At 54.4% G+C, this 56,752-nt stretch carries 57 protein-coding genes, 1 tRNA gene, 1 other RNA gene and 2 pseudogenes (1 of these 61 cut by a window edge); 38 read left to right on the top strand and 23 right to left on the bottom strand.

What is annotated here, in order from left to right:
• The 5 genes from rsmE to metK all read right to left on the bottom strand — a co-directional run.
• On the bottom strand, positions 1-231 hold the start of the coding sequence (gene rsmE / locus ACOTZB_RS16955; protein WP_045403915.1) for a 16S rRNA (uracil(1498)-N(3))-methyltransferase. The gene continues 501 nt to the left of window position 1, outside the view; only the first 231 of its 732 coding nucleotides appear in the window; its start codon is at positions 229-231; its stop codon lies off the left edge, out of view.
• A 51-nt stretch (positions 232-282) separates the two neighbouring features.
• Complete coding sequence (gene endA, locus ACOTZB_RS16950) at positions 283-990, bottom strand: deoxyribonuclease I (protein ID WP_421627863.1); 708 nt, start codon at positions 988-990, stop codon at positions 283-285.
• A gap of 94 nt (positions 991-1,084) precedes the next feature.
• Entirely contained in the window at positions 1,085-1,582 is a 498-nt protein-coding gene (locus ACOTZB_RS16945) for a SprT family zinc-dependent metalloprotease (protein WP_045888327.1), read from the bottom strand.
• Positions 1,583-1,640: 58 nt separating this feature from the next.
• Positions 1,641-3,038: a galactose/proton symporter gene (galP, locus tag ACOTZB_RS16940; RefSeq protein WP_237423680.1), complete on the bottom strand. Its 1,398-nt coding sequence runs from the start codon at positions 3,036-3,038 to the stop codon at positions 1,641-1,643.
• Positions 3,039-3,398: 360 nt separating this feature from the next.
• The gene (gene metK, locus ACOTZB_RS16935) at positions 3,399-4,553 is read right to left on the bottom strand and encodes a methionine adenosyltransferase (RefSeq protein ID WP_008499745.1); all 1,155 of its coding nucleotides are present in this window, start codon (positions 4,551-4,553) and stop codon (positions 3,399-3,401) included.
• A 425-nt stretch (positions 4,554-4,978) separates the two neighbouring features.
• Between metK and ACOTZB_RS16930 the strand changes: the two genes are divergently transcribed.
• From ACOTZB_RS16930 to speB, 4 genes are all read left to right on the top strand, one after another.
• Positions 4,979-5,122 carry a hypothetical protein gene (locus ACOTZB_RS16930; RefSeq protein WP_419095317.1) on the top strand — a complete coding sequence of 48 codons (144 nt, stop codon included), beginning with the start codon at positions 4,979-4,981 and terminating at the stop codon, positions 5,120-5,122.
• Between the two features lie 94 nt (positions 5,123-5,216).
• Positions 5,217-5,348 carry an acid stress response protein YqgB gene (gene yqgB, locus ACOTZB_RS16925; protein ID WP_127341063.1) on the top strand — a complete coding sequence of 44 codons (132 nt, stop codon included), beginning with the start codon at positions 5,217-5,219 and terminating at the stop codon, positions 5,346-5,348.
• A gap of 8 nt (positions 5,349-5,356) precedes the next feature.
• A complete protein-coding gene (gene speA / locus ACOTZB_RS16920; RefSeq protein WP_023309121.1) occupies positions 5,357-7,333 on the top strand; it encodes a biosynthetic arginine decarboxylase in 1,977 nt (658 codons plus the stop codon).
• Positions 7,334-7,548: 215 nt separating this feature from the next.
• A complete protein-coding gene (gene speB, locus ACOTZB_RS16915; RefSeq protein WP_014071686.1) occupies positions 7,549-8,469 on the top strand; it encodes an agmatinase in 921 nt (306 codons plus the stop codon).
• A gap of 52 nt (positions 8,470-8,521) precedes the next feature.
• Here speB and ACOTZB_RS16910 read toward each other — a convergent pair whose 3' ends face one another.
• Positions 8,522-9,790 (bottom strand): OprD family outer membrane porin, encoded by a 1,269-nt coding sequence (locus ACOTZB_RS16910; protein WP_421627861.1) that lies wholly within the window; start codon positions 9,788-9,790, stop codon positions 8,522-8,524.
• A gap of 210 nt (positions 9,791-10,000) precedes the next feature.
• On the bottom strand, positions 10,001-10,759 hold the full coding sequence (locus tag ACOTZB_RS16905; protein ID WP_021242066.1) for a M48 family metallopeptidase: 759 nt from the start codon (positions 10,757-10,759) through the stop codon (positions 10,001-10,003).
• Between the two features lie 272 nt (positions 10,760-11,031).
• Here ACOTZB_RS16905 and tkt point away from each other — a divergent pair, with 272 nt between their 5' ends.
• The 7 genes from tkt to ACOTZB_RS16870 all read left to right on the top strand — a co-directional run bounded on the left by tkt (position 11,032) and on the right by ACOTZB_RS16870 (position 19,422).
• Positions 11,032-13,023 carry a transketolase gene (gene tkt, locus ACOTZB_RS16900; protein WP_337281092.1) on the top strand — a complete coding sequence of 664 codons (1,992 nt, stop codon included), beginning with the start codon at positions 11,032-11,034 and terminating at the stop codon, positions 13,021-13,023.
• Between the two features lie 340 nt (positions 13,024-13,363).
• The gene (gene epd, locus ACOTZB_RS16895; RefSeq protein ID WP_193805670.1) at positions 13,364-14,383 is read left to right on the top strand and encodes an erythrose-4-phosphate dehydrogenase; all 1,020 of its coding nucleotides are present in this window, start codon (positions 13,364-13,366) and stop codon (positions 14,381-14,383) included.
• 49 nt (positions 14,384-14,432) lie between these two features.
• Positions 14,433-15,596 carry a phosphoglycerate kinase gene (gene pgk / locus ACOTZB_RS16890; RefSeq protein WP_023333323.1) on the top strand — a complete coding sequence of 388 codons (1,164 nt, stop codon included), beginning with the start codon at positions 14,433-14,435 and terminating at the stop codon, positions 15,594-15,596.
• A 92-nt stretch (positions 15,597-15,688) separates the two neighbouring features.
• On the top strand, positions 15,689-16,768 hold the full coding sequence (fbaA, locus tag ACOTZB_RS16885) for a class II fructose-bisphosphate aldolase (RefSeq protein WP_029739216.1): 1,080 nt from the start codon (positions 15,689-15,691) through the stop codon (positions 16,766-16,768).
• A gap of 186 nt (positions 16,769-16,954) precedes the next feature.
• The gene (gene mscS, locus ACOTZB_RS16880) at positions 16,955-17,809 is read left to right on the top strand and encodes a small-conductance mechanosensitive channel MscS (protein WP_024906566.1); all 855 of its coding nucleotides are present in this window, start codon (positions 16,955-16,957) and stop codon (positions 17,807-17,809) included.
• A 145-nt stretch (positions 17,810-17,954) separates the two neighbouring features.
• Positions 17,955-18,590: an arginine exporter ArgO gene (gene argO / locus ACOTZB_RS16875; protein WP_021242063.1), complete on the top strand. Its 636-nt coding sequence runs from the start codon at positions 17,955-17,957 to the stop codon at positions 18,588-18,590.
• 91 nt (positions 18,591-18,681) lie between these two features.
• The gene (locus ACOTZB_RS16870) at positions 18,682-19,422 is read left to right on the top strand and encodes an oxidative stress defense protein (RefSeq protein ID WP_023309114.1); all 741 of its coding nucleotides are present in this window, start codon (positions 18,682-18,684) and stop codon (positions 19,420-19,422) included.
• A 48-nt stretch (positions 19,423-19,470) separates the two neighbouring features.
• Here ACOTZB_RS16870 and argP read toward each other — a convergent pair whose 3' ends face one another.
• A complete protein-coding gene (gene argP / locus ACOTZB_RS16865) occupies positions 19,471-20,364 on the bottom strand; it encodes a DNA-binding transcriptional regulator ArgP (RefSeq protein WP_003860089.1) in 894 nt (297 codons plus the stop codon).
• Between the two features lie 127 nt (positions 20,365-20,491).
• Between argP and rpiA the strand changes: the two genes are divergently transcribed.
• Entirely contained in the window at positions 20,492-21,151 is a 660-nt protein-coding gene (gene rpiA, locus ACOTZB_RS16860; protein ID WP_014885151.1) for a ribose-5-phosphate isomerase RpiA, read from the top strand.
• Positions 21,152-21,417: 266 nt separating this feature from the next.
• Positions 21,418-22,650 (top strand): phosphoglycerate dehydrogenase, encoded by a 1,233-nt coding sequence (gene serA, locus ACOTZB_RS16855; RefSeq protein ID WP_421627859.1) that lies wholly within the window; start codon positions 21,418-21,420, stop codon positions 22,648-22,650.
• Between the two features lie 107 nt (positions 22,651-22,757).
• On the opposite strand, the gene ACOTZB_RS16850 is transcribed toward serA, so the two are convergent.
• The 3 genes from ACOTZB_RS16850 to zapA form a co-directional block, all read right to left on the bottom strand.
• Complete coding sequence (locus ACOTZB_RS16850; RefSeq protein ID WP_047650183.1) at positions 22,758-23,354, bottom strand: 5-formyltetrahydrofolate cyclo-ligase; 597 nt, start codon at positions 23,352-23,354, stop codon at positions 22,758-22,760.
• A gap of 24 nt (positions 23,355-23,378) precedes the next feature.
• Positions 23,379-23,562, bottom strand: a non-coding RNA gene (gene ssrS / locus ACOTZB_RS16845) — 6S RNA.
• A gap of 41 nt (positions 23,563-23,603) precedes the next feature.
• Positions 23,604-23,933, bottom strand: coding sequence for a cell division protein ZapA (zapA, locus tag ACOTZB_RS16840; protein ID WP_006811891.1), 330 nt, complete (start codon positions 23,931-23,933; stop codon positions 23,604-23,606).
• Between the two features lie 168 nt (positions 23,934-24,101).
• On the opposite strand from zapA, the gene ACOTZB_RS16835 reads away from it, so the two are divergent.
• The 8 genes from ACOTZB_RS16835 (at position 24,102) to ACOTZB_RS16800 (ending at position 34,127) form a co-directional block, all read left to right on the top strand.
• Positions 24,102-24,680, top strand: a complete 579-nt coding sequence (locus ACOTZB_RS16835) for a YecA family protein (RefSeq protein WP_029739212.1) — start codon at positions 24,102-24,104, stop codon at positions 24,678-24,680.
• A 31-nt stretch (positions 24,681-24,711) separates the two neighbouring features.
• Positions 24,712-26,025, top strand: a complete 1,314-nt coding sequence (pepP, locus tag ACOTZB_RS16830; protein ID WP_421627954.1) for a Xaa-Pro aminopeptidase — start codon at positions 24,712-24,714, stop codon at positions 26,023-26,025.
• Positions 26,022-27,200, top strand: a complete 1,179-nt coding sequence (gene ubiH, locus ACOTZB_RS16825) for a 2-octaprenyl-6-methoxyphenyl hydroxylase (RefSeq protein ID WP_421627856.1) — start codon at positions 26,022-26,024, stop codon at positions 27,198-27,200. Before pepP ends, ubiH begins: the two co-directional genes overlap by 4 nt.
• A 12-nt stretch (positions 27,201-27,212) precedes the next feature.
• On the top strand, positions 27,213-28,415 hold the full coding sequence (gene ubiI / locus ACOTZB_RS16820; protein ID WP_421627854.1) for an FAD-dependent 2-octaprenylphenol hydroxylase: 1,203 nt from the start codon (positions 27,213-27,215) through the stop codon (positions 28,413-28,415).
• 397 nt (positions 28,416-28,812) lie between these two features.
• Entirely contained in the window at positions 28,813-29,907 is a 1,095-nt protein-coding gene (gene gcvT, locus ACOTZB_RS16815) for a glycine cleavage system aminomethyltransferase GcvT (RefSeq protein ID WP_048991676.1), read from the top strand.
• 23 nt (positions 29,908-29,930) lie between these two features.
• On the top strand, positions 29,931-30,320 hold the full coding sequence (gene gcvH, locus ACOTZB_RS16810) for a glycine cleavage system protein GcvH (RefSeq protein WP_008499718.1): 390 nt from the start codon (positions 29,931-29,933) through the stop codon (positions 30,318-30,320).
• A gap of 124 nt (positions 30,321-30,444) precedes the next feature.
• Positions 30,445-33,318, top strand: coding sequence for an aminomethyl-transferring glycine dehydrogenase (gene gcvP / locus ACOTZB_RS16805; RefSeq protein WP_421627852.1), 2,874 nt, complete (start codon positions 30,445-30,447; stop codon positions 33,316-33,318).
• 65 nt (positions 33,319-33,383) lie between these two features.
• Positions 33,384-34,127 (top strand): SDR family oxidoreductase, encoded by a 744-nt coding sequence (locus ACOTZB_RS16800; protein ID WP_047650195.1) that lies wholly within the window; start codon positions 33,384-33,386, stop codon positions 34,125-34,127.
• A gap of 61 nt (positions 34,128-34,188) precedes the next feature.
• Here ACOTZB_RS16800 and bglA read toward each other — a convergent pair whose 3' ends face one another.
• Positions 34,189-35,622, bottom strand: a complete 1,434-nt coding sequence (gene bglA / locus ACOTZB_RS16795) for a 6-phospho-beta-glucosidase BglA (protein WP_045355607.1) — start codon at positions 35,620-35,622, stop codon at positions 34,189-34,191.
• 116 nt (positions 35,623-35,738) lie between these two features.
• Positions 35,739-36,470, bottom strand: a complete 732-nt coding sequence (locus tag ACOTZB_RS16790; protein WP_032660101.1) for a MurR/RpiR family transcriptional regulator — start codon at positions 36,468-36,470, stop codon at positions 35,739-35,741.
• A 51-nt stretch (positions 36,471-36,521) separates the two neighbouring features.
• Here ACOTZB_RS16790 and yqfB point away from each other — a divergent pair, with 51 nt between their 5' ends.
• Both yqfB and trhA read left to right on the top strand, forming a co-directional pair.
• Entirely contained in the window at positions 36,522-36,833 is a 312-nt protein-coding gene (yqfB, locus tag ACOTZB_RS16785; RefSeq protein WP_023309102.1) for a N(4)-acetylcytidine aminohydrolase, read from the top strand.
• A gap of 165 nt (positions 36,834-36,998) precedes the next feature.
• A complete protein-coding gene (trhA, locus tag ACOTZB_RS16780) occupies positions 36,999-37,658 on the top strand; it encodes a PAQR family membrane homeostasis protein TrhA (protein ID WP_033146591.1) in 660 nt (219 codons plus the stop codon).
• A 73-nt stretch (positions 37,659-37,731) separates the two neighbouring features.
• On the opposite strand, the gene ygfZ is transcribed toward trhA, so the two are convergent.
• Complete coding sequence (ygfZ, locus tag ACOTZB_RS16775; RefSeq protein WP_029739202.1) at positions 37,732-38,712, bottom strand: tRNA-modifying protein YgfZ; 981 nt, start codon at positions 38,710-38,712, stop codon at positions 37,732-37,734.
• A gap of 294 nt (positions 38,713-39,006) precedes the next feature.
• Here ygfZ and sdhE point away from each other — a divergent pair, with 294 nt between their 5' ends.
• Both sdhE and ACOTZB_RS16765 read left to right on the top strand, forming a co-directional pair.
• Positions 39,007-39,273: an FAD assembly factor SdhE gene (sdhE, locus tag ACOTZB_RS16770; RefSeq protein ID WP_421627849.1), complete on the top strand. Its 267-nt coding sequence runs from the start codon at positions 39,007-39,009 to the stop codon at positions 39,271-39,273.
• Positions 39,254-39,664 (top strand): protein YgfX, encoded by a 411-nt coding sequence (locus ACOTZB_RS16765; protein ID WP_021242050.1) that lies wholly within the window; start codon positions 39,254-39,256, stop codon positions 39,662-39,664. The genes sdhE and ACOTZB_RS16765 overlap by 20 nt, the downstream gene beginning before the upstream one ends.
• A 6-nt stretch (positions 39,665-39,670) precedes the next feature.
• Here the strand turns inward: ACOTZB_RS16765 and fldB are convergent, their stop codons facing one another.
• On the bottom strand, positions 39,671-40,192 hold the full coding sequence (fldB, locus tag ACOTZB_RS16760) for a flavodoxin FldB (RefSeq protein WP_008499710.1): 522 nt from the start codon (positions 40,190-40,192) through the stop codon (positions 39,671-39,673).
• Between the two features lie 101 nt (positions 40,193-40,293).
• Between fldB and xerD the strand changes: the two genes are divergently transcribed.
• From xerD to lysS, 5 genes are all read left to right on the top strand, one after another.
• Positions 40,294-41,190 (top strand): site-specific tyrosine recombinase XerD, encoded by an 897-nt coding sequence (gene xerD / locus ACOTZB_RS16755; protein WP_023309098.1) that lies wholly within the window; start codon positions 40,294-40,296, stop codon positions 41,188-41,190.
• A 28-nt stretch (positions 41,191-41,218) separates the two neighbouring features.
• Positions 41,219-41,932 carry a bifunctional protein-disulfide isomerase/oxidoreductase DsbC gene (dsbC, locus tag ACOTZB_RS16750; protein ID WP_029740340.1) on the top strand — a complete coding sequence of 238 codons (714 nt, stop codon included), beginning with the start codon at positions 41,219-41,221 and terminating at the stop codon, positions 41,930-41,932.
• A 5-nt stretch (positions 41,933-41,937) separates the two neighbouring features.
• Positions 41,938-43,671 (top strand): single-stranded-DNA-specific exonuclease RecJ, encoded by a 1,734-nt coding sequence (gene recJ, locus ACOTZB_RS16745; protein ID WP_421627848.1) that lies wholly within the window; start codon positions 41,938-41,940, stop codon positions 43,669-43,671.
• A gap of 90 nt (positions 43,672-43,761) precedes the next feature.
• Positions 43,762-44,860 (top strand): peptide chain release factor 2 gene (gene prfB / locus ACOTZB_RS16740; protein WP_096059326.1). Its coding sequence is split into 2 segments (ribosomal slippage): positions 43,762-43,836 and positions 43,838-44,860, totalling 1,098 coding nucleotides; the frame shifts between segments, so codons are not numbered across the junction.
• 9 nt (positions 44,861-44,869) lie between these two features.
• Positions 44,870-46,387: a lysine--tRNA ligase gene (lysS, locus tag ACOTZB_RS16735; RefSeq protein ID WP_023309094.1), complete on the top strand. Its 1,518-nt coding sequence runs from the start codon at positions 44,870-44,872 to the stop codon at positions 46,385-46,387.
• Between the two features lie 38 nt (positions 46,388-46,425).
• Here lysS and idi read toward each other — a convergent pair whose 3' ends face one another.
• Complete coding sequence (gene idi / locus ACOTZB_RS16730; RefSeq protein ID WP_421627847.1) at positions 46,426-46,968, bottom strand: isopentenyl-diphosphate Delta-isomerase; 543 nt, start codon at positions 46,966-46,968, stop codon at positions 46,426-46,428.
• A gap of 163 nt (positions 46,969-47,131) precedes the next feature.
• Here idi and actS point away from each other — a divergent pair, with 163 nt between their 5' ends.
• Together actS and ACOTZB_RS16720 are read left to right on the top strand one after the other, a co-directional pair.
• Entirely contained in the window at positions 47,132-47,875 is a 744-nt protein-coding gene (gene actS / locus ACOTZB_RS16725; protein ID WP_421627846.1) for an amidase activator ActS, read from the top strand.
• A gap of 80 nt (positions 47,876-47,955) precedes the next feature.
• Positions 47,956-48,029 (top strand) — tRNA-Gly (locus ACOTZB_RS16720).
• A gap of 530 nt (positions 48,030-48,559) precedes the next feature.
• Here ACOTZB_RS16720 and ACOTZB_RS16715 read toward each other — a convergent pair.
• The 6 genes and pseudogenes from ACOTZB_RS16715 to ACOTZB_RS16690 all read right to left on the bottom strand — a co-directional run.
• The gene (locus ACOTZB_RS16715) at positions 48,560-48,823 is read right to left on the bottom strand and encodes a hypothetical protein (protein WP_421627845.1); all 264 of its coding nucleotides are present in this window, start codon (positions 48,821-48,823) and stop codon (positions 48,560-48,562) included.
• Positions 48,820-49,095: a hypothetical protein gene (locus ACOTZB_RS16710; protein ID WP_421627843.1), complete on the bottom strand. Its 276-nt coding sequence runs from the start codon at positions 49,093-49,095 to the stop codon at positions 48,820-48,822. Before ACOTZB_RS16710 ends, ACOTZB_RS16715 begins: the two co-directional genes overlap by 4 nt.
• Positions 49,079-50,215 carry a PAAR domain-containing protein gene (locus tag ACOTZB_RS16705; RefSeq protein ID WP_421627841.1) on the bottom strand — a complete coding sequence of 379 codons (1,137 nt, stop codon included), beginning with the start codon at positions 50,213-50,215 and terminating at the stop codon, positions 49,079-49,081. The genes ACOTZB_RS16710 and ACOTZB_RS16705 overlap by 17 nt, the downstream gene beginning before the upstream one ends.
• Before the next feature lie 10 nt (positions 50,216-50,225).
• Entirely contained in the window at positions 50,226-50,687 is a 462-nt protein-coding gene (locus ACOTZB_RS16700) for a hypothetical protein (protein WP_421627840.1), read from the bottom strand.
• Between the two features lie 117 nt (positions 50,688-50,804).
• Complete coding sequence (locus tag ACOTZB_RS16695; protein ID WP_007370270.1) at positions 50,805-51,014, bottom strand: hypothetical protein; 210 nt, start codon at positions 51,012-51,014, stop codon at positions 50,805-50,807.
• Positions 51,008-51,298, bottom strand: a pseudogene (locus ACOTZB_RS16690) (tyrosine-type recombinase/integrase); the annotation flags it as partial. The gene ACOTZB_RS16695 and the pseudogene ACOTZB_RS16690, both read right to left, overlap by 7 nt.
• Between ACOTZB_RS16690 and ACOTZB_RS16685 the strand changes: the two are divergent.
• From ACOTZB_RS16685 to ACOTZB_RS16675, 3 genes and pseudogenes are all read left to right on the top strand, one after another.
• A pseudogene (locus ACOTZB_RS16685) lies at positions 51,296-51,508 on the top strand (helix-turn-helix domain-containing protein); the annotation flags it as partial. The pseudogenes ACOTZB_RS16690 and ACOTZB_RS16685 overlap by 3 nt on opposite strands.
• Positions 51,509-51,781: 273 nt before the next feature.
• On the top strand, positions 51,782-52,336 hold the full coding sequence (locus tag ACOTZB_RS16680) for a PIN domain-containing protein (protein WP_421627838.1): 555 nt from the start codon (positions 51,782-51,784) through the stop codon (positions 52,334-52,336).
• Between the two features lie 99 nt (positions 52,337-52,435).
• Positions 52,436-52,780, top strand: coding sequence for a hypothetical protein (locus ACOTZB_RS16675; protein WP_421627837.1), 345 nt, complete (start codon positions 52,436-52,438; stop codon positions 52,778-52,780).
• A 298-nt stretch (positions 52,781-53,078) separates the two neighbouring features.
• Here ACOTZB_RS16675 and ACOTZB_RS16670 read toward each other — a convergent pair whose 3' ends face one another.
• A complete protein-coding gene (locus ACOTZB_RS16670) occupies positions 53,079-53,831 on the bottom strand; it encodes a hypothetical protein (protein WP_421627835.1) in 753 nt (250 codons plus the stop codon).
• Between the two features lie 122 nt (positions 53,832-53,953).
• Here ACOTZB_RS16670 and ACOTZB_RS16665 point away from each other — a divergent pair, with 122 nt between their 5' ends.
• The 3 genes from ACOTZB_RS16665 to ACOTZB_RS16655 all read left to right on the top strand — a co-directional run.
• Positions 53,954-54,412: a helix-turn-helix domain-containing protein gene (locus tag ACOTZB_RS16665; RefSeq protein WP_158686155.1), complete on the top strand. Its 459-nt coding sequence runs from the start codon at positions 53,954-53,956 to the stop codon at positions 54,410-54,412.
• A gap of 175 nt (positions 54,413-54,587) precedes the next feature.
• A complete protein-coding gene (locus tag ACOTZB_RS16660; protein ID WP_421627834.1) occupies positions 54,588-55,460 on the top strand; it encodes a DUF6998 domain-containing protein in 873 nt (290 codons plus the stop codon).
• A 547-nt stretch (positions 55,461-56,007) separates the two neighbouring features.
• Positions 56,008-56,752, top strand: a 745-nt coding sequence (locus tag ACOTZB_RS16655; protein ID WP_421627832.1) for a ShlB/FhaC/HecB family hemolysin secretion/activation protein, incomplete at its 3' end; no start/stop codon positions are given.

Below are 56,752 nucleotides of genomic sequence, written 5' to 3'. Positions count from 1 at the left end.
CGGTGATTCCCGGTCATCCACTTCGCCACGCAGGACGTTAACGTGTACGCTTTTTTTATCAGAGCGTGTGATTTCCGCGTCGAAAACCTGGTTCGAGCCGTCGAACAGCTGTATTGCCTGACCTGCGCCCATGCGCAGCACGCGGCCAACGTGGTTGGCGGCGTCATCAGACAGGGCGATTTCACGGCCTGCGGTAATCAGTTCAGGATGGTAAATGCGGGGAATGCGCATAGTCAGAAATTCCATGTGTCATGCGATATAAGCGAATTGCCGTAGTGTAGGTTAGCTCTTTTGCGCCTGGCAAGCCCGCTGGACGTAAGGGTTGTGATTCCCCTGGACTCTGGCGATACGTTCGTCGCGCTGGCATTCCCACTCCGTCACCGGGTACTGCTTGTCCCAGGCGTTGAACAGCTGCGTCTGCTGGCGGGAGAGGTTGAGGTCGTAACGGTCGCGCATATAGAAGTAGGTGCGGGCGATGCTGCCGCGCGCACGGGCAGGGGGCTCGGCGACTTTCTCTTTAAAATCAACCTTCATACCGCACTGACCGTACTGGCCTTCGCCACCGTTCCACTGGCTGTACATGAAATTACCCCGGTCGCCGTTCACTTCACCTACGGCAGGCTGCAGGTTATGCATATCGCTTTCCATCTGACGATAAACCGGATCTTTGGCGCAGTTTTTACGTCCACCATCCTGCCAGCACTGGCGCTGGTGGCCAAACTGCCAGGCCGGAACGACATGTTCCCATTCAATGCGGCTGGCGCGATTTTCGTTTTTACGCACCTTATATCCGCAGGACTCAAGGTCAACGACCCCTTTTTTACCCAGCCAGTTAATTTTACAGCCGCAGTAGAAATCGCCCGGCACGTCAGCGTTGACCTTTATGCCGGCCGCTTTGGCCTGAGAGAAACTGTTGATACCGTCGGCCAGAGCATGGCCTGAGAGCGCCGTCGTCAGAAAGGCGACCGCGAGAGAAAAATTACGGGACATCTTACACTCCGTGTCAAAACGAGCCCGCAACGTAACGAATGTTGTTCCCGTATGCAATCAGTCAGATCAGGAAAGTTCCTGAAAGTTCAGATAATTATTCCGCAACCAGCGGCTCGCCGCATTTGACGCAGCGGTAGGTCGCCTCGCCGCGCACCACGCGATTATGGCGGCGGACGGTAAGCTGGTGCTGCTGACACTGGCAGCGGTAGGGGAAGGTATTGCGGCGTACCGATTCCAGCTCGAACTGATGGGTGCGGCGTGCCGGAACGCCGAGCACCGCTTCCATCATCCACTTCCACTCTTTTCCATGGGGCGCGACGCGTCCGAAGTGTTTCCACACCAGCAGATGCGCCAGCTCGTGCGGTACCACTTCCTCGATGAACGCCTGCTGGTTTTCCATCATCAGCACCGGGTTAAGGCGGATCTCATAGGGCTCGAGCCAGGCGGTGCCGGCCGCGGTGCCGCGCTGCTGATAAACGATCTTAGGTTCAGGGTAATTGCGGCCGAGCTTCAGGTTCGCCTGGGCGAGTTTTTCCCGCAGGCAGCGCATAACGGCCTGCTGAAGGGCGATGGGGAGACGGGGTGCTTTCATAGGGGCAAAGCATAAAGCGCGAAGCGGGGAGGCGCAAGAGGCGCCCCCCGCATGAGGATCAGTCGTGGGCGCCGATTTCGCGCAGCGGACGACCTTTCATCAGGTTACGTTCAATATGTTCCAGAGAAACGTGTTTGGTTTCTGGAACCAGCCAGATTGTCAGCACAATAAAGAAGATGTTCAGACCAGCGTAGACCCAGAAGGTGTTCGCGTTGCCCAAGGTATTGAGCATGGTCAGGAACGTTGCGCCGACGATCATGTTGGCAATCCAGTTGGTTGCGGTAGAGCAGGTGATACCAAAATCACGCCCTTTCAGCGGCTGGATCTCAGAGCACAGCACCCAAATCAGCGGACCAGCGCTCATCGCAAACCCGACGATAAACATCAGCAGCATGCCGACCGCAAAGTACTGGGCGGTTGGTGAGTGAATGCCCACATGCATCATGGTACCGAGGACACCCATACCGGCCGCCATCACCAGGAAGCCCAGCGTCAGGGTTGGCTTACGTCCCCAGCGGTCTACCAGACCGATGGCGATAAAGGTCGCCAGCACGTTGGTCAGACCGACAATGACGGTCCCCCACATTTGTTCGGTGGTGTTGGTATAACCCGCCAGCTCAAAGATTTTTGGCGCGTAATACATGATGACGTTCATCCCGGTGAACTGCTGCATCACCTGCAGCAGCACGCCAAGGAACACCGCGCGGCGGAAGTTGCTGTTCTCTTTAAACAGCGCCCAGCCGGACTGTTTGACCTTCAGGCTTTCGCGGATCTCTTCCAGCTCGTTTTTCGCTTCCGCGCTGGTGTCGCGCAGGCGCATCAGCACGCGTTCGGCATCGTGGAATCGACGTTTGGCGGCGAACCAGCGCGGGCTGTCCGGCAGGAAGAAGACGCCAATCAGCAGCAGAATGGCCGGGATGATGATCACGCCGAGCATCCAGCGCCATGCGCCGCTGTAGCTAAACGCGGTATCGGAGAGATATGCACCGAGAATACCGATGGTGATCATGAGCTGGTACATCGAAATCATACTGCCGCGGATTTTCTCCGGCGCGATTTCAGACAGGTAAAGCGGGGCGGTATAGGACGCCACCCCTACGGCCAGACCGAGCAGCACGCGGGAAATCAGCAGGACCTCAACGTTAGGCGCAGCGGCAGAGAAGAGGGAACCGGCAACGAACAGGATCGCGCCGATCATCAGGCTCTTTTTACGCCCGAGCTTGAAGGAGAGCCAGCCGCTGCCGACGGCCCCGACGGCAGCGCCAAACATCATGGAGCTGACCACCCACTCCTGGGTGTGAGCGCTGATCTGGAACTCGTCAGTAATGAAAGGTAATGCACCGGCAATGACGCCGATATCCAGGCCAAAAAGTAATCCTGCCAGGGCGGCGAGGAAACAGACGAAGAATGTCATCGCCTTGTTGGACGTACGCCCCTGTTTTTTATTGTCAGGCATTATGCCCTCCAGTTGGGTTATCAGTTTTATTGATGTAAAGGGTAGGTGAGTGACCCGTAAAAATATGTGAGATTACTCACATAGGTGTAATCGGTTACACTAACGCGCAACCGTAAAAATAATTAAAGCTTTGAAAATATAGAGGTAAACGAGGTGATATGCATCGCGAAAGAACACATTTCAGACTTAACTGAAAGGCTATGTAACAGCAGAAGAAAGGCGATCATGCAAAGAGAATATTCTGAAAGCGAGACGCATCCGGTGCGGTGTAATCGGTTCCATATATGCGTCTTTGCGGCGCCACCCGACAAAAAAAGGCCAGCCCGAAGGCTGGCCTTTTATCACGCAGTTGTCAGTCGATTACTTCAGACCGGCAGCTTCACGCAGCAGGGCGGCTTTGTCGGTTTTTTCCCATGGGAAATGTTCACGACCAAAGTGACCGTATGCCGCGGTTTCTTTGTAGATTGGGTGCAGCAGATCCAGCATCTGAATCAGGCCGTATGGACGCAGGTCGAAGAACTCGCGCACCAGCAGAGTCAGCTGTTCTGAAGGCACTTTCTCGGTACCAAAGGTTTCAACCATGATGGAGGTTGGCTCAGCTACGCCGATCGCGTAGGAAACCTGGATCTCGCAGCGGTCAGCCAGGCCGGCTGCAACGATGTTTTTCGCCACATAACGCGCCGCGTACGCCGCAGAACGGTCAACTTTAGACGGATCTTTACCGGAGAACGCACCGCCACCGTGGCGCGCCATGCCGCCGTAGGTATCAACGATGATTTTACGACCAGTCAGGCCGCAGTCACCCATTGGGCCGCCGATAACGAAGCGTCCGGTTGGGTTGATGAAGAATTTGGTCGCAGAGCTCAGCCATTCGGTCGGCAGAACCGGCTTGATGATCTCTTCCATCACTGCTTCCTGCAGGGATTTCTGATCGATATCTTCGGCGTGCTGGGTAGACAGAACCACCGCGTCAATACCGACGATTTTACCGTCGTCGTACTGGAAAGTGACCTGGCTTTTCGCATCCGGGCGCAGCCACGGCAGGGTGCCGTTTTTACGCACTTCAGCCTGACGCTGCACCAGACGGTGTGCGTAGGTGACCGGTGCTGGCATCAGCACGTCGGTTTCGTTGGTTGCATAGCCGAACATCAGGCCCTGGTCGCCCGCGCCCTGTTCCAGCGGATCGGCACGGTCAACGCCCTGGTTGATGTCTGGAGACTGTTTGCCAATCGCGCTCAGAACCGCGCAGGAGTTGGCATCAAAGCCCATATCAGAATGCACATAGCCGATCTCACGCACCGTGTTACGGGTGATCTCTTCGATATCAACCCATGCGCTGGTGGTGATCTCACCGCCAACCAGAACCATGCCGGTTTTGACATAGGTTTCGCACGCTACGCGCGCTTTAGGATCCTGCGCCAGGATCGCATCCAGCACCGCATCGGAGATTTGGTCAGCAATTTTATCAGGATGTCCTTCTGATACGGACTCGGACGTAAACAGGTGTTTTGCCATGTTTTATTTCACCTAAGAGGAATTTGGTTAGCTCAAGCTGCTGTGCGGAATAGCCAAAGGAGATAATTCTACCAAGGCCTGCAGGTTTTTGACACTGGCAGTATGAGTGTTAATCAGTATAGATGGATTAACATCTGGACGGCTATTTTAGGTCACTTCTTCGCCCGATTTCCAGTTTTTTTTGATTCATCTCTCACTGCGTTGAAATGGCAGCTGGAAATTTTTCCTGACGCTGCTGGCAGCTCGCGCATTTTTGTTTTGCTTTTTAGCCCCCTTCTCGGTATAAAACGCGGCGCGCGGCTCATATAAAATAAGCGCTCGATGAACTCATCGTGTCGCCACTTCCAGCCGGGTTAAGCAGTGAACTATTAGCTTTGGCTTGTGGTCCGTTTCAGCAGAGGCGGCCGTGGAGGTGATACGAGATAATGAACCATCGTTTTCCGCACATTCAGCGCAGCCGTTCTGGCGCGTATTTGATTCCCGCAACCCGCATTTCTAGTCTGCAAACCTGCCGATGTTATACCCATCTCGGCGCTTCTCAGGATTCCAGGGCCGGTCACGCTTTGTGAAAACTGAACAAGGGCGCTCTTGTTAATACAAGAGTTTTCTCGTGGTTTCGCCGAACCTTGTCATACAGAGTTCGGATACGTGTTTTACAATGATATGAATAAGAAACCGGTCGCACGGTCTGGTTTTCAGCATACTCTGCTGGGAAACGGAGCCGTTTATGGGTTGTTATCGCCGTATAACGCTGCGATAGTAGTCAACTGTTTTACACTTATTACAAAGAGTTGAGGTTCGCTATGTCTGACGACATGTCTTCTTTTTCGCCTTCGTCAGCGGGCGAACAGGGTGTACTACGTTCTATGCAGGAGGTTGCGATGAGCTCCGAGGAAGCCAGCAAAATGCTGCGCACTTACAATATTGCCTGGTGGGGCAATAACTACTACGACGTCAACGAACTGGGCCACATCAGCGTCTGCCCGGATCCCGACGTCCCTGAAGCGCGCGTGGATCTCGCCAAGCTGGTAAAAGCCCGCGAAGCACAGGGCCAGCGTTTGCCTGCACTGTTCTGCTTCCCGCAGATCCTGCAACATCGCCTGCGTTCTATTAACGCCGCGTTCAAGCGCGCGCGTGAATCCTACGGCTATAAAGGCGACTATTTCCTGGTTTACCCGATCAAGGTGAACCAGCACCGCCGTGTGATTGAATCCCTGATCCACTCCGGCGAACCGCTGGGTCTGGAAGCCGGTTCCAAAGCGGAGCTGATGGCGGTTCTGGCGCATGCGGGCATGACCCGTTCGGTGATCGTCTGTAACGGCTATAAAGACCGTGAATACATTCGTCTGGCGCTGATTGGCGAAAAGATGGGCCACAAGGTCTATCTGGTTATTGAGAAGATGACCGAAATCGCCATCGTGCTGGAAGAGGCTGAACGTCTGAACGTGGTGCCGCGCCTTGGCGTGCGTGCGCGTCTGGCGTCGCAGGGTTCCGGCAAATGGCAGTCCTCCGGCGGCGAAAAATCCAAGTTCGGCCTGGCGGCAAACCAGGTGCTGCAGCTGGTGGAAATCCTGCGCGAGCGCGGTCGTCTGGACAGCATTCAGCTGCTGCACTTCCACCTTGGCTCGCAGATGGCCAATATTCGCGACATCGCCACCGGCGTGCGTGAATCCGCGCGTTTCTACGTTGAGCTGCACAAGCTCGGCGTGAATATTCAGTGCTTCGACGTGGGCGGCGGCCTCGGCGTGGACTACGAAGGGACCCGCTCGCAGTCTGACTGCTCTGTAAACTACGGCCTGAACGAATACGCGAACAACATCATCTGGGCGATCGGCGATGCCTGTGAAGAGAACGGCCTGCCGCATCCGACGGTGATCACCGAATCCGGTCGCGCGGTTACCGCGCACCATACGGTGCTGGTCTCGAACATCATCGGCGTTGAGCGTAGCGAAATCAGCGAAGCGACGCCTCCGGCAGACGATGCCCCGCGTTCCCTGCAAAGCATGTGGGAAACCTGGCAGGAGATGCACGAGCCGGGCACGCGTCGTTCCCTGCGCGAATGGCTGCACGACAGCCAGATGGACCTGCACGACATTCACGTGGGTTATTCTTCAGGCACCTTCAGCCTGCAGGAGCGCGCGTGGGCGGAGCAGCTCTACCTGAACATGTGCCATGAAGTGCAGAAACAGCTCGACCCGAGCAACCGCGCGCACCGCCCGATTATCGACGAGCTGCAGGAGCGTATGGCGGACAAGATTTACGTCAACTTCTCGCTGTTCCAGTCGATGCCGGATGCCTGGGGTATCGACCAGCTGTTCCCTGTTCTGCCGCTGGAAGGGCTGAACCATGCCCCGGAACGCCGTGCGGTGCTGCTGGACATCACCTGTGACTCCGACGGTGCCATCGACCACTACGTTGACGGCGACGGTATCGCAACGACGATGCCAATGCCTGAGTACGACCCGGAGAACCCGCCGATGCTGGGCTTCTTTATGGTCGGCGCGTATCAGGAGATCCTCGGCAACATGCATAACCTGTTCGGTGATACCGAAGCGGTGGACGTGTTCGTGTTCCCTGACGGCAACGTGGAAATCGAGCTGTCCGATGAAGGGGACACCGTGGCGGACATGCTGGAATACGTTCAGCTGGATCCGAAAAAACTGCTCACTCAGTTCCGCGACCAGGTGAAAAACACCGGGCTGGACGATGCGCTCCAGCAGCAGTTCCTGGAAGAGTTTGAAGCGGGTCTGTACGGGTACACCTACCTGGAAGACGAGTAGGCTTTTTATTCCCTCTCTCCTTTTGGGGAGAGGGGTAGGGGGAGGGGTAAAGGCCGCACAATGCCCTATACTCACTTGAACCCGTATGCATTACCGGCGATAATTCGTCCCAATAAGCGATTTACGAATCAATCCCTTCCTCGTCGGGTTTAACGACGCGGAGGGGATTTTTTTTCATCTGTTTTTAATGTATCGACTTTAAAAGAGGTCAGGACATGAGCACTTTAGGTCATCAGTACGATAACTCTCTGGTATCTAACGCGTTTGGTTTTTTACGCCTTCCGATGAACTTCCAGCCGTACGACAGCGACGCTGACTGGGTGATCACCGGCGTGCCTTTCGATATGGCAACATCTGGCCGCGCGGGGGGACGTCACGGCCCGGCAGCGATCCGTCAGGTTTCCACTAACCTGGCCTGGGAGCATAACCGCTTCCCGTGGAACTTCGACATGCGCGAGCGCCTGAACGTGGTGGACTGCGGTGACCTGGTGTACGCCTTCGGCGACGCGCGTGAGATGAGCGAGAAGCTGCAGGCGCACGCCGAGAAGCTGCTGGCTGCCGGTAAGCGCATGCTCTCCTTCGGCGGCGACCACTTCGTGACCCTGCCGCTGCTGCGCGCCCATGCGAAGCACTTCGGTAAAATGGCGCTGGTGCACTTCGATGCACATACCGACACCTACGCGAACGGCTGCGAGTTTGACCACGGCACCATGTTCTTCACCGCGCCGAACGAAGGTCTGATCGACCCGAACCACTCCGTGCAGATCGGTATTCGCACCGAGTTCGACAAAGACAACGGTTTCACCGTGCTGGATGCGGGCCAGGTTAACGATCGCGGCGTCGACGACATCATCGCTCAGGTGAAGCAGATCGTGGGTGATATGCCCGTGTATCTGACCTTCGACATCGACTGCCTGGATCCGGCATTTGCACCGGGCACCGGTACGCCGGTCATCGGTGGTTTGACCTCAGATCGTGCCATCAAGCTGGTGCGCGGCCTGAAGGATCTGAACATCGTCGGTATGGACGTAGTAGAAGTTGCTCCGGCCTATGACCAGTCCGAGATCACCGCGCTGGCAGCGGCGACTCTGGCGCTGGAGATGCTCTACATCCAGGCTGCGAAAAAAGGCGAATAAGCCTCGCCTGGCGTGAAAAAAACCTCTCTATTGAGAGGTTTTTTTATTGCCTTTAGAAAACGTTAAACGGGTATTCCACGTAAGCTCGGATCTCGTCCCCGCCCACATTGTACTCGCTGGCGTTGCTCGATACGCGCAGGACGGAGTAGCGCAGTTTCAGCTTCAGATCCTTCGCCGGACCATCCTGCACCTGGTACTGGATCTGGTTAAACCACTCGTGCTCTTTGCCGTTGCTGGTTTCAGAGGTTTTGATGTTATCGCCGCGCACGTAGGCGGTGGTCCAGCTCAGGCCCTGTAAGCCAAGGCCGCCAAAGTCCAGACCGTAGGATGCCTGCCAGGAACGTTCATCTTCGCCGTTAAAATCAGACCAGTAGGAGTTCGCCAGCCAAATGGTGTTTCCGCCGTCACCCACGCCGCCCTTGTCGCGATAGCCGCCGTAGTTGTAGCCGGTGCTGCCGCTGCTCTGCTGGTACGCCACTTTGAACGTGTGAATGTCCCAGATGTAGCTCGCCGCCAGGCTCCAGATGGTATTGCTGCGGCCCGTGTCGAGGCTGTCCGCGTAACCCTGGTCCAGTCGGGAGTTATAGCCGTTGAAGTCGAGCACCAGCTGCTGCCCGGTGCTGAAAGGCTGTTTGAAGTTCATGCCCAGGTACTGCTTGTTCATCACCTCTTCATTATGAGAGGCGTACAGCGCGCCGCTGAACTGGTCGTTAAACTGATAGCTCGCACCGCCGAAGGAGAGGCTCTTCAGCCCGCTGTCGTGGCGGTCATCGCTTTTACGCTGCTCGTCGGTGAAATAACCGGCGTTGACTTCCAGACCGTCGATCTCTTTCGAGGTCAGCATGGTGCCGGTGTAGCTTTCAAACAGCAGGCGAGAGTTGTCGGCATTGATGATAGGCAGCTCAGGACGCTGATTCCCGTAGCTCAGTACGGTATTCGAGATGCGCATTTTGGCGGTGGCGCCAAACTTTGCCAGATCGGATTTTGCCCGGCCGTCATCTTCCTGCTTAAAGAAGTCGATGCCGCCCGCGCCGCTCTTGCCACGGCCGCCGTCCAGGCGCACGCCGTATTGAGCAATACCGTCCACGCCAAAGCCCACCAGCCCTTCGGTATAGCCGGATGCAAACGTGGCGATGATCCCCTGACCCCACTCGGCTTTGTCCTTCTGGCCCTGATGGTAATCGCGGCTGATATACGCATTGCGTAAAAACAGATCCAGATGGCTGTCGTCAATAAAACCCTGGCTGTCGGATTGCTGGCTTGCAGCGGCAGGTAATGCGGCAAATAAGCTTAAAGCAATTAATGATAATTCTTTTTTCACGGAGGGAACGTCTCTGTCTGGATATATTAATTTGAATAACTGCGGGGTTGATAATTACCGGAAAAAGTGACCTTTGCAATAATTATGTGACCAGACATTTCAAGGTGATAAGACAGATTTGGCGCGGCTTTCAGGAGTGTTATCGATACGTGCTGTTAAGTTAACAATTCATGCGAAATAAAAAGGAGGCAAAACTGCCTCCTTCTGAAATTATTTAATTCCGTCTGCGGCCATACGGTCGCGAATATGCTGTGCGCGCTCTTCTGAGGCAGGGTGATCGTCAAACATGGAGCTTTGGCGTCCGGCTTCCAGCTTGGCCAGCTTTTCGAAGCTCGTGGCTAAGCCTGATGGATTAATGCCGCGTTTGCGCAACAGATCGTAGGAGTAGTCATCCGCCTCGGACTCCTGACGCTGTGAGAACTGAGAGTTAACCAGCTTTTCACCCACGTCCCCAAGCTGTGACTGCGACAGGCTGCCAACGATACCGCCCGCAGAGGCCGCCGCTGCGCGGATGGCATTGGTGCCCAGGGCAACCTGCATCCCTTTCTTCACGTGTCCCAGGGCAACGTGGCCCATTTCGTGGCCGATGACCGCTTCCACTTCGTTGTCGGTCATCATGTCCATCAGCCCGCTATAGACGCGGATACAGCCGTTCGCCATCGCGAAGGCGTTGACGTCTTTCGCCATGTACACCTTGTAGTTCACCGGCTGGCCGTTGATGTTGTCGCCCAGCGCGGAAGCAATCTTATTCAGACGCTGCGTGTAGGTACTGTTAGCCGGCGCAAGCGTGGCTTTTCCGTCCATATCTTTACAGGCCTGGTCGCTCAGCGCTTTCACCTGCGCATCGCTCAGGGAATAGGCCTGAAAGGCCTCTGCGCCTGACGTCATCAGACCGTTAGAATCCATATTCTGACAGCCGCTCAGCAGGAGCGTTGTACCCAGGGCCAGCACTATTGCACGCATTTTCATGAGGTTGCTTCCGTACTCGTTAAACTGAATAAAATCCGAAAAGGGCACCGTCAGCGAAGCCGGTGTCGGGCTAAGTATAAGGAATATCTACAGGGCCGGGCGAGCAGATTGCGCAACATGCGAGCATGATCCAGAGATTTCTTAACAAGCAAAAGAATGCTCCATGTACATGACTTGCGGCTTGGGTTACATTGTTGGCACTTTTTTCCGGCGTAGCCCAAAACGCGCTGTCGTCAAGGGCATGGCCTTTAACAGTCCGATCTGGAGTTAAAATGTCCTCACGTAAAGAGCTTGCTAATGCTATTCGTGCGCTGAGCATGGACGCAGTACAGAAAGCCAAATCCGGCCACCCAGGGGCTCCTATGGGTATGGCTGATATCGCCGAAGTCCTGTGGCGTGATTTCCTGAACCACAACCCGCAGAACCCGGCATGGGCAGACCGCGACCGCTTCGTGCTGTCCAACGGCCACGGCTCTATGCTGATCTATAGCCTGCTGCACCTCACCGGCTACGATCTGCCAATTGAAGAGCTGAAAAACTTCCGTCAGCTGCACTCTAAAACTCCAGGTCACCCGGAAGTGGGTTACACCGCTGGCGTAGAAACCACTACCGGCCCGTTGGGTCAGGGTATTGCTAACGCAGTGGGTATGGCGATTGCCGAGAAGACGCTGGCGGCGCAGTTCAACCGTCCTGGTCACGACATCGTAGACCACTTCACCTATGCGTTCATGGGTGACGGCTGCATGATGGAAGGTATTTCTCACGAAGTTTGCTCCCTGGCAGGTACCCTGAAGCTGGGCAAACTGGTTGCGTTCTATGACGATAACGGTATCTCCATCGACGGTCACGTTGAGGGCTGGTTCACTGACGACACCGCAGCACGTTTCGAAGCCTACGGCTGGCACGTAGTGCGTGGCGTTGATGGTCACGATGCTGACTCGATTAAACGTGCAGTGGAAGAAGCGCGCGCTGTGACGGACAAACCGTCCCTGCTGATGTGCAAAACCATCATCGGCTTCGGTTCGCCGAACAAAGCGGGTACTCACGACTCCCACGGTGCGCCGTTGGGCGATGCGGAAATCGCACTGACCCGCGAAGCGCTGGGCTGGAAACACCCTGCATTCGAAATCCCATCTGAGATCTACGCTCAGTGGGATGCAAAAGAAGTAGGCCAGGCGAAAGAAGCGGCCTGGAACGAGAAGTTCGCTGCCTATGCGAAAGCGTTCCCGCAGGAAGCGGCTGAATTCACCCGTCGTATGAAAGGTGATATGCCGTCTGACTTCGACGCGAAAGCGAACGAGTTCATCGCTAAGCTGCAGGCGAACCCGTCTAAAATCGCGAGCCGTAAAGCGTCTCAGAATGCGATTGAAGCGTTCGGCCCATGGCTTCCAGAATTCCTGGGCGGCTCCGCTGACCTGGCGCCATCTAACCTGACCCTGTGGTCTGGTTCTAAGCCAATCAACGAAGATACCGCCGGTAACTACATCCATTACGGTGTACGTGAATTCGGTATGACCGCGATTGCCAACGGTATCTCCCTGCACGGCGGTTTCCTGCCGTACACCTCTACCTTCCTGATGTTCGTTGAATACGCACGTAACGCCGTGCGTATGGCCGCGCTGATGAAACAGCGTCAGGTGATGGTCTACACCCACGACTCCATCGGTCTGGGCGAAGATGGTCCAACTCACCAGCCGGTAGAGCAGGTGGCTTCCCTGCGCGTGACGCCGAACATGAGCACATGGCGTCCATGTGACCAGGTGGAATCCGCAGTGGCGTGGAAATACGGCGTTGAGCGTCAGGACGGTCCAACCGCGCTGATCCTCTCCCGTCAGAACCTGGCACAGCAGGAGCGCACGCCTGAGCAGCTGGCGAACATCGCTCGCGGTGGTTACGTGCTGAAAGATTGCGCGGGCCAGCCAGAGCTGATCTTCATCGCCACCGGTTCTGAAGTTGAACTGGCTGTTGCAGCGTGGGAAAAACTGACTGCCGAAGGCGTGAAGGCGCGCGTGGTTTCCATGCCGTCTACCGACGCGTTCGACAAGCAGGATGCCGCTTACCGTGAATCCGTTCTGCCCAAAGCGGTTTCCGCTCGCGTGGCAGTGGAAGCGGGTATCGCTGACTACTGGTTCAAATACGTGGGGCTGAACGGCGCTATCGTCGGTATGACCACCTTCGGTGAATCTGCTCCTGCAGAACAGCTGTTCGAAGAGTTCGGCTTCACCGTTGAGAACGTTGTCGCGAAAGCGAAAGAACTGCTGTAATTGTTTATAAGGTGGGTGCTGATGCCCTCACCCCAGCCCTCTCCCACGGGAGAGGGTGCAAACACTAAAAAACGGTAACCTCTCAGTTACCGTTTTGCTTTTCCCCTGCCGCCATTATTCCACCTAAAATGTGACGCAAGTCATATAGCTCGCTTATTCATCTGGACAGACATTCCTTTTATTCCCCGATTCGCTTATTCTTGCTGAAGCGTTTCAGTCGATTAAATGTTCGACAATTGACCAATCAATCGCAGTTTGTGACAGCAAGGATTCCCCTTCGGGCGTAGCTGGATTACTCTTTCAGCCACCTCAAACTCAGGGATTGCTTTGCAGGAGATCTATGACCGTACGCGTAGCGATTAATGGCTTCGGTCGCATCGGACGTAACGTGGTTCGTGCTTTATATGAATCCGGACGTCGGGCGGAAATAACCGTGGTGGCAATCAATGAACTGGCGGATGCTATGGGCATGGCGCATTTGTTGAAATATGACACCAGCCACGGACGCTTTGCCTGGGACGTACGCCAGGAAAGAGATCGGCTTTTTGTTGGTGATGACGCTATTCGTGTGCTGCATGAGAACAGTATCTCCGGGCTACCCTGGCGTGAACTGGGCGTGGATGTGGTGCTTGACTGTACAGGCGTGTACGGCAACCGCGAACATGGCGAAGCGCATCTTGCTGCAGGCGCGAAAAAAGTCCTGTTTTCTCATCCCGGCAGTAACGACCTCGACGCGACCGTCGTGTTTGGCGTCAACCAGCATGAGCTGCAGGCCGAACACCGCATTGTTTCCAACGCCTCCTGTACCACTAACTGCATTATTCCGGTCATCAAACTGTTAGACGATGCGTATGGCATTGAATCCGGCACCGTGACCACGATTCACTCCGCCATGCACGATCAGCAGGTTATCGACGCCTACCATCCGGATTTACGACGCACTCGCGCGGCGAGCCAGTCAATCATTCCGGTGGACACGAAACTGGCTGCAGGGATCACCCGAATTTTTCCGCAGTTTAATGACCGGTTTGAAGCGATTGCCGTGCGCGTCCCGACGATTAACGTCACCGCAATCGACCTTAGCGTGACGGTGAAAAAACCGGTAAAAGCCTGTGAAGTCAACCTCTTGCTGCAAAAAGCGGCACAGGGGGCATTTCATGGTATAGTTGACTATACGGAATTACCGTTGGTCTCAGTAGATTTTAACCACGACCCGCACAGCGCCATCGTCGATGGCACGCAGACGCGAGTCAGTGGTGCACACCTTATCAAGACGCTGGTCTGGTGTGATAACGAATGGGGCTTTGCTAACCGAATGCTCGACACCACGTTAGCAATGGCCGCTCAAGGTTTCAGGTAAGACGCATTGTGCGTCTGCAAAACTTTAAGAATCAACGAGAGGATTCACCATGTCTGTAATTAAGATGACCGATCTGGATCTGGCTGGTAAACGCGTTTTCATCCGTGCCGATCTGAACGTACCGGTTAAAGATGGCAAAGTGACCAGCGACGCGCGTATCCGTGCATCTCTGCCAACCATCGAACTGGCTCTGAAGCAGGGCGCGAAAGTGATGGTCACCTCCCACCTGGGTCGTCCAACTGAAGGCGAGTACAACGAAGAGTTCTCTCTGCTGCCAGTGGTTAATTACCTGAAAGACAAACTGTCCAACCCGGTTCGCCTGGTGAAAGATTACCTGGACGGCGTTGAAGTTGCAGCCGGTGAACTGGTTGTGCTGGAAAACGTTCGCTTCAACAAAGGCGAAAAGAAAGACGACGAAACTCTGTCCAAAAAATATGCTGCACTGTGCGACGTATTCGTGATGGATGCATTCGGTACGGCTCACCGTGCTCAGGCGTCAACCCACGGTATCGGTAAATTCGCAGACGTAGCGTGTGCCGGTCCTCTGCTGGCTGACGAACTGGAAGCGCTGGGTAAAGCACTGAAAGAACCTGCTCGTCCAATGGTAGCTATCGTTGGTGGTTCTAAAGTTTCTACCAAACTGACCGTTCTGGATTCCCTGTCTAAAATCGCTGACCAGCTGATCGTTGGCGGTGGTATCGCGAACACCTTCGTTGCCGCTCAGGGCCACAACGTGGGTAAATCCCTGTACGAAGCAGACCTGGTTGACGAAGCCAAACGCCTGCTGAGCACCTGCGATATCCCGGTTCCAACTGACGTTCGCGTAGCGACCGAGTTCTCCGAAACCGCAACCGCGACCCTGAAATCTGTAAACGACATTAAAGACGAAGAGCAGATTCTGGACCTGGGCGACGTTTCTGCACAGAAACTGGCTGAAATCCTCAAAAACGCAAAAACTATCCTGTGGAACGGTCCTGTTGGCGTGTTCGAATTCCCGAACTTCCGCAAAGGTACTGAAATCGTTGCTAACGCTATCGCAGACAGCGAAGCGTTCTCTATCGCAGGCGGTGGTGACACCCTGGCGGCAATCGACCTGTTCGGTATCGCTGACAAGATCTCCTATATCTCCACTGGTGGCGGCGCATTCCTCGAATTCGTGGAAGGCAAAGTACTGCCAGCAGTAGCAATGCTCGAAGAGCGCGCTAAGAAGTAAGCCATTCAAGGGCGGGGAAACCTGCCCAATTTTCAGCGCGCTTTTAAGAGCTCGCACCTTTTCTAACGGCCGAAGATACAGGACTAAGCAACATGTCTAAAATTTTTGATTTCGTAAAACCTGGCGTTATCACTGGTGATGACGTACAGAAAGTGTTCCAGGTAGCTAAAGAAAACAACTTCGCTCTGCCAGCAGTTAACTGCGTGGGTACCGACTCCATCAACGCCGTACTGGAAACTGCTGCTAAAGTTAAAGCTCCAGTTATCGTTCAGTTCTCTAACGGCGGCGCTGCGTTCATCGCAGGTAAAGGCGTGAAGACTGACATTCCTCAGGGTGCTGCAATCCTGGGTGCTATCTCTGGTGCGCACCACGTACACCAGATGGCTGAACACTACGGTGTTCCAGTTATCCTGCACACTGACCACTGCGCGAAGAAACTGCTGCCGTGGATCGACGGTCTGCTGGACGCGGGTGAAAAACACTTCGCAGCTACCGGTAAGCCACTGTTCTCTTCTCACATGATCGACCTGTCTGAAGAGTCACTGCACGAAAACATCGAAATCTGCTCCAAATACCTGGCGCGCATGGCCAAAATGGGCATGACCCTGGAAATCGAACTGGGTTGCACCGGTGGTGAAGAAGACGGCGTGGACAACAGCCACATGGACGCTTCTGCACTGTACACCCAGCCAGAAGACGTTGATTACGCTTACACCGAGCTGAGCAAAATCAGCCCACGCTTCACCATTGCAGCGTCCTTCGGTAACGTACACGGCGTTTACAAACCAGGTAACGTGGTTCTGACCCCGACCATCCTGCGTGATTCTCAGGAATACGTTTCCAAGAAACACAACCTGCCGCACAACAGCCTGAACTTCGTCTTCCACGGCGGTTCCGGTTCTTCTGCTCAGGAAATCAAAGACTCCGTAAGCTACGGCGTAGTGAAAATGAACATCGATACCGATACCCAGTGGGCAACATGGGACGGTATCCTGCAGTACTACAAAACCAACGAAGCTTACCTGCAGGGTCAGCTGGGCAACCCGAAAGGCGAAGACCAGCCGAACAAGAAATACTACGATCCACGCGTATGGCTGCGCGCTGCCCAGACTTCTATGATTACTCGTCTGGAGCAGGCATTCAAAGAGCTGAACGCGGTAGACGTTCTGTAATTTGAGCTGCTAACAGCACCAGAAGGCCCGCAAATGCGGGCCTTTTTTTATGCTTTTTCAATACCCTGCCGGGCCGGTTTTTGTGATCTGTTTGGCAATACTTGCGCTTTTTGTTTACCCTTTACGGACCTGCCTGTCTCCATGGGGGATGGATTTTGTGTTTTGGTTTAACAAAAGGAAGAATAAATGGAACAACTCGATGTTGTAGACAGCATCAATAACGCCGGTAACTGGCTGGTGCGCAACCAGGCGCTGCTGCTGAGCTATGCCGTGAACATCGTCGCGGCGATTGCCATCATCATCGTCGGGATGATCGTGGCGCGTATCGTATCGAACGCGGTTAACCGCGTAATGCTGGCCCGTCACATTGACGCCACGGTTGCTGACTTCCTCTCCGCACTGGTGCGCTACGGCATTATCGCCTTTACGCTGATTGCGGCGCTGGGCCGTGTGGGCGTGCAGACCGCCTCCGTCATTGCCGTTCTCGGTGCCGCCGGTCTGGCCATTGGTCTGGCGCTGCAGGGCTCGCTTTCAAACCTGGCGGCAGGCGTTCTGCTGGTCACCTTCCGTCCGTTCCGCTCCGGCGAATACGTTGACCTTGGCGGCATTGCCGGGACCGTGCTGCAGGTGCAGATTTTCTCAACGACCATGCGTACCGTCGATGGCCGCATCGTGGTTGTGCCGAACGGGAAAATCATCGCGGGCAACATCATTAACTTCTCCCGTGAACCGGTGCGTCGTAACGAACTGATTATCAGCGTGGCGTACGACTCCGATATCGATCAGGTGAAGTCGCTGATCAGCAACATCATTGCTTCAGACGATCGCATTCTGAAAGACAAAGAGCAGACGGTTCGCCTGAATGAACTCGGCGCTTCCTCCATTAACTTTGTGGTACGTATCTGGAGCAAAAGCAGCGATCTGCAAAACGTGTACTGGGACGTGCTGGAACGCATTAAGCGCGACTTCGATGCCAACGGCATCAGCTTCCCGTACCCTCAGATGGACGTAAACGTCAAAAAAGTCAAAGAAGCCGAATAACTTGTCCCGCAGGCCCGGTAAGCGCTAGCGCCACCGGGCATTATTTTTATAAGCACTGCTAATCCCCAATTAATATTATCAATTTCCTCTAATGTAATTCGCGCAGTATAGTCTCCTTCCAGAACAACACTGTGAGAATTTCGTCATGTTATCTTATTACTTTCAAGGGCTTGCCTTAGGTGCGGCCATGATCCTTCCCCTTGGGCCGCAAAATGCGTTTGTGATGAACCAGGGCATTCGCCGCCAGTATCATCTGATGATTGCCCTGCTGTGCGCGGTAAGCGATTTACTGCTGATCTGTGCCGGGATTTTTGGCGGCAGCGCATTGCTGATGCAGTCTCCGTGGCTACTGGCGCTGGTCACCTGGGGCGGCGTGGCGTTTCTGCTCTGGTACGGATTCGGTGCCCTGAAAACGGCGATGAGCAGTAACCTCGAGCTGGCGAGCGCGGAAGTCATGAAGCAGGGCCGCTGGAAGATTATCGTCACCATGCTGGCGGTCACCTGGCTTAACCCGCATGTGTATCTGGACACCTTCGTGGTGCTGGGCAGCCTCGGCGGACAGCTGGACGTTGAGCCGAAACGCTGGTTTGCGCTGGGTACGGTTAGCGCCTCATTCCTCTGGTTCTTCGGTCTCGCCATTCTCGCTGCATGGCTGGCTCCTCGTCTGCGTACGGCCAAAGCCCAGCGCATCATTAATACGCTGGTGGGGCTGGTGATGTGGTTTATTGCTTTTCAACTGGCAAAAGAGGGGATTCACCACGTTCAGGAATTGTTCAACTAATCCTTGTCTTATGGACAACTGAACAAGACCCGCTAAGCTTGCTGGCATGCGCCCTGTTAATGGGCACTCTTCGCAACATGGAGGAATAACAGTGAAGTTTAAGGTGATGGCCCTGGCGGCATTAGTAAGTTTTGGTGCGGTGTCGGTGCAGGCAAGTGAACTGCCGGATGGCCCGCACATCGTCACTTCAGGTACCGCAAGCGTGGACGCGGTACCCGATGTTGCAACGCTGGCAATTGAAGTCAATGTGTCTGCGAAAGATGCGGCATCGGCCAAGAAGCAGGCTGACGATCGTGTTGCGCAATATCTCTCTTTCCTCGAGCAGAACGGTGTCGGTAAAAAAGATATCAACTCCGCGAACCTGCGTACTCAACCTGATTACGACTACCAGAATGGCAAAAGCATCCTGAAAGGCTACCGTGCCGTGCGTACCGTCGAAGTGACCGTGCGTCAGCTGGATAAGCTTAACTCGCTGCTGGATGGCGCGCTGAAGGCGGGTCTGAACGAAATTCGTTCCGTGTCGCTGGGCGTTGCGCAACCGGAAAAATACAAAGACGAAGCGCGTAAAGCGGCGATTGATGATGCCATTCACCAGGCGGAACAGCTGGCTTCTGGCTTTAAGAGCAAGCTCGGCCCGGTTTACAGCGTGCGTTACCACGTCTCTAACTACCAGCCAAGCCCGATGGTGCGGATGATGAAGGCCGATGCGGCGCCTGTATCCGCTCAGGAAACTTATGAGCAGCCTACCATTCAGTTCGACGATCAGGTGGATGTGGTGTTCCAGCTGGAGCCAACTCAAACTCAGCAAACTGAGGCGGCTAAGGCACAGTAATTTGTCCTCACCCTAACCCTCTCCCACAGGGAGAGGGAATTCTAGCGATTAATCCTGTCTCAACACCTTGTGCCCAAACGCCAGCAGCGCGTCTGTGACGTTGCGCATCATGCGGCTTTCCGGCGCAAACCGGTGCCAGTAGAGCATCCGGCGCTGATATAGCCCCGGCGTCAGGTCAATCAGCTCACCGCTTTTCAACTCTTTCTCAATCTGCAGATGCGGGATCATGCAGCAGGTGGTGCCCTGACGCGCAAGCTGCACGAAGGCTTCAGACGAGTTGACGATATGGCACGGCACGCTGCCCGGCGGCAGATCGAAGTTTTGCTGCAGGAACGCCTGATGCATATCGTCCAGATGGTCGAACGCCACGGCAGGGGCTTTCAGCAGCGCCGCGCGGGTGACGCCGTTCGGGAAGTAGCGCTCGGCAAAGGCTTTTGAACCGACAAACAGGTAATCCAGCGCGCCCAGCTGATCCACCAGGCAGCTTGGCAGTGCCTGAGGCTGAATACTGACCGCCCCAACCACCTCACCGCGACGCAGGCGTTCCTGGGTACGGGTTTCATCTTCAACCTGTAAATTCAGGCGGATAGGGGAATCCGCTAATACCGGCGCAAGGGCCGGCAGCAGCCAGGTTGCCAGGCTGTCGGCGTTGACCGCCAGAGAGAGCAGCAGCGGCGTAGAGCCCGTTTGTTCGTCACCCAGCCACTCGTCTTCCAGCAGTTCAACCTGGCGCAGCAGGGCGAGAAGCTTTTGCCCTTGCTCGGTTGGACGTGGCGGCACGGTACGCACCAGCAGCGGCTGGCCGAACATGTTTTCAAGCTGTTTGATACGCTGTGATACGGCGGACTGGGTGATGCAAAGCTTTTGCGCCGCGCGCTCAAAACCGCGTTCACGAATAACTGCATCAAGTGCCTGTAGTGTTCTGTAGTCCGGACGTTTCATTGCTCTTGCTGGCTCCTTAATTTTGCTTATTCTGCACTATGACACAATTTTCCCTTCGTGGCAGACGAATTCCATTCGACGTGTTCTATAATGCGCCCTGAGTTTTCACACCACAGGCAAAACGATCATGACGCAGGATGAACTGAAAAAAGCAGTAGGATGGGCCGCTCTCCAGTACGTACAGCCGGGTACCATTGTCGGTGTCGGTACGGGATCAACCGCGGCACACTTTATCGATGCGCTGGGCACGATGAAGGGGCAAATCGAGGGTGCGGTTTCCAGCTCTGATGCTTCCACGGAAAAGCTGAAAAGCCTCGGCATTACCGTTTTCGATCTCAACGAAGTGGATCGTCTGGGGATTTACGTTGATGGTGCGGATGAAATCAACGGCCACATGCAGATGATTAAAGGCGGCGGCGCGGCGCTGACGCGTGAGAAGATCATCGCCTCCGTTGCGGACAAGTTTATCTGCATCGCGGATGCCTCCAAGCAGGTCGACATTCTGGGTAATTTCCCGCTGCCGGTCGAAGTGATCCCAATGGCCCGCAGTGCGGTTGCCCGTCAGCTGGTGAAGCTGGGCGGTCGTCCGGAATATCGTCAGGGCGTAGTGACCGACAACGGTAACGTGATCCTCGACGTTCACGGTCTGGAAATTCTCGACGCGATTGCGCTGGAAAATGCCATCAACGCTATCCCAGGCGTAGTGACCGTAGGGCTATTCGCCAACCGTGGCGCGGATGTGGCGCTGATCGGTACGGCTGACGGTGTGAAAACCATCGTAAAATGATCTGACGGGGGGAGTCCTCCCCCCGCTAAAAAATTTTTGAAAAGCTAAATTCGGTGACTTGTGTCACGTTTTTTCGCCTCTTTTGCCGATCCTTCCGCGTTTGTAAATTTCCATAGCATTTTCCTCTGACATTTTGCTCTGTATGACTTTTCTTCAGAGTGCCGACGCAAACGTTCATATTGCTGCAATAGTTTTTTTTGATATGTTGGCTACAGCGGATTCATATCCAGCACAACATCAGTTCAGACAAAAACAGGGTCGGGTAAATGGCAAAGGTATCACTGGAGAAAGACAAGATTAAATTCCTGCTGGTCGAGGGCGTGCATCAAAAAGCAATCGATAGCCTTCGTGCGGCAGGTTACACCAACATCGAATTTCATAAAGGCGCGCTCGATACCGAAGAGCTGAAAGTGTCCATCCGTGATGCCCACTTCATTGGCCTGCGATCCCGTACTCACCTGACTGAAGAGGTTATTGCCGCGGCGGAAAAGCTGGTGGCTATCGGCTGCTTCTGCATCGGTACCAACCAGGTTGACCTGAATGCTGCCGCCAAACGCGGTATTCCCGTCTTCAACGCCCCGTTCTCCAACACCCGTTCCGTAGCGGAGTTGGTGATTGGCGAACTGCTGCTGCTCCTGCGCGGCATTCCAGAAGCGAACGCCAAGGCGCACCGCGGCGTGTGGAACAAGCTGGCGTCCGGCTCTTTCGAAGCGCGTGGTAAAAAACTGGGGATTATCGGCTACGGCCACATCGGTACGCAGCTCGGTATTCTGGCGGAATCTCTGGGCATGCACGTGTTTTTCTACGATATCGAAAGCAAGCTGCCGCTGGGCAATGCGACCCAGGTTCAACACCTTTCTGACCTGCTGAACATGAGCGACGTGGTGAGCCTGCACGTGCCGGAAAATGCGTCCACCAAAAACATGATGGGCGCGGAAGAGCTGGCGCTGATGAAGCCGGGCTCACTGCTGATCAACGCCGCGCGCGGCACGGTTGTCGATATCCCGGCCCTGGCGGATGCGCTGAAGCGCAAGCATCTGGCGGGCGCGGCCATCGACGTATTCCCGACGGAGCCTGCGACCAACAGCGATCCGTTTACCTCTCCGCTGTGCGAGTTCGACAACGTGATCCTGACGCCGCACATCGGCGGCTCTACCCAGGAAGCGCAGGAGAATATCGGTCTGGAAGTGGCGGGTAAGCTGAGCAAATATTCCGACAACGGTTCTACGCTCTCTGCCGTGAACTTCCCTGAAGTATCTCTGCCACTGCACGGCGGTCGTCGTCTGCTGCACATCCACGAAAACCGTCCTGGCGTGCTGACCGCGATCAACCAGATCTTTGCCGAGCAGGGCGTCAACATTGCCGCACAGTATCTGCAGACGAACTCGCAGATGGGCTACGTGGTTATTGATATCGAAGCGGATGACGATGTGGCCGAGAAAGCGCTGCTGAGCATGAAGGCCATTCCGGGGACGATTCGCGCGCGTCTGCTGTACTGATAGTGCGAGGTAAATGCAAAACGGTAACGATAGTTACCGTTTTTTATGTTTTCACCCTCTCCCACAGGGAGAGGGCTGGGGTGAGGGCATCAGGCCGCACGTTTGATTCACCATTCCCATAATTTTGATGGCGTCACCACCGCCGGCAACGGCACATCCCACTTCTCCACCGGCAACGCCTCCACGCCCTGACAATCATGCGCGTAGCCCACCGGCTGCAACCCGTACTGCTGCCAGTTTTGCAGCGTCCGGTCATAAAAACCGCCGCCCATCCCTAAACGCTGGCCCTGTTCATCAAACGCCACCAGCGGTGTAATCAATACATCCAGCTGTGACAGCGGCAGCACGTCGCGCACGTCGAGTTTCGGTTCGGTGATTTTCAGGCGATTTACCACCAGTTCGCTGTGCGGATGGTAGTGCAGAAACAGCAAATTACCTTCGCTGAACGGGTGCAGCACCGGCAGATAGACCTTCTTCCCGGCGCGCCAGAGCTGCTCTATCAGCGGTTGGGTATCCAGCTCTCCATCAAATGACAGAAACAGCGCAACGGTGTGCGCCATCACGACAGGGGGATACGCCATCATACGGGCGGCGGCCTGCTGGGCAAAATGCGCTTGCCGATCGGCGGTTAACGCACGGCGGCGCTGACGAATTAACTGACGGATGTCCTGGCGTGAAGCAGAAACTTCAGGGAATTGGGTCATGGTAGTCGGTAGAAGAAAAGAGAGGGAATCTCCGAGATGCCGCCGCAGGCTGTAACCCTTGAACCCTTGGTTCAAGGTGAATGTGTCGTCATAGTTTTAAGGCTTCTCGGACGGACCGAGCATGCTCACCAACCATGGAGCGCCACATTCTTGTGGTATGAAATATCGGCTCAGGGGACTGGCCCGCTTGCGAACATCTCAGAGAAATTTTGTCTTCACAGTTACTCTACCATAGTCAACTGAGAAGTGTTATTCAAACTTTGGTCCCGGTCTTTCGGGATTGCGACCTTGATCAAGCAGTGCCTGTTCTATGGTCTGCTGAAGCATTTTAATGCGCTGCTCCATGCTTGCCGCGTAGTCGCGGGTCTTCGCTTTTTCCTGAGTCAGTTCATAGCTGATGTTCAACGCGGCGATGAAAACCAGCTGCTCAGTATTTGTGACTCTAGTGCGTTCTTTTAGATCTTGCAACCGCTGATTCAAATCGTCCGCAGCCTGATTCAAAGCATCCCTTTGTTCAGGCGGACAATTCACTCGCAGTGAACGGCCAAAAATCTGGAGATCGACGGGTTGTGCAGACATGCCACCTTCCTGCTTATTGACTGCGCTGCCTTCGCCTGATGCCCCGGGGGCTGCGAAGGGGCGACACTATAGCTACCCTGATGTGAAGATACAAGCCCTTTTCTGGTATCACCAGGGTCCAAAGTGGTAGCATATCATGAAACTTCCCCCCAATGACGACGAATGCGCATGTCTATACAGAACGAAATGCCTGGTTACAAGGATTTAAACCAGTTACTGAACCAGCAGGGAGTCGGTTTAACCCCTGCCGAAATGCACGGTCTGATCAGTGGCATGCTGTGCGGCGGAAACAGCGACAGCTCATGGCAGCCGCTGATCCACGACCTCACGAATGAAGGGCTGGCGTTTGGTCACGAGCTGGCGGAAGCGCTGCGTAAAATGCACGCCGCAACCAGCGATTCGCTGGAAGACGATGGCTTCCTTTTTCAGCTTTATCTGCCTGAAGGCGACGACGTCAGCGTGTTCGATCGCGCCGACGCGCTGGCCGGCTGGGTAAACCACTATCTGCTGGGGCTGGGCGTGACGCAGCCTAAACTGGATAAAGTGACCGGCGAAGCGGGTGAAGCGATCGACGACCTGCGTAACATCGCCCAGCTTGGCTACGATGAAGACGAAGACCAGGAAGAGCTGGAAATGTCTCTTGAAGAGATTATCGAGTACGTGCGCGTGGCGGCATTGCTGTGCCACGACAACTTCACGCGCTCTCAGCCGACCGCGCCGGAAGTCCGCAAGCCAACCTTACATTAAGAAAAATAACGCACAGGAGGGTGTCATGGTTATCTCGAGTCAAGAGTATTCGCGCCGCCGTCAGGCGCTGCTGGCAACAATGCAGCCGGGCAGCGCCGCGCTGATTTTTGCTGCGCCCGAAGTCACGCGCAGCGCCGACAGCGAATATCCCTATCGCCAGAGCAGCGATTTCTGGTACTTCACCGGCTTTAACGAGCCGGAAGCGGTGCTGGTGCTGATTAAGAGCAATGACACCCACAACCACAGCGTGATTTTCAACCGCGTGCGCGATCTGACGGCCGAAATCTGGTTTGGCCGCCGCTTAGGCCAGGAGGCCGCACCGGAAAAGCTGGGCGTTGACCGCGCGCTGGCGTTTAGCGAAATCAATCAGCAGCTCTATCAGCTGCTTAACGGCCTCGACGTGCTCTATCACGCGCAGGGCGAATATGCCTACGCCGATGAGATTGTTTTCACCGCGCTGGATAAGCTGCGCAAAGGCTCGCGGCAGAACCTGTCCGCACCCGCCACGCTGACGGACTGGCGTCCGGTGGTGCATGAGATGCGCCTGTTCAAGTCTGAAGAAGAGCTGAATTTGATGCGTCGTGCGGGTGAAATCAGCGCCCTGGCGCACACCCGCGCGATGGAAAAGTGCCGTCCCGGGATGTTCGAATACCAGCTGGAAGGCGAAATTCACCACGAATTTAACCGCCACGGCGCGCGTTATCCCTCCTACAACACCATTGTTGGCGGCGGAGAAAACGGCTGCATTCTGCATTACACCGAAAACGAAAGCGCGCTGCGCGACGGCGATCTGGTGCTGATTGACGCCGGTTGCGAATATCAGGGCTACGCGGGGGACATCACCCGTACCTTCCCGGTGAACGGTAAATTCTCGCCGGCACAGCGCGCGATTTACGACATTGTTCTCGAATCCCTTGAGACGGCGCTCAGGCTGTATCGTCCGGGTACGTCCATCCAGGAAGTGACCGGCGAAGTGGTGCGCATCATGATTACTGGTCTGGTCAGGCTCGGGATCCTGAAAGGGGAGGTCGACACCCTGATCGCTGAAAATGCGCATCGACCGTATTTCATGCACGGCCTGAGCCACTGGCTGGGGCTGGACGTGCATGACGTTGGCGCGTACGGCACCGACCGTTCGCGCGTGCTGGAGCCGGGCATGGTGTTAACCGTGGAACCGGGCCTGTATATCGCGCCGGATGCCGACGTGCCTGAAGAGTACCGCGGGATTGGCATTCGTATTGAAGATGACATTGTGGTTACCGAAACCGGTAACGAAAACCTGACCGCGAGCGTCGTGAAAAACGCTGACGATATCGAGGCGCTGATGGCAGCGGCACGCGCATGAGCGTGATTATCGTTGGCGGCGGCATGACCGGGGCCACGCTGGCGCTGGCCATTTCGCATTTGACGAAGGGGCAGCTTGCGGTGCACCTGGTGGAAGCCGTCGCGCCGCAGGCAAAGAATCATCCCGGTTTTGATTCCCGCGCGATTGCCCTGGCGCAGGGCACCTGCCAGCAGCTGTCCCGCATTGGCATCTGGCAGGCCATCGCCGACTGCGCCACGGCAATCAAAACCGTCCACGTGAGCGATCGCGGCCATGCTGGCTTTGTCACGCTGGACGCGCAGGATTACCGCATTGACGCGCTGGGTCAGGTTGTTGAGCTGCACGATGTCGGGTTACGTCTGTTTCGTCTGCTCCAGGATGCGCCGGGCGTCACGCTGCATTGTCCAGCGCGCGTGGCCAGCGTGAGCCGCAGTGAGGCGTCGGTCAGCGTGACGCTGGAAAACGGCACCGTGCTTGAAGGCCAGCTTCTGGTCGCCGCGGACGGCTCGCGCTCGTCGCTCGGCGCCCAGTGCGGCGTGGAGTGGCGCCAGCAGCCTTACGGTCAGGTGGCGGTCATTGCGAACGTCTCTACCGCAGCTGAACACCACGGTAGGGCGTTTGAACGCTTTACGCAGCATGGCCCGCTGGCGATGCTGCCGATGTCGGACGGGCGCTGTTCCCTGGTCTGGTGTCACCCGCAGGATAAGGCCGAAGAGATGAAGGCCTGGTCCGACGAACGTTTTTGTACCGAGCTCCAGAAAGCCTTTGGCTGGCGGCTGGGGCGTATTACCCATGCTGGACAGCGGGCGGTTTACCCGCTTTCGCTGACCACGGCGTCTCAGTCCATCTCCCATCGTCTGGCGCTTGTCGGTAACGCTGCGCAGACGCTGCATCCCATTGCGGGGCAAGGCTTTAACCTTGGCTTACGCGACGTCATGAGCCTGGCCGAATCACTGGCGCAGGCATGGGGCGAACAAAAAGACTGTGGCGCATACCCGGTACTCAGCCATTACCAGAAGCGCCGTCAGGCGGATAAAGAGGCCACCATCGGTGTGACCGATGGCCTGGTCCATCTCTTTGCCAATCGCTGGGCGCCGCTGGTTGCGGGCCGCAACCTAGGGCTGATGGCGATGGAACTATTCATTCCGGCACGTGACGTGCTGGCGCAGCGGACTCTTGGTTGGGTCGCGCGTTAAGGAGTTATCACCGTGCAAATTGTTGATGTCGCCATCGTTGGCGGCGGTATGGTTGGACTGGCGCTGGCCTGTGGTTTACAGGGCAGCGGCCTGCGCGTGGCGGTGCTGGAGCAAAAGCAGCCCCAGCCCGTTGCCCCGGATGCCCCGCCGGAACTCCGCGTCTCGGCGATCAATGCCGCCAGCGAGAAATTGCTGACGCACCTTGGCGTCTGGGCAGATATTGTGGCGAAGCGCGCCAGCTGCTATCACGGCATGGAAGTGTGGGATAAAGACAGCTTTGGTCATATTGCTTTTGATGACGAAAGCATGGGCTACAGCCATCTGGGTCATATCATCGAAAACGCGGTGATCCACCACGCGCTGTGGCAGAAAGCACAGCAGTGCAGCGACGTGACGCTGATTGCGCCTGCGCAGATCCAGCAGGTGGCATGGGGCGAAAACGAGGCGTTTATCACCCTGCAAAGCGGCGATATGCTGACCGCGCGGCTGGTGGTCGGTGCTGACGGTGCCAACTCCTGGCTGCGTAATAAAGCCGATATCCCGCTGACCTTCTGGGACTATCGTCATCACGCTCTGGTCGCGACGATCCGCACAGAAGAACCGCACGGCGGCGTGGCGCGGCAGATTTTCCACAACGACGGCATTCTGGCGTTCCTGCCGCTTGCCGATCCGCACCTGTGCTCGATTGTATGGTCCCTGGTGCCGGAGAAAGCCCGGCTGATGCAGGAGGCGGCGCCGGAGGCCTTTAACCAGGCGCTGTGCGTGGCCTTTGATAACCGCCTTGGCTTGTGCACCCTTGAAAGCGAGCGGCAGGTGTTTCCGTTAACCGGCCGCTACGCGCGTCAGTTTGCGGCGCACCGTCTGGCGCTGGTGGGGGATGCGGCGCATACCATTCATCCGCTGGCCGGGCAGGGCGTTAACCTCGGCTTTATGGACGCGGCTGAGCTGGTTGAGGAACTGCGTCGCCTGCATCGCGAAGGCAAAGATATCGGCCAGCATCTCTACCTGCGTCGCTACGAGCGCAGCCGCAAGCACAGTGCGGCGATGATGCTGGCGGGCATGCAGGGCTTCCGCGAGCTGTTTGCCGGGGCGAATCCGGCGAAAAAACTGCTGCGCGACATTGGCCTCAAGCTTGCTGACACCCTTCCGGGTGTTAAACCTCAACTCCTCCGTCAGGCGATGGGTCTTAACGACCTGCCGGACTGGCTACGTTAATTTAGACCCCTGTCACACTTTATTTTCCCGGTCTCTGCGCCGGGGAAATACCCTCATTTGAAATATTCTAATTTCACGTCATTTTTCGCATTAGAAAATCTAATCTGCGAGATTTTATGTTACGGAAATTCGGCCCGTTTTTCCGCACGAAATATCACCATGTGCTAAATCCTGTTAGATCATTGTTAATTTTGTGCGGGGTTAATCGCATTTTTCCAGTGAATAACTCTGTAGGCTTTTTAGCGTTTTTTGGTCATAAGCTAATGTGATGACCCGTTTTACCTTATGGTTAACCGCCGGTTTCGGTGGTAAGTTCGGGTAAAAGAGAACGTTTGCGTCGGCGCCAGGTAACGGGGCCGACACCGGGTTTCACGGTGAATTTTTCAACGAGGACAAGATGGCTCAACAGACTCCTTTGTACGAACAACACGTGTTATGCGGCGCCCGCATGGTGGACTTCCATGGCTGGATGATGCCGCTGCACTACGGCTCGCAGATTGATGAGCACCACGCGGTGCGCACCGATGCCGGTATGTTCGACGTGTCCCACATGACGATTGTCGATCTGCGCGGTAGCCGCACCCGGGAGTTTTTGCGTTATCTGCTGGCAAACGACGTCGCCAAACTGAAAACGCCGGGTAAAGCGCTCTATACCGGCATGCTGAATGCCTCGGGCGGCGTGATTGATGACCTTATCGTCTATTACTTCACTGAAGATTTCTTCCGCCTCGTTGTAAACTCCGCCACCCGCGAAAAAGACCTCTCCTGGATCACCCAACACGCCGAACCTTATGCCATCGACATCACCGTCCGTGACGATCTGTCGCTGATCGCCGTGCAGGGGCCGAACGCGCAGGCGAAAGCCGCCTCTCTGTTTAACGACGAGCAGCGTAAAGCCACCGCTGGCATGAAGCCGTTCTTCGGCGTGCAGGCGGGCGATCTGTTTATCGCCACCACCGGATACACCGGTGAAGCGGGCTACGAAATTGCGATGCCGAACGAGAAGGCCGCTGATTTCTGGCGTGCGCTGGTGGAAGCGGGCGTGAAGCCTGCGGGTCTGGGCGCGCGCGATACGCTGCGTCTGGAAGCGGGCATGAACCTCTACGGTCAGGAGATGGACGAAGGCGTCTCTCCGCTGGCCGCCAACATGGGCTGGACCATCGCGTGGGAACCGGCTGACCGTGACTTTATTGGCCGTGAAGCGCTGGAGATGCAGCGCGAGAAGGGCACTGAACAGCTGGTGGGCCTGGTGATGACCGAGAAGGGTGTGCTGCGCGGCGAACTGCCGGTGCGCTTTACCGATGCTGACGGCAATCCTCGCGAAGGCGTGATCACCAGCGGTACCTTCTCCCCGACGCTGGGCTACAGTATTGCACTGGCACGCGTGCCGGCGGGCATTGGCGAAACGGCGGTGGTGCAAATCCGCAACCGCGAAATGCCGGTCAACGTGACCAAACCTATTTTTGTTCGCGCCGGTAAGCCGGTCGCCTAATCATTTTTATCAGGAGAACTTCAATGAGCAATGTGCCAGCAGAACTGAAATACAGCAAAGAACACGAGTGGCTGCGCAAAGAGGCGGACGGCACTTACACCGTAGGGATCACCGAGCACGCGCAAGAGCTGCTGGGCGACATGGTGTTTGTTGACCTGCCTGACGTGGGCACGACCGTTAGCGCGGGCGACGACTGCGCCGTGGCGGAGTCCGTAAAAGCGGCTTCTGATATCTACGCTCCTGTAAGCGGCGAAATCGTTGCCGTCAACGACGCGCTGAGCGATTCGCCAGAGCTGGTGAACAGCGAGCCTTATGAAGGCGGCTGGATCTTCAAGATCAAAGCCAGCGACGAATCTCAGGTTGCCGCGCTGCTGGATGCGACCGCGTACGAAGCACTGTTAGAAGACGAGTAATCGTTTATCCCCCTCTCCTTTCGGGAGAGGGCAGGGGCGAGGGTGCCCATCTTCCCCTCACCCTAACCCTCTCCCAGAGGGAGAGGGAACTTAAATTCACTGCACGTTTCAGGAACCATCGCTCATGACACAGACTTTAAGCCAGCTTGAAAACCGTGGCGCCTTCATCGAACGTCACATTGGGCCGGATGCTCAGCAACAGCAGGAGATGCTGAAGACGGTTGGCGCGGATTCATTAAGCGCACTGATCGGCCAGATTGTGCCAAAAGACATCCAGCTTGCCACGCCGCCTCAGGTGGGGGAAGCCACCACGGAATTCGCCGCGCTGGCGGAGCTGAAGGCTATCGCAGGCCTGAACAAGCGCTATAAGTCTTACATTGGCATGGGCTACACCAACGTGCAGCTGCCGCCGGTTATCCTGCGCAACATGCTGGAAAACCCGGGCTGGTACACCGCTTACACCCCTTATCAGCCAGAAGTCTCCCAGGGCCGTCTGGAAGCGCTGCTGAACTTCCAGCAGGTGACGCTGGATCTGACCGGAATGGATATCGCCTCCGCCTCGCTGCTGGATGAAGCGACCGCCGCCGCCGAAGCGATGGCGATGGCAAAACGCGTGAGCAAGCTGAAAAATGCCAACCGCTTCTTCGTGGCGGCGGACGTGCATCCCCAGACGCTGGACGTGGTGCGTACACGCGCAGAGACCTTCGGCTTTGACGTGATCGTCGACGACGCCGACAAAGTGCTGGATCACCAGGACGTTTTTGGCGTGCTGCTGCAGCAGGTAGGCACCACCGGTGAAGTTCACGACTACGGCGCGCTGATTGCCGAGCTGAAATCCCGCAAAGTGGTTGTCAGCGTTGCCGCAGATTTTATGGCGCTGGTGCTGCTGACGGCGCCGGGTAAACAGGGCGCAGATATCGTATTCGGTTCTGCGCAACGCTTCGGCGTGCCGATGGGCTACGGCGGCCCGCACGCGGCGTTCTTCGGCGCGAAAGATGAATTCAAACGCTCTATGCCAGGCCGTATCATCGGCGTCTCAAAAGACGCTGCCGGTAACACCGCGCTGCGCATGGCGATGCAAACCCGCGAGCAGCACATCCGCCGCGAGAAAGCGAACTCCAACATCTGTACCTCCCAGGTGCTGCTGGCAAACATCGCCAGCCTGTATGCCGTGTTCCACGGCCCGGCTGGCCTGAAGCGTATTGCCAGCCGCATTCACCGTCTGGCCGATATTCTGGCCTGCGGCCTGCAGCAGAAAGGCCTTAAGCTGCGCCACGCTCACTACTTCGACACCCTGTGTGTGGAAGTGGCGGACAAAGCCGCCGTGCTGGCGCGCGCGAATGCGGAAGAGATCAACCTGCGCAGCGACATCCACAACGCCGTCGGCATTACGCTGGATGAAAGCACCACCCGCGACGATATCCTGAACCTGTTCAGCGTGTTGCTGGGTGATGCGCACGGTCTGGACATTGATGCGCTCGACAAAGAGGTCGCGCTCGACAGCCGCTCCATTCAGGAAAGCATGCTGCGTAACGATGCGATCCTGACGCATCCGGTCTTTAACCGCTACCACAGCGAAACCGAGATGATGCGCTATATGCACTCTCTGGAGCGCAAGGATCTGGCGCTGAACCAGGCGATGATCCCGCTGGGCTCCTGCACCATGAAGCTGAACGCCGCGGCAGAGATGATCCCGATCACCTGGCCTGAATTCTCCGAGCTGCACCCGTTCTGCCCGCCGGAGCAGGCGGAAGGTTATCACGTGATGATTAACCAGCTTTCCGACTGGCTGGTGAAGCTGACCGGTTATGACGCGCTCTGCATGCAGCCGAACTCCGGCGCGCAGGGCGAATACGCGGGCCTGCTGGCAATCCGTCACTATCACGAAAGCCGCAATGAAGGTCACCGCGATATCTGCCTGATCCCAAGCTCCGCCCACGGTACCAACCCGGCCTCTGCCCAGATGGCGGGTATGGAAGTCGTTGTGGTGGCGTGCGATAAGAACGGCAACATCGATCTGGCCGACCTGCGCGCGAAAGCCGAGCAGGCAGGCGACAAGCTCTCCTGCATCATGGTGACCTATCCGTCCACCCACGGCGTGTACGAAGAGACTATCCGTGAAGTGTGCGAAGTGGTGCACCAGTTCGGCGGTCAGGTTTACCTCGACGGCGCGAACATGAACGCTCAGGTGGGCATTACCTCTCCGGGCTTTATCGGCGCGGACGTGTCGCACCTGAACCTGCACAAAACCTTCTGCATCCCTCACGGCGGCGGCGGACCGGGCATGGGCCCAATCGGCGTGAAAGCGCACCTGGCGCCGTTTGTGCCTGGCCACAGCGTGGTGCAGATTGAAGGCATGCTAACCCGTCAGGGCGCGGTCTCTGCGGCACCGTTCGGCAGCGCCTCTATCCTGCCAATCAGCTGGATGTATATCCGCATGATGGGCGCGGAAGGGCTGAAGCAGGCGAGCCAGGTGGCGATCCTGAACGCTAACTATATTGCAACTCGCCTGAAGTCCGCCTTCCCGGTGCTCTATACCGGCCGCGACGGTCGCGTGGCGCACGAGTGCATCCTCGATATTCGTCCTCTGAAAGAGCAGACCGGCATCAGCGAGCTGGATATCGCCAAGCGCCTGATCGACTACGGCTTCCACGCGCCAACCATGTCGTTCCCGGTTGCGGGCACGCTGATGGTGGAGCCAACGGAGTCTGAAAGCAAAGCAGAGCTGGACCGCTTTATCGACGCGATGCTGGCCATCCGCATGGAGATCGACCGCGTGCAGGACGGTGAGTGGCCGCTGGAAGATAACCCGCTGGTTAACGCCCCGCACACCCAGCACGAAATGGTGGCAGAGTGGAACCACGGTTACTCCCGTGAGCTGGCGGTCTTCCCGGCAGGCGTGGCAAACAAATACTGGCCGACCGTGAAGCGTCTCGATGACGTCTACGGCGACCGTAACCTGTTTTGCTCCTGCGTACCGATGAGCGAATACCAGTAATTTCTTGCCGTACTGTAGGCCGGGTAAGCGTAAGCGCCACCCGGCTTTTTTATTGGGAGAAGAAAATGGCAATTGCACTGGTCACCGGCGCCAGCCGCGGAATTGGGAAAGCCACCGCGCTGCAGCTGGCGCGCGAAGGCTACACCGTGGCGGTGAACTATCATCACAACATTAAAGCCGCGACGGACGTTATCAACCAGATCGTTGAAGCGGGCGGTAAAGCCTTTGCCGTCCGCGCAGATATCAGTGATGAAGCCCAGGTGCTGGCGATGTTTGACAGCCTCGATCGTGAAGGCGAGCCGCTTCGTGCGCTGGTCAATAATGCGGGCATTCTGTTTGAACAATCGACTATCGAGAATTTGTCCGCAGAGCGCATTAACCGTGTTCTGGCGACCAACGTCACGGGCTACTTTCTCTGCTGCCGGGAAGCGGTAAAACGCATGTCCTTTAAGCATGGCGGCAAGGGCGGGGCGATAGTGAACGTCTCTTCCGCCGCGTCGCGCCTGGGCGCGCCGGGTGAATATGTGGATTACGCCGCGTCGAAGGGGGCGGTGGATTCGCTGACAACCGGGCTGTCGCTGGAGGTGGCGGCGCAGGGCATTCGCGTCAACTGCGTACGTCCTGGGCTGATTTATACCGATATTCATGCGTCCGGCGGAGAGCCGGGGCGAGTGGATCGCGTGAAATCCTTGCTGCCGATGCAGCGCGGCGGCCAGCCGGAAGAGGTGGCGCAGGCGATTGTCTGGCTGCTGAGCGAGAAGGCGTCGTACGTAACGGGCAGTTTTATTGAGTTGGCTGGCGGGAAATAAGCCCCTCACCCTAACCCTCTCCCCAAAGGGGAGAGGGGATCAAGCGTAGCGCCGCCCGGCGTTAAAGTTTCTCGCCGTTGCTGGCAATCACGCCCTTATACCACTCGAAGCTCTTCTTGCGGGAACGCGACATGTCGCCCGTGCCGTCGTCGTGCTTGTTCACGTAGATAAAGCCGTAGCGCTTGCTGTACTGGCCGGTGGTAAATGACACGCAGTCGATACAGCCCCACGGCGTATAGCCCATCAGATCCACGCCATCGTGCGTCACGGCTTTGATCATCTCTTCCACGTGGGCACGCAGGTAGTCGATGCGATAGTCGTCGTTGATGCTGCCGTCTTCTTCCACCTTATCGTAGGCACCGAAGCCGTTTTCTACGATAAACAGCGGTTTCTGATAACGCTCGTACAGTTCGCACAGGGAATAGCGCAGGCCTACCGGATCGATCTGCCAGCCCCAGTCGGATGCTTTCACGTGTGGGTTTGGCACGCTGCCTTCGAAACCGGAAATCGCATCGCCGGTACCGCCTTCCGCTTTCACCGCGTTGGTCATGTAGTAGCTGAAACCTAAGTAGTCGCAGGTCCCTTCACGCAGGATCTGCTCGTCGCCTGCCTCCATTTTTATGGAGAAGCCGCGGCGCTCCCACTCGTTCAGCACGTAGGATGGGTAGTAACCACGCAGCTGGACGTCGGTAAAGACATAGCGCTCGCGCATCGATTCCTGGGCGAACATCACGTCTTCCGGCTTGCAGGAGAACGGATAGAGCGCCACCATGGCCAGCATGCAGCCGACCTTCATCTCCGGGTTGATGCGGCGCGCGGCTTTCACCGCCAGGGCGCTGGCCACAAACTGGTGGTGCAGGACCTGATACATGGTCTCTTCCGGATTGTCGTGTTCGGTATAGACCACGCCCGAGCAGCAGTAGCCGAACAGCGGCGCGCGCCAGTTACGCTGGTTGTTGATTTCGTTGAAGGTCATCCAGTATTTGACCTTGTTTTTGTAGCGCTCAAAAACCACTTCCGCGAAGCGCACGAAGAAATCGACCACTTTGCGGTTGGTCCAGCTACCGTACTCCTGCACCAGGTGCAGCGGCATTTCGAAGTGGGAGAGGGTGATCACCGGTTCGATGTTGTATTTCAGCAGCTCATCGAACATGTCGTCGTAGAACTTCAGCCCCTCTTCGTTTGGCTGCGTTTCGTCACCTTTCGGGAAGATGCGCGTCCAGGCGATAGAGGTGCGGAAACACTTGAAGCCCATCTCGGCAAACAGCTTGATGTCTTCTTTATAGTGACCGTGGAAATCGATAGCTTCATGATTGGGGTAGTATTTACCCGGTACCACCTCCTGCGTGATTTCGCGCGGCACGCCGTGCGCGCCGCCGGTCAATACGTCACAAATGCTTGGCCCTTTGCCGCCTTTGTTCCAGCCGCCTTCAACCTGGTGAGCGGCAACCGCGCCGCCCCATAAAAAATCTTTTGGTAAGGTTAATTTTTTCATCGCTGCTCTTCTCAATAAATGGCTTATTGGCATCGAGTCTAGCAAAGCGAAATTGAATGTCACGATATAACAATTCACAGTAAATGTGATTTGTTACATCAAAAAAACAGGGTGTTTTATTCTGTGAGTTTCTTCGCCAGTTTACGTCCGAGAGATTCCAGAATATAAATGACGGGAATTTGCGTGGTGATGTCGTAGACGCCTGCAATACGCGTCTGAGGAACGTGCCAGGAGAGATTAAAGTCCGCCAGTTTTGCGAGACGCGAGTGCTCGTGGCTGGTTATCGAGAGCACCTTGCAGTGATGCAGGCTGAACTGGCTGGCGAAGCGCAGGATCTCCTCGGTCTCGCCCGAGACGGAAAGCACAATCGCCAGCGCATTTTTCGCCATATCATTGGTGACCGGGAAATAAGGATCATCAATATGGTTACTGAATTTCCCGATATTAGAAAAGAAGCGTGCGCCATATTTTGCCAGCGAACCCGATGTTCCGGCACCGACAAATATAATTCGCTCTGACGATAAAATAATATCAACCGCCTTATCTAATAACGCGTCGAACTCTTCATTATTTACGCTTTTAAAGAAGCTGATTATTTCGCTGGCGCCGAAGTTCGCCTGCTGGGGCTCGTTCTGTTCAAGATAAAGCTTAAATCGCACGCGGAATTCAGAATACCCTTCGCAGTTAAGCTTGCGGCAAAAGCGCAGGATAGTGGTGGTTGAGACGTCTGCCGCATCCGCCAGCTCGCGGATGGTCATGTACATCACTTTGTCACGATTTTTTATGACATAGTTGTAGACCATCATCTCCAGGTTATTGAGACTGGCAATGGCGGAATGGGAGAACATGCTCACAATGGCTACACTCACTCATCAGACTTTTCTTCAGGGAATAATAACATGCAGCCAAACGACATCACTTTTTTTCAGCGTTTTCAGGACGACATTCTGGCCGGACGTAAAACCATCACTATCCGGGATAAAAGTGAATCCCATTTCAAAACCGGCGATATCCTGCGGGTGGGGCGTTATGAGGATGATGGTTATTTTTGCACCATCGAAGTAACGGGAACGTCAACCGTTACGTTCGATACATTGACGCAAAAACATGCTGAACAGGAGAACATGACCCTGGATGCATTGAAAAACGTGATCTCAGAGATCTACCCCAGGCAGAACCAGTTTTATGTGATTGATTTTAAATGTTTATAATTAAAATCGAAACGCACGTTCGCTGAAATTAAAGTGTAACTGTCTGATTGTAATTTAGAAACGTTATGTTTAACTTTATTTTGGCTAACAGGTGTTCACTGGAATCATTCTCAGTTAGCATAGTTATGCGATGAATAATCATCTTTTGTTTTCCCGGAGTTTTGTATGGTGAGTAGACCATTAATCGCACAGGGATATTCGCTGGCTGAGGAAGTAGCCAACAGCATCAGCCACGGTATTGGCCTGGTGTTTGGGATTGTCGGTTTAGTGTTATTGCTGGTGCAGGCGGTAGACGCCAATGCCAGCGCGATGGCCATTACCAGCTACAGCCTGTATGGCGGGAGTATGATCCTGCTGTTCCTGGCGTCGACGCTGTATCACGCGATCCCGCATCAGCGGGCCAAGATGTGGCTCAAGAAATTTGACCACTGCGCTATCTATCTTCTTATTGCAGGCACCTACACACCGTTTCTGCTGGTGGGGCTCAACTCACCGCTGTCGCGTGGCCTGATGATTGTTATCTGGAGCCTGGCACTGCTGGGGATCCTGTTTAAGCTGACCATCGCGCACCGGTTTAAGGTGTTGTCACTGGTCACCTATCTGACAATGGGCTGGCTGTCGCTGATTGTGGTGTATCAACTGGCAATCAAACTGTCGGTAGGTGGCGTGACGCTTCTGGCCTTAGGCGGCGTGGTGTACTCGCTCGGCGTGATTTTCTACGTCTGCAAGCGCATCCCATACAACCATGCCATCTGGCACGGCTTTGTGCTTGGCGGCAGCGTATGCCACTTTTTGGCGATTTATTTGTATGTTGGGCAGGTGTAGTTTTTACCCCGTGCGGGCGGTTGACCTCACCCTGGCCCTCTCCCATAGGGAGAGGGAGGACACCTGTAGACAATTACTCTTCTAACGAATACGGCAGCGGCTCAATACTCAACGTATTCGCATCGTCACGCACGCGGAACACGCTATCGGCTTCCATGTCGTTGTTCATGACGGCTTGAACTAAAAGACGTCCATCATCCAGCTGTACGGCGGCTAACACGGTGCCGGTGCGGCGCCAGTTATCACCCATCTTCAGCTCTAAGTCTTCACCCGCTTCAGGTACACGGCTGGCATGACCCGCCAGCGTCCACAGCGCGCGTTTGTTTGCCCCGCGGAATTTTGCACGCGCCACCATCTCCTGGCCGGTGTAACAGCCCTTTTTAAAGCTGATGCCTCCCAGCGCCTGCAGGTTCGTTGCCTGAGGAATGAACTGCGCGCTGTTTGCTGCGTCAATCACCGGCAGACCCGCTTCGATGTTCAGCGCCAGCCACTGCTGACTGTTGTTGAGCTGCGCTTCGCCGCGCAGCGCTTCGGTCACGCGTTCGGCCGTTGCCGCATCCGTGACTAACAGGAAACGCTCCGCCGGGTGTTCAAACCACAGGATGGAGGTCGCGCCTTCGCTGACCACCTGCTTTTCTGCGTCCGGCAGTTCGCTGAAGAGATTTTTCAGCGCCGCTCGCGCCTGAAAACCAGCCACTCCCAGCAGGACATGTTCGTCGTCCGGGGCGATAGTGACTTTGGAAAAGACCGCGTACTTCTTCAGCTCTTTGAGCTGGGCCTCTTGCAGGCTGCGGCGCTCAATAAAGGCAAAGCCGTCCTGACGGCGGAAGAGGCGCAGGTTGCTCCACATTTTGCCTTTTGGGTCGCAATGCGCGGCCAGCAGGTGCTGGTGTTCGGTCATCTGGCTGACGTCGGCGGTCACCTGGCCCTGCAGATATTTTTCGGCGTCGGCACCGGTGAGCGTTGCCAGCGCCCAGTCATCAAGAGAAATAAGCGTCAGCGGCAGACGCGCAGAGGCGGCGGGCTGGCGAGGAGAAAATGGTGTAAATGCCATAACGATATCCTGAATTGCTTAACGCTTTGATAATGCCTAATGGTAAAAGAGCCTGCAGGCAATGCAAGCGCTTTCAACAGACCATTTGTGCCCTAAACCGGTTATGCGTAGCGCTACGCAAAATAATGTAATCCGCTGTCTTTGTAGGGATTATTCTGGAAGCCTGCTCGGCGATCGCAATATTCCAGTAATGAAACGGTCAAAAACACGTTACACTAGCTGGTGTCCCCGTAGAGAAATAAAGAACACTGAACGGGGTACCGACTGTGCCAAACGTAATGCAGGAAACTGAACATGGATATTAACAACAAGGCCCGTATTCACTGGGCGTGCCGTCGCGGCATGCGTGAACTTGATATTTCCATCATGCCTTTCTTCGAATATGAGTATGACAGCTTAAGCGATGATGATAAGCGTCTGTTTGTTAGCCTGCTTGAGTCTGACGATCCGGATTTATTCAACTGGCTGATGAACCACGGCAAACCCGCCGACACCGAGTTGCAACGGATGGTGCAATTAATTCAAACACGGAATCGGGAACGTGGTCCTGTGGCAATCTGATCTTCGCGTCTCGTGGCGCTCGCAGTGGATGTCTTTATTGCTCCACGGCCTGGTTGCGGCCTTTGTGTTGCTGATGCCGTGGCCGCTGAGCTATACGCCGCTGTGGCTGTTGTTACTCTCGTTTGTCGTGTTTGACAGCGTACGCAGCCAGCGTCGCATTAATGCTCGTCAGGGAGAGATTAAATTACTGATGGATTCCCGCCTGCGCTGGCAGGGTAAAGAGTGGGATATTCTTGGTATGCCCTGGATGCTCAACTGCGGCATGATGTTACGGTTACGCAAGGTGGACGGCGGGCGTTGCCAGCATCTGTGGCTGGCGGCTGACAGTATGGATGCTGCCGAGTGGCGAGACCTGCGCCGGATGCTGTTGCAACAGACGACGCAGGGATAATGCGCGTTAGCTAAACTTTTCTGCCATTTCGCCCAGAATCTGCTCGCACCAGGTTTGCAGGCGCTCATCGCTGAGATCGTACTGGTTGGTTTCATCCAGCGCGAGCCCAACAAACAGCTCGCCGTCGGCAATAATCGGTTTTTTACTGGTGAACTCGTAACCTTCGGTTGGCCAGTAGCCGATAAACGACACCCCTTTCGGTGCCAGTTTGTCATGCAGCATGCCGAGCGCGTCCAGGAACCATTCCCCGTAACCGAGCTGGTCCCCCATGCCGTACATGGCAATGATTTTGCCGTCGAGGTTGACTGAGTCGAGTTGATCCCAGATGGCTTCCCAGTCTTCCTGTATCTCACCAAAATCCCAGGTTGGGATGCCAAGGATCAGGACATCGTACTGTTCCATCAGCGCGACCGCGTCATCTTTCAGGTTATGCAACGTCACCAGTTCCGGGCCAATGATGTCGCGAATTTTCTCTGCCGCCATTTCGGTGTAGCAGGTGCTGGAACCATAGAACAGACCAATATTCATCGCGTAACTATCTCAATTCTTGCTTTGACTATGCGCGTAGTGTACCAGAAACCGGTCGCAATCAGGCATAATGGCCTGACTGCAGAATCAAAGGGGCTGATGTGGAAAAGGATCTCGCACTGATCGAACAGTTTCTCGACGCGCTGTGGCTGGAGAAAAATCTGGCCGAGAATACCCTCAGCGCCTACCGTCGCGATCTCACCATGCTGGTGGAGTGGCTTGCGCACCGGGGGTTATCCCTTGCGAGCGCGCAGCGTGACGACCTGCAGGCGCTGCTTGGCGAACGTATCGCAGGGGGCTACAAAGCCACCAGTTCCGCGCGTTTGCTTAGCGCCATGCGTCGGCTGTTCCAGCATCTCTACCGTGAGAAGATTCGCGAAGACGATCCCAGCGCGCTGCTGGCTTCCCCTAAGCTTCCGCAGCGGCTGCCGAAAGATCTCAGCGAAGCACAAGTTGAGAGATTATTACAGTCACCGGCTGTTGACCTGCCGCTGGAGTTACGCGATAAAGCCATGCTTGAGCTATTGTATGCTACCGGCTTGCGCGTTTCGGAACTGGTTGGCCTGACGATGAGCGACATCAGCCTGCGTCAGGGCGTGGTGCGCGTCATTGGTAAAGGAAATAAGGAAAGGCTGGTTCCGCTGGGGGAAGAGGCGGTTTACTGGCTGGAAACGTACCTGGAGCACGGTCGTCCGTGGCTGCTCAATGGTACGTCTATCGACGTCCTGTTTCCGAGCCAGCGCGCCCAGCAGATGACGCGGCAAACGTTCTGGCATCGCATCAAGCATTACGCCACACTGGCGGGTATCGACAGTGAAAAGCTTTCGCCGCACGTATTGCGTCACGCCTTCGCGACGCATCTGTTAAACCACGGCGCTGATTTACGCGTGGTGCAGATGCTGCTGGGCCACAGCGATCTTTCCACGACGCAAATTTACACCCATGTCGCGACGGAACGCCTGCGGCAGCTACACCAACAGCACCACCCTCGTGCGTGAGTGCCGACGAATTGTAACAGGATCACATATGAAAAAGTCTTTCGCGCTGTTCACCCTGCTGGCAGCCTCATTTACCGGTTTCGCCCATGCGGACGACGCCGCCATCAAACAGTCGCTGGCTAAGCTTGGCGTCACCGGCAGCGATATTCAGCCTGCACCGGTTGCCGGCATGAAAACGGTACTGACCAACAGCGGCGTGCTGTACGTCACCGAAGACGGCAAACACATTATTCAGGGGCCAATGTACGACGTGAGCGGCGCGCAGCCGGTGAACGTCACCAACCAGCTGCTGATGAAAAACCTGAACGCGCTCGAAAAAGAGATGATCGTCTATAAAGCGGCGCAGGAAAAACACGTTATTACCGTCTTCACCGACATCACCTGCGGCTACTGCCACAAGCTGCATGAAGAGATGAAAGACTACAACGCGCTGGGTATTACCGTGCGCTATCTGGCCTTCCCACGCGCGGGCGTGCAGAGCCAGCCAGAGCAGGACATGAAGGCGATCTGGTGTGCGAAAGACCGCAACAAAGCGTTTGACGACGCGATGAACGGCAAAGGCGTTAAGCCGGCCTCCTGCGACATTGATATCGCTAACCACTACGCGCTCGGCGTGCAGTTTGGCGTGAGCGGTACGCCTGCGATTGTCCTGAGCAACGGCTATGTCGTTCCGGGCTATCAGGGGCCAAAAGAGATGAAAGAGTTCCTCGACGCGCACCAGAAACAGTTTGGTGGTAAATAATCCGCGTGAAAGCCCCGATAAAATTGCGCCGCCGCGAGGCGGTTGAACCGGTTGATTTGCCAGACGATCTCCCGGCGCTGCTTAAGCGCCTCTACGCCAGCCGCGGCGTGCGTCGCGCTGAGGATCTTGAGCGCAGCGTGAAAGGGATGCTGCCCTGGCAGCAGCTGAGCGGTATCGAAAAAGCTACCGAAATGCTCTACAACGCGCTGCGTGAAGGAACGCGGATTGTGGTGGTAGGGGATTTCGACGCCGACGGCGCAACCAGCACCGCGCTGAGCGTGCTCAGCCTGCGCGCGCTGGGCTGCGATAACGTCACGTATCTGGTGCCTAACCGTTTTGAAGACGGCTATGGCCTCAGCCCGGAAGTGGTCGATCAGGCTCACGCCCGTGGTGCACAGATGATCATGACCGTCGATAACGGGATCTCCTCCCATGCGGGCGTCGATCATGCTCACGCTTTGGGGATCCCGGTGCTGGTTACCGATCACCACCTGCCGGGCGAAACGCTGCCGGATGCTGAAGCGATTATTAACCCCAACCTGTGCGACTGCGATTTCCCATCGAAATCCCTTGCGGGCGTAGGCGTGGCGTTTTATCTGATGCTGGCGTTACGGACTCTGCTGCGCGATAAGGGCTGGTTCGACTCTCGCGGTATTGCCGTACCGAACCTGGCGGAATATCTCGATCTGGTGGCGCTGGGCACCGTCGCGGACGTGGTACCGCTCGATACCAATAACCGCATTTTGACCTGGCAGGGCCTAAGCCGCATTCGCGCGGGCAAGTGCCGTCCGGGGATCAAGGCGCTGCTGGAGATTGCCAACCGCGATCCGCTCAAGCTGGCGGCAAGCGATTTGGGCTTTGCCCTCGGCCCGCGTCTTAACGCAGCCGGAAGGCTGGACGATATGTCCGTCGGCGTGGCGCTGCTGCTGTGCGACAACATCGGTGAAGCCCGCGTGCTGGCCAACGAGCTGGACGCCCTGAACCAGACTCGTAAAGAGATTGAGCAGGGGATGCAGGCCGAAGCGCTGACCCTGTGCGAAAAGCTTGAACGCAGCGGCGATACGCTGCCGGGCGGCCTGGCGATGTACCATCCCGAGTGGCATCAGGGGGTGGTCGGCATTCTGGCGTCACGTATTAAAGAGCGCTTCCACCGCCCGGTGATCGCGTTCGCGCCCGCGGGTGACGGCACGCTGAAAGGCTCTGGCCGCTCGATTCAGGGTCTGCACATGCGCGATGCGCTGGAGCGTCTCGATACGCTGTATCCGGGTCTGATGATCAAGTTCGGCGGCCATGCGATGGCGGCTGGCCTGTCTCTGGAAGAGGAGAAATTCGACGAGTTTCAGCGTCTGTTTGGTGAACTGGTCACCGACTGGATCGACCCGGCCCTGCTGCAGGGGGAAGTGGTGTCCGATGGCGAGCTTTCACCGCTTGAGATGACGATGGACGTGGCGCAAATGCTCCGCGATGCCGGCCCGTGGGGGCAGATGTTCCCGGAACCGCTGTTCGACGGCCGTTTCCGTCTGCTGCAGCAGCGCATCGTCGGCGAACGTCATCTGAAGGTGATGGTCGAGCCCGTGGGCGGTGGACCGCTGCTGGACGGCATTGCCTTCAACGTCGATACCTCCATCTGGCCGGACAACGGCGTGCGCGAGGTCGAGCTGGCGTACAAACTGGACATCAACGAGTTTCGCGGTAACCGCACCCTTCAGATCATCATCGACAATATCTGGCCAATTTAGCGGCAGTAATCTCTATAAAAAAGGGCGTGGATTCGGTACAATCCCGCTCTTATCACCGCATTTTGACAAGTCCATAAAAGAAAACAGACCATGTTTGAAATTAATCCGGTAAAAAACCGTATTCAGGACCTCACGGAGCGCTCTGACGTTCTTAGGGGGTATCTTTGACTACGATGCCAAGAAAGAGCGTCTTGAAGAAGTAAACGCCGAGCTGGAACAGCCGGACGTCTGGAACGAACCTGAACGCGCACAGGCGCTGGGTAAAGAGCGTTCCTCTCTAGAAGCTATCGTAGATACGCTGGATCAAATGGCCCAGGGGCTGGAAGATGTTTCCGGTTTGCTGGAGCTGGCCGTCGAAGCCGACGACGAAGAAACCTTTAACGAAGCCGTGGCAGAACTCGACGTGCTGGAAGAGAAGCTGGCGCAGCTGGAATTCCGCCGTATGTTCTCCGGCGAATACGACAGCGCTGACTGCTATCTCGATATTCAGGCGGGTTCTGGCGGCACCGAAGCGCAGGACTGGGCCAGCATGCTGACGCGTATGTACCTGCGCTGGGCAGAAGCGCGCGGCTTCAAAACCGAGATTATCGAAGAGTCTGAAGGTGAAGTGGCCGGTATTAAATCCGTGACCATCAAGATTATCGGTGATTACGCCTACGGCTGGCTGCGTACCGAAACCGGCGTGCACCGCCTGGTGCGTAAGAGCCCGTTCGACTCCGGTGGCCGTCGTCATACCTCCTTCAGCTCCGCGTTTGTGTACCCGGAAGTTGATGAAGATATTGATATCGAAATTAACCCGGCGGACCTGCGTATCGACGTTTATCGCGCATCCGGCGCGGGTGGTCAGCACGTTAACCGTACGGAATCGGCGGTGCGTATTACCCACATTCCAACCGGGCTGGTAACACAGTGCCAGAACGACCGTTCCCAGCATAAGAACAAAGACCAGGCCATGAAGCAGATGAAAGCGAAGCTTTATGAGCTGGAGATGCAGAAGAAAAATGCTGAGAAACAGGCGATGGAAGACAACAAGTCCGACATCGGTTGGGGCAGCCAGATCCGTTCTTACGTCCTTGATGACTCCCGCATCAAAGACCTGCGTACCGGGGTTGAAACCCGCAACACGCAGGCGGTGCTGGACGGCAGCCTGGACCAATTTATCGAAGCAAGTTTGAAAGCAGGGTTATGAGGAACCAACATGTCTGAACAACAAGCACAGGGCGCTGACGCGGTAGTCGATCTTAACAACGAACTGAAAACCCGCCGCGAGAAGCTGGCAGCGCTGCGCGAGCAGGGCGTGCCGTTCCCGAACGATTTTCGTCGTGACCATACCTCAGACCAACTGCACGCTGACTTCGACGCTAAAGAGAACGAAGAGCTGGAAGCGCTGAACGTTGAAGTGGCCGTCGCAGGCCGCATGATGACCCGTCGTATCATGGGTAAAGCTTCCTTCGTGACCTTGCAGGACGTGGGCGGCCGTATTCAGTTGTACGTTTCCCGTGACGACCTGCCGGAAGGCATCTACAACGAGCAGTTCAAAAAGTGGGACCTGGGCGATATCCTGGGCGCGAAAGGTAAACTGTTCAAAACCAAAACCGGTGAACTGTCTATCCACTGCACCGAACTGCGTCTGCTGACCAAAGCCCTGCGCCCGCTGCCGGACAAGTTCCACGGCCTGCAGGATCAGGAAGCGCGCTATCGTCAGCGCTACCTGGATCTCATCTCTAACGATGAATCCCGTAAGACCTTCAAAATTCGCTCCCAGATCATGGCCGGTATCCGCCAGTTCATGGTCAACCGCGACTTTATGGAAGTGGAAACCCCAATGATGCAGGTGATCCCTGGCGGCGCGTCTGCGCGTCCGTTCATCACCCATCACAACGCCCTGGACCTGGACATGTACCTGCGTATCGCGCCGGAACTGTACCTGAAGCGTCTGGTTGTTGGTGGTTTCGACCGTGTGTTCGAAATCAACCGTAACTTCCGTAACGAAGGTATCTCCGTTCGTCATAACCCAGAGTTCACTATGATGGAACTCTATATGGCGTATGCGGATTACAAAGATCTGATCGAGCTGACCGAATCCCTGTTCCGCACCCTGGCGCAGGACATTCTGGGCACCACGCAGGTTCCTTACGGTGAAGAAGTCTTCGACTTCGGCAAGCCGTTCGAAAAACTGACCATGCGCGAAGCGATCAAGAAGTACCGTCCGGAAACCAACATGGCGGATCTGGATAACTTCGATTCTGCGAAAGCGATCGCCGAAAGCATCGGTATCAAGGTTGAGAAGAGCTGGGGTCTGGGCCGTATCGTGACCGAGATCTTCGAAGAAGTGGCCGAAGCGCACCTGATTCAGCCGACCTTCATTACCGAATACCCGGCTGAAGTCTCTCCGCTGGCGCGTCGTAATGACGAGAACCCGGAAATCACCGATCGCTTTGAATTCTTCATCGGTGGCCGCGAAATCGGCAACGGCTTTAGCGAGCTGAACGATGCGGAAGACCAGGCTCAGCGCTTCCAGGATCAGGTTGACGCGAAAGCGGCAGGCGACGACGAAGCGATGTTCTTCGACGAAGACTACGTGACCGCGCTGGAGCACGGCCTGCCACCAACGGCGGGTCTGGGTATCGGTATCGACCGTATGGTGATGCTGTTCACCAACAGCCACACCATCCGCGACGTGATCCTGTTCCCGGCCATGCGCCCGGTGAAATAAGGCGTTAAGATGTAAAAAAAGCCCCGAAAGGGGCTTTTTTATTGCGCCGCGAAGGCTTTGAGTTTTTCGCGGGCGGTCGTCGCTTCCATGACCATCCACGGGCTAAAGGCCCAGGGCGTCGCGTCCAGCGCGCGGAATAACGCGTCCAGCTCAACCCACTGAAAGTCCATCACTTCATCTTCGTTTATCGTCACTTCATTGGTGATGCGGGCCGCGAATACCGGGCAAATTTCGTTTTCCACGATCCCGGACGGGTCGGTTTCCCGATAGCGAAATTCAGGGGCGACGGCGGTGATATCGGCCAGCTCAGCGCCTACTTCAAAGCGGCAGCGGCGGATTATCGCCTGGACTGTCTCTTCGCCGGACTGTGGGTGCCCGCAGACGGAGTTGGTCCAGACGCCGGGCCAGGCCTTTTTGCTTAAGGCGCGTCGAGTGATCAGACACTCGCCTTTTGCGTTAAAAAGCCAGGAAGAGAACGCCAGATGCAGCGGGGTATGTAAGGTGTGCGCGGCATATTTTTCCTGAGTGCCAATCACCTTTCCCTGGTCATTTACCAAAATAACGTGTTCTTGAATACTCATTGATGCTCCAGTGCCAAAATGCCGAGTGGTTCAGCACCATCAGCCGGATCATTATACTGCATTCTTATACGAACGGTTTGGCGCGTAGAGCGGAAAAGGGCATGACCCATATTCGTTTTGGCTGTTATCATAGTGCGCCATTCACGCTGACCGAGGATCTGTTTTGTTTGCAGGAAGCCTGACGAGAAATCCCATCATCGCCATTTTTTGCCTGACGCTGACGCTATTGCTGGCGGGCTGTTCAGGGAGCAAATCTTCGGATATGGGTAGCTATTCCGGTTCGGTCTATACCGTTAAGCGCGGGGATACCCTGTATCGAATTTCGCGCGCAACGGGAACCAGCGTGAAGGATCTGGCGCGGCTGAATAACCTCTCGCCGCCATACACCATTGAGGTGGGGCAGCAGCTGAAGGTTAGCGGCGGATCGTCATCGCGTAAAAAATCCTCTTCGAAAGGCAAAACCGCCAAAGTGACGCCGTCCTATCAGGTGCCGCAATCGTCATGGCCGCCGGTTGGACAGCGTTGCTGGATTTGGCCTGCCAGCGGTAAAGTGGTCGCCCCTTACTCACTTTCTGAAGGTGGCAACAAGGGTATTGATATCGCCGCTGCGCGCGGTACGCCGGTTTATGCCTCCGGGGCCGGGAAGGTGGTTTACGTGGGTAACCAGCTGCGCGGCTACGGTAACCTGATCATGATTAAGCATGGCGAAGACTACATTACGGCCTATGCGCACAACGACACGATGCTGGTCAACAACGGGCAGAACGTCAAAGCCGGGCAGAAGATTGCCACCATGGGCAGCACCGGTACGGACGCAGTGAAGCTGCACTTCCAGATTCGCTATAAGGCAACGGCCATCGACCCGCAGCGCTATCTGCCTGCGCCCGGCAGCAAACCGAAGTGCTAAGTGCTTATTTAATCGCCGGTTAGTTGTGAATAGGCTTGTATGAAGGTGCGTAAGGTCTATAATGCCTTACGCACCTCAAAGCGGGCGTAGTTCAATGGTAGAACGAGAGCTTCCCAAGCTCTATACGAGGGTTCGATTCCCTTCGCCCGCTCCAGATCTCTCCCCTTGTTGCAAAACACCGCCAATACCTAGCTTAAATGTGTTTAGCTATCAATAAATTACTTAATATAAGTTGTCTGTGATCGTTCTACCATTGAACGACGATTTACCAACAAGAGGTACACTGTTAGTTGTCACGGATAGTTACTATGGAAATGAGAGTGTAACTATTCGGCGGCGGCAGTTCCAACCTCACACTGCGATAGCACAACGTGATGGCGAAGCCTGATCCGGGTATTGTCTCTTACAACAGACTGATCATACGCATTTCAAGCCCGATCTGCGGCTCTCAGCGCCACGTAAACAGGTTTATGGTGATTACGTACCTACAAACGAAATGTAGGCTCTATCAGCGTTTCAGCCACGCTCCCGCAAGGGTACACGGTTATCCTGATAAGGTGTGATCTCTCTGACAATCTGATGTTTTCGCCTAACGGCTCCGCTTGTTGCTTTATCACCAACGGGGCTTTATGGCTTCTATTGCTTAAAATCGGGGAAAGGCTGGTGGGTTCCAGCCTTTGGCGGTCATCTCACCTTCTTGAAGATGAGCAGGATCAGCGGGACGCAGACAGCGAAACCTACAATAGAGGCTAACGCTGAATCAGAGTGGTTTTGCGATAGCTCCATAACAAACGACGTTAGCTGAGAGGGGGTAAAATCCCATCCTTGGCTCACGGTTTCTGAGAAGTTAACGGCGAAGACCAGATCGAAATACAGCACGATAACGTAATACGCTATGCAGATCAGCGTGATGCTCACCCACCTGATCCAGAATTTCTTATTCATCATCTCACCTTTTTAAAGATCAGTAGGATGAGAGGCACGCAGATCGCAAAGCCAAAGAGGGCGGCAGTGAAAACGCCATCAGTGGCTTGCATGATTGAGTCTATCGAAGCTTGGTACTCTTTTAATGGGATTGGGCCAGAAAACCGCATACTTTCACTCTCGCTGAATGCGGAAAAAGAGAAGGTAGATAGCACCAGTGCGATAAAGTAGCATAGCGATACAATGGCAATCCCACCCCATCGGAGAACGGTTTTAGTTCTATTCGTCATCGCCATAAGATCCCCTTAATACGCCACCTACAGTACCGCCGGAATATGGAGACAATGAATCGCCAGTGGCTGCACCTTCCGCAGCAACATGCTGAACTACACCGCCGGGAGTTTCCTGGAATGGTTGTAAGTTACCTGAATTAGGGTATTGCTCTTTGAATACTCCGGTCATCTCAACGACAAGCATTGAGGACATGTCTTCACCCTTCGCGATGAGAAATCTTTGCAGCGATACCGGAACGGTAAAATCTTCCTCGGCTCCAATAGGTAGTTGGGTCGTCGTAGATGTGTAACCGTGCTCAAATACCGTAGAGCCAGCAAACTTAATCCCCGCAACTGAATGTGTGGTGCAGTTGCTGCCAGTAACGTCATACCCATCAATGGTATGGCCTCTCCTCCTTGTTGTCTTTGGCATTTTTGATGTTTGTATGGCTGGCTTACTGCTGTTCCATAGGTCTTCGAAGAACGCTCTTGTCTTCACCGGGTTAGCATCGTCTATGCGGAAAACACGAGCACCCATCTCATAGAGTTCAGAACGATAGTAAACCCTTGCATCTTCATCTTGCAGGAAGTTAAGAATACCATCTCCCGTAAAGCCTCCACGATTCGTTCTGCCATAGCGACCATACGTGTAGAGATAGACATTGTTATTCTCGTGCACCGAAACGAAAGCGTGGCCTGCGTTTTTGGTTTCAGTCCAGATGTAAACACCGTTCAATAGCTGGTTATCTTCTGGCTTGCAGGTGTCAGCAAAGCTGTTTTGCTTCTTCGCTACTTGTGCGTGCTGCACTGGCTCTACAGGCACTATAGCCCAAGAAGGGGTATTAACCTCAACGGTGCCAGGCGCGATAAGAAAATTAGTGCCCTGCGGACAACCGCAGTGGATTTCTGCACCGTCCACGGCGACTGCGGCGCTATTTGAGCAGCGAGGATCACCACTCACTATCACCCCCACTTTCCTGCATTTCGGGCAAGGGGTGGTCTTATCGCCGATATAGAGTTTCCACTTGCCCATGACAGACATACCGGGGCGGGCGGCGATACATTGTGCGCCTGTAGATGTTTTATCTCCATGTAGACCAACGTTCTTACCGTGAACTGTGCAGCCTCTGTTAACCGATGCCATAGTGACCGCCTTATTTCAGAAAGTTTTCTGGCAACGATTCCCCTGCTCGGACTACTCTTCTTCCGGCATTCTGTGGGCTACTGATAATTTCGTCGCCGTTGTCGAGTAAGCTACCGACAAGAGCGGCGGAGTCACCAGAGGTATTGTCTACTCCAGTGCTGATTTTCGCGGTGGTTCCATCTGGATAACGAACTTCATCACCCACAAGAGATACATTTAGGCGTGTTCCGTCTTCAATTTCGATCTGCTGCCCGTTGTATTCACTGATAACCGTTCCCCCGTTGCGGGTTAAGCTACCCTCTGTAGCAATCAGATAAGCGGCTGTAACTGGGTGAGCGAGGTTGTAGGCGTTTCTTTCAGCGATCAGATTACGGGCTTCTTCGTTCATTTCCGCGAACTGTTCAGCTGTGAATGGTGACTGGTCAAATGCTGCCAGCATTTCGGCGGTGAGTTCATTGGTGTATTGCTTCATAAGTCCCTCTACTTGCTATGGAAATAATTTCAGTGGCTATTTTACAAGCAATGACCACATGAGCAACAAGTATTAGACTTAAGCAAAATTATGTTTCGTAACAACCAGTAAAGGGGGTTACTCCTCCTCAAAGGTCATTGTGTAGCGGCATTGCTGCGACGGTCTGATCGTCACTATCTCCGTATAATTGGCGTTGCTGTATACGCAAATCTTCGCGTTGCCTGTCTCCTCTTCATCACTGAGAATCAGGGTTATCTGTCCGGCATTCGCCAGGGCTGGTAATAGCGCCACTATCAGCACAATCAAGTGTTTCATATCGATCACCATTCTAAAGAAAACTCCTCTGTTAAATCGTCCTGCACGTCCTGACCATACCCGATGTAATACATGGTTGAGCGCGGATCTGTCTGTCCCAGGAAATGGGCGATAGTTTCAATAGCCACTCCATTTTCGAATAGGACTAGCCCCCGACTTTTTCGCGGCGTATGGCAGCCCACGTTAGAGAATCCGGCTCTACGTCCCATCTTCTCAAATTCAGTGAATACCGTGTTACGGGTTACGGCGTTGCCTTTGCTACGGAGATCGCCCTTGCTAAAGATGAAATCCGTCTTGCGGAGATGGAATGTGACCTCTTGGTTGAGCGGACCCAGGCGGGTTTGTCGCGGGCAAAAGCCGAAGGAAAGAAGCTGGGAAGACCGTCGAAAATCGCCCCAGAAGCCCGTGACGCGATTGTAGAGAAAAAGAATAGCGGAACTAGTGTCAGTGCGTTAGCACGAGAATATGGCGTTTCTAGAGCTACGATTGCTGCAATACTTGATTAAGGCTCATCTGCATCTCAGGCCCGAGCTGGCATTTTGGGTAGCAGTGTGTATTTCTTTTGACCGTCAGAAGTGGTCTAAAAGAGGTTATGTTACATAGCTAATTCACATATTAGATCGCCGTCCATTCAGGATTATGTATGATTGGTGTGCCATCAGATAGGCATCCAAGACCGAAGAAACATTCAGTTTGGTTTAAGGTGATTGTTAATAATTGCTACTAACTTCTCTGAAGATTAGTATTCTTTCTATTCCTTACTTGCGGAGATTAAAAATGTGCATTATCTCTACATCGATACCTGTGTTTGGTTAACTATATCAAAGTCAAAGAATCAGCATGCACTACTTGAAGCATTTAACCAATTATTGGATAGTAACAACGCTGCTATTGTAATCCCAACCTTGGTGAAGGAAGAGTTTCTTAGAAATAAGGACAGGGTTATCGAGACTACTAAGCAGCAAATTGGTTCGGAATTCCATAAAGTCAAAAAAATAATCGGGGCTTATGGAGGTAATGGTAAGGGCCAAGCGCTAGCTGTATTAAATGATGTTGGAAGTCGCTTGCCTATTTTAAGCGAAGTTACAGGGCATACAGCGGAGATGATTGAATCTCTTATGGATAAATGTATAAGTCTTGAGGCTAGTGATTCCGTTCGGTTAAAAGCCGTGGCAAGGGCATTGGATAAGAGAGCCCCTTATCATCGTTCAAAAAACAGCGTTGCTGATTCAATATTAATTGAGTTGTTTTACGACTTTATGAAAGATAAAAATGGCGTCTTCCATTTTGTTACGGAAAACTATACGGATTTCAGCTCGTTAACTGATAGGTGAAATCCACATCCGGATTTTGGTGAGATATTTTCTGATAATGTCCACTATCATTTAGATATCGCTGAGGCGATAAATAGTATAGAACCTGAGCTTTTGAGTGTGCTTGAAGAAGAAAATAATTGGGTTGATGACACAAGAAGCTTAACAGACATACTAACTGCGATTAATGAGTATTGTGAAAAAGCATGGTGTAACCGGCATAAATACAGGGAGTATAAAATTGAAATAGGTGATATATCTATAATACCTAAAGGAGATGCACGCCATGGTAATAATGTTACTCATGAAGATATCTGGGAAAGGGCAAAGTTGGCAGCTGAGAAAGTCGAAGAACAATATGAAGACACTGGCCCTTGGGATGATTTTGAATGGGGAATGATCAATGGCAAGCTATCTGCCTTAAGATGGGTGCTTGGAGATGAATGGGATATGTTAGATACCTAGTGATAATTAATCCTATTCACGGGTATGGATTACATCCTGCTGCTTTGAATATCCGCCTGTTTTTGAAGCTCTGGTTATGATTTATAAGTATTCTATATTGTGGCTTTTTCCGGTCAGCTTTCTAGTTCTAAACTGACCGGAGTAATTAGGAATGATGTAGCAAAAGCTGGAGCCTTTACATGAGAGGAAAACGCTTTCTTGAAACTATAAGATACTCAAATGCCAGACAGCTTTCGCATAACGTAGTTACATCTGCCTGTCTCCTGCTATGGGTTTGATAAAAAGATGCAGTATGCGATCAGAAGTTGTTTATACAGTTAGTGTAAACAAAGGCCGCTGAAACCTGAGCATCTTGTTTCGGGTGTTCATATACGTAGTCAACGAAGGTCTTATAGAGCATGATCATTTGAGGAGTGACTTCGGACTTACCGTTCATATTATCAAGTCGCTGATAATATTCACCTTTGCTCATTCCTCCGTTTCGGCCTTCGGTTACGTTTGCAGTAAATTGAGCCATACCCATGCACATTTGATCTTTATGGTTATTTGTTTTATCCGGGTGGATAGCCCCTTCTAACACTTTATCACCGCTGATGGCATGTTGTGCCCATATTGAATTGTTGGCGATAAACTTTTTGGAACCGGTCGCAATACCGTATTCGATGCGAATGCCATTATCGTGATAGCTACCGTCAACATCTTTAGTCGCTAGCTTTAAAGATATGCGGCAACCAGGGAGTGTTTTATGTTCTTGCGCCGAGATAATAACGGTGTCCGTATCGCAATCAGCAAAGCTGTATTCGGGGTTAACGTAGGTGTTAGTTTTGATGAGCAGCCCAGTAAGTCCGTTTTTATAGCCTTTTGCCGGCAGCGCTTTGAAGGCGCTGCGATCACCCTTTTTGATTGCTTCCCGGAAGTGATCCATACCGATGCGCGTCGCCAGTTGATCGATGCTTTCTGCTGCATAAGATCCAGATGACGCAGCGATTAACATAATGGTCAGCACAGACTTGGCTGAAAAACCGGGCTTACTAAGCCGTGTTTTTGACATGTTGTTACCCCTCAGAATCCACCCCAGCGGTGTCAGTTATCGCATCATAGACCATTGATTCAAAATGTCACTATTGGAGCGTGGTTATTTAGTGGACATCTGCGCAAATTCAGGGCATGAAAATGACCCTGAGAAAACTGTTTGGACAACGAGTAAAAGAGTTGCGCATTGCCACCGGATTGAGCCAGGAAGCCTTTGCCGATCGGTGTGGGTTTGCACGTAGCTATATGAGCAGAATTGAACGTGGTGGCTCTAATGCGTCTCTGGACGCGATTGAGGTGCTGGCTAACGCTTTGAGCGTTGAGCCGTGGCAGTTATTAGCGTCTGGCTCATCTGAAGATAACGACCCGGAACTGTTGGTTCCATACGCGGCCGATGGTTCCTGTTTTCACCCCGGTTTGGCGAGCACCCGTGATGGTTCGTTTGGCGTAGGTGATAAAGCGGCTCAGAAGCGTTTTGGCACGTTTTCTGAAGCTCTTGAGTATCTCCGTAGCATGGAGACAGCAAAATGGCGTAGGCCCAATGCCAGTGGCAACTGGGGTATTGTTTCGGCAGTGCGGTGGGGCAAACTGAGAAAGTGAAGTAAGTGTAAGTTTATAAATTCTGGATGCTGTATTAATGAACAGTCTTCTTTGGCAAAAGATGAGACACCTATGAATCAGTCTTACTCTTCTATAAGAGTCGACAAAACATCAAAATCCAGGTGCGTTACGTAGGCGTTACAGTGGCATTTCACTTCGGCAATGGAGAGTGTTTTTGAAAAATAATCATTTAACATCATATGATTGGCTAAATGCGCTGAATAATCTTGAATTGCTTTCACTTCATTCCGAAATTTTAACGCAGTTGCGTTCTAGAGGTGTCATTCGCACCAAGAATAATCCTGTTGGTGACTATGCTGAATGGCTGGTTTCTAATGCACTGGGTATGACTCTTCTCAGTAATTCGTCGGCGGGTGCTGATGCCATTGATGCTGATGGCCTGAAAGCGCAGATCAAAGCTAGGAGAGTTACGCCGGATAATCCTTCCCGGCAGCTTAGTGCCTTGCGTAACTATGAGGCAGCCGATTTTGATTATTTAATCGCGGTTATTTTCGATGAGACTTACAACATTCTTGATGCTTACAAAATCCCACATGAAGTAATACGAGATTATACACGGCATAGTGACCACGTTAACGCACATATCGTTAACCTCAAGGGCGCGATTCTTACTGATCCCCGAGTTAGTTCCATCAAAGAAGACTTGATTGTCAGGAGTTCGGCTTCAGTCAATGAAGCGGCTATGCAAACCCTTCCACCCGAACCTATGGAAGAGGTTTTGAATCAACCAGAGAAGATAACGAGTAGTGTTACCCTGGTCAGCCTCCTTAAGGCTATTGGGATGGAGTGCTTCGTAAACTACTACCATCATTTTGCCGATTCAAATTTACCAAGCGCTTATATCATTGAGCAAATGCACTCACGTGAGGGTTATACAGAGAAAAGTTGCCGGAGCCGTCTCAGTAAAGCGCGAAAAGTGATCAGGGATGGTTTAAGTATTGAGGCTTTGGCGTTGATCGCTGACTCTGAGCGAATGCAAGATTCTGTCAGAAATGACGCGCTAAAACTTATCAGCGTTCTGGATTGAAGCGGTTTGCAAAACGTTGTAGTTCCTCCTACAAAACCCTCCTACAATGCATCACGTTTTTGTTAATAAATCCATGGGATTACGAGAACTTTGGAGCGGGGGTGATTTCCCTTCGCCCGCTCCAGCTTTTCCTGATGTTATCTTCCTGTGCCTGTTTTTACCCCGTCCACGCTTTTCCATATAGATATCGTCATGCTGTTGATTGATAACTTCAAAGACGTTATCGCGCGAGCCCCATATTCAGCACTGAATTATCAGACTCCATCAGAGTTCGCAGCACGATGAGTACAACGGGTAATTTAATCAGCACTACTCGCTGACGTTTACAACTCATTATTGGGAAGGTTAGTTAATATTTTGTGAAAGAAGTAAGCATGATCGAATAATGAAACTTTCAGAAACTATACTCTTCTTTATCACGGATTTTTATTTTTTTTAGACTTAACGCAAATACTACTACCAATTATAGTAGCCCTCTTTTTGAGACTATTCTCTATTGCGTCAGAGCTGGCATAATTAAGAAAATCAAAAAAATATTATCCTTTATATGCGCTATTACAGCAAAGCCGTCTTTTTTTGCTCGTTATTTTTTTGCTCTCTGAGCCATGCAGCCCCCCTTACTCCTGCTGACCGGGACACCGTGCGTCAGCAGCAGGAGGAACTGTTATTAAAGAACCAGCAACAGCGCGAAGAGCTGGAGCGGAGTATTCCTCGCCCCGCGCCTGCCAGACCTCTGCCTGCAACCGGTGCCGGGCCCTGTTTCACCATTAATATCATTACCCTTTCCGGTGCGACCTTAATCTCCCCGAAAACCCGTCAGACCCTTGTCGCGCCGTGGCAGGGCCGGTGTCTCGATATGGCGAAAATAACGGAACTTCTCGCCCATATTTCTGACTGGTATATCAGCCGGGGATATATCACCAGCCGCGCCTTTCTCACCGAGCAGGATCTCTCCGGCGGTCAGCTGAATATTGTGGTGCTGGAAGGCAGACTGGAAGCAATTCGTCTGGAAGGCGAAACGCCGCGCATGCTGAAAATGGCGTTTCCGGGACGGGTGGGGGGCATCCTTAATTTACGCGACATTGAACAGGGGATGGAGCAAATTAACCGTTTGCGTACCGAGCCGGTGCAGATTGAAATTCTTCCGGGAACGCAGGCCGGATATTCCATCGTTAATCTCACGGCCAAACCTGAATTTCCCTTAAGTGCATCCGTAAGCCTGGATAATAGCGGGCAGAAGAGTACCGGCGAAGATCAGCTGAGTGGCGTGCTCACCGCCAATAATATGCTGG

The sequence above is a fragment of the Enterobacter cloacae complex sp. SHL020 genome, from assembly GCF_049236945.1.
Lineage (GTDB): Bacteria > Pseudomonadota > Gammaproteobacteria > Enterobacterales > Enterobacteriaceae > Enterobacter > Enterobacter dykesii.
Note: the sequence above shows the minus strand (reverse complement) of the source record. Positions and strands in the feature narration are given on the sequence as shown.

Coding starts and splice junctions, on each gene's coding strand:
- gcvH (WP_008499718.1), top strand. CDS start 29,931: ATGAGCAATGTGCCAGCAGAACTGAAATACAGCAAAGAACACGAGTGG.
- epd (WP_193805670.1), top strand. CDS start 13,364: ATGACCGTACGCGTAGCGATTAATGGCTTCGGTCGCATCGGACGTAAC.
- ACOTZB_RS16695 (WP_007370270.1), bottom strand. CDS start 51,014: ATGGTGATCGATATGAAACACTTGATTGTGCTGATAGTGGCGCTATTA.
- rpiA (WP_014885151.1), top strand. CDS start 20,492: ATGACGCAGGATGAACTGAAAAAAGCAGTAGGATGGGCCGCTCTCCAG.
- ACOTZB_RS16800 (WP_047650195.1), top strand. CDS start 33,384: ATGGCAATTGCACTGGTCACCGGCGCCAGCCGCGGAATTGGGAAAGCC.
- mscS (WP_024906566.1), top strand. CDS start 16,955: ATGGAACAACTCGATGTTGTAGACAGCATCAATAACGCCGGTAACTGG.
- ygfZ (WP_029739202.1), bottom strand. CDS start 38,712: ATGGCATTTACACCATTTTCTCCTCGCCAGCCCGCCGCCTCTGCGCGT.
- dsbC (WP_029740340.1), top strand. CDS start 41,219: ATGAAAAAGTCTTTCGCGCTGTTCACCCTGCTGGCAGCCTCATTTACC.
- metK (WP_008499745.1), bottom strand. CDS start 4,553: ATGGCAAAACACCTGTTTACGTCCGAGTCCGTATCAGAAGGACATCCT.
- yqfB (WP_023309102.1), top strand. CDS start 36,522: ATGCAGCCAAACGACATCACTTTTTTTCAGCGTTTTCAGGACGACATT.
- tkt (WP_337281092.1), top strand. CDS start 11,032: ATGTCCTCACGTAAAGAGCTTGCTAATGCTATTCGTGCGCTGAGCATG.
- endA (WP_421627863.1), bottom strand. CDS start 990: ATGTCCCGTAATTTTTCTCTCGCGGTCGCCTTTCTGACGACGGCGCTC.
- yqgB (WP_127341063.1), top strand. CDS start 5,217: ATGAATAAGAAACCGGTCGCACGGTCTGGTTTTCAGCATACTCTGCTG.
- idi (WP_421627847.1), bottom strand. CDS start 46,968: ATGAGTATTCAAGAACACGTTATTTTGGTAAATGACCAGGGAAAGGTG.
- fldB (WP_008499710.1), bottom strand. CDS start 40,192: ATGAATATTGGTCTGTTCTATGGTTCCAGCACCTGCTACACCGAAATG.
- ACOTZB_RS16710 (WP_421627843.1), bottom strand. CDS start 49,095: ATGGCGATGACGAATAGAACTAAAACCGTTCTCCGATGGGGTGGGATT.
- speA (WP_023309121.1), top strand. CDS start 5,357: ATGTCTGACGACATGTCTTCTTTTTCGCCTTCGTCAGCGGGCGAACAG.
- pgk (WP_023333323.1), top strand. CDS start 14,433: ATGTCTGTAATTAAGATGACCGATCTGGATCTGGCTGGTAAACGCGTT.
- ACOTZB_RS16790 (WP_032660101.1), bottom strand. CDS start 36,470: ATGTTCTCCCATTCCGCCATTGCCAGTCTCAATAACCTGGAGATGATG.
- bglA (WP_045355607.1), bottom strand. CDS start 35,622: ATGAAAAAATTAACCTTACCAAAAGATTTTTTATGGGGCGGCGCGGTT.
- argP (WP_003860089.1), bottom strand. CDS start 20,364: ATGAAACGTCCGGACTACAGAACACTACAGGCACTTGATGCAGTTATT.
- galP (WP_237423680.1), bottom strand. CDS start 3,038: ATGCCTGACAATAAAAAACAGGGGCGTACGTCCAACAAGGCGATGACA.
- fbaA (WP_029739216.1), top strand. CDS start 15,689: ATGTCTAAAATTTTTGATTTCGTAAAACCTGGCGTTATCACTGGTGAT.
- gcvT (WP_048991676.1), top strand. CDS start 28,813: ATGGCTCAACAGACTCCTTTGTACGAACAACACGTGTTATGCGGCGCC.
- trhA (WP_033146591.1), top strand. CDS start 36,999: ATGGTGAGTAGACCATTAATCGCACAGGGATATTCGCTGGCTGAGGAA.
- zapA (WP_006811891.1), bottom strand. CDS start 23,933: ATGTCTGCACAACCCGTCGATCTCCAGATTTTTGGCCGTTCACTGCGA.
- ACOTZB_RS16705 (WP_421627841.1), bottom strand. CDS start 50,215: ATGGCATCGGTTAACAGAGGCTGCACAGTTCACGGTAAGAACGTTGGT.
- ACOTZB_RS16945 (WP_045888327.1), bottom strand. CDS start 1,582: ATGAAAGCACCCCGTCTCCCCATCGCCCTTCAGCAGGCCGTTATGCGC.
- ACOTZB_RS16930 (WP_419095317.1), top strand. CDS start 4,979: ATGAACCATCGTTTTCCGCACATTCAGCGCAGCCGTTCTGGCGCGTAT.
- ACOTZB_RS16670 (WP_421627835.1), bottom strand. CDS start 53,831: ATGTCAAAAACACGGCTTAGTAAGCCCGGTTTTTCAGCCAAGTCTGTG.
- sdhE (WP_421627849.1), top strand. CDS start 39,007: ATGGATATTAACAACAAGGCCCGTATTCACTGGGCGTGCCGTCGCGGC.
- argO (WP_021242063.1), top strand. CDS start 17,955: ATGTTATCTTATTACTTTCAAGGGCTTGCCTTAGGTGCGGCCATGATC.
- ACOTZB_RS16665 (WP_158686155.1), top strand. CDS start 53,954: ATGACCCTGAGAAAACTGTTTGGACAACGAGTAAAAGAGTTGCGCATT.
- gcvP (WP_421627852.1), top strand. CDS start 30,445: ATGACACAGACTTTAAGCCAGCTTGAAAACCGTGGCGCCTTCATCGAA.
- ACOTZB_RS16850 (WP_047650183.1), bottom strand. CDS start 23,354: ATGACCCAATTCCCTGAAGTTTCTGCTTCACGCCAGGACATCCGTCAG.
- ACOTZB_RS16700 (WP_421627840.1), bottom strand. CDS start 50,687: ATGAAGCAATACACCAATGAACTCACCGCCGAAATGCTGGCAGCATTT.
- serA (WP_421627859.1), top strand. CDS start 21,418: ATGGCAAAGGTATCACTGGAGAAAGACAAGATTAAATTCCTGCTGGTC.
- ACOTZB_RS16905 (WP_021242066.1), bottom strand. CDS start 10,759: ATGAAAATGCGTGCAATAGTGCTGGCCCTGGGTACAACGCTCCTGCTG.
- ACOTZB_RS16715 (WP_421627845.1), bottom strand. CDS start 48,823: ATGATGAATAAGAAATTCTGGATCAGGTGGGTGAGCATCACGCTGATC.
- ACOTZB_RS16835 (WP_029739212.1), top strand. CDS start 24,102: ATGTCTATACAGAACGAAATGCCTGGTTACAAGGATTTAAACCAGTTA.
- speB (WP_014071686.1), top strand. CDS start 7,549: ATGAGCACTTTAGGTCATCAGTACGATAACTCTCTGGTATCTAACGCG.
- lysS (WP_023309094.1), top strand. CDS start 44,870: ATGTCTGAACAACAAGCACAGGGCGCTGACGCGGTAGTCGATCTTAAC.
- ubiH (WP_421627856.1), top strand. CDS start 26,022: ATGAGCGTGATTATCGTTGGCGGCGGCATGACCGGGGCCACGCTGGCG.